This is a genomic window from Vibrio sp. 2433-A1 (genome assembly GCF_056726085.1).
The window spans coordinates 115,344-172,522 of sequence record NZ_JBRESC010000004.1; the positions used below are offsets into that span (position 1 = coordinate 115,344).

Sequence of the window (57,179 nt, forward strand, 5' to 3'; positions counted from 1 at the left end):
CGATTCAAGTGATCAAACAACGCAGAAAAGCACAGGTGAAATATGCCGATGGTGGTGTCGATGCCTTAACCATCGCACGAAGTGCCCACAGCAATGCCGTCGATTATGTGCCGATAACCCTGATATTAATGGCGCTGCTTGAACATAATGGAGCACAGCTATGGATGATTCACCTATCTGGTATTGCGTTTGTAGTAGGGCGAGTTTTACATGCGAAAGGGATCTTAGCAGACAGACTGAAAGGGCGCGTATCAGGCATGAAATTAACCTTTGCAGTGATGGCGGCACTGGTTGTGCTCAACATTGCGTATCTGCCCTTTGATAGGCTCTGGTGATGAAGTTCACTGCTCCGCCAGCATGGTCACTGACATTAGTCGATTTAATATTGAATAGGTTGGAAAAAAGCGATGGTTTGTAGCCATCGCTTTTTTTGTAGACGTTACCGAAACAGCCAACGATAGAGCGGCGTTTTCTCAAGGAGTTTAATCAGTAGGAATGTGCCGATGATAGCGCCAGCAAGCACAGTCATATCCTTGGCAAATCCAGTGATTTGATAGATGCCAGTGACATTCATCATCACAATGATGATAGGCAAATGGGCGACGTACAAAGGTAAGACATACTTAGACTGACGAGTTAGCCAGCTGCCTTGCCCTAGCGTTGGTTTTGCTAGTAACCACATAAAACAGCCCGTGCCCCATAGTACTGTACCAAACAAGAAGTCATTGGCATTAAATGGTTGTTCATGCTGGTTGAGGAGCAAAGCTTCGGTGAAATGCATTGCGAAGCCGAGCAGGGCTAACGTCAATGCTTGTTTCGCGGTTGCTTGAATGTTTTGTTGGCGAATCATAAAGCCAATCGCAAACAATAGCGTGCTAAAGAATGGACCGTTACGAGTAAATATTGGAGCCCAGAACTCTGTTAAACCTTGGTAACTGCCGGCTAAAACGCCGTAGACGTAAAGCGTAAAGGCAAGCGGGATCAGCAGATCAAGTTTGTTTAGCTTGGCGAGAAGCGCAGTAATCGCAGCAGCGCACATCAAAGCTGGGATAAACCATAGATGAACCAGGCCACCTTCAAACAGAGTATTGAGTGGCGTTTGCGCTAAATAACCCCAATAACCTTGACGTTCAGCTAGGTAGCCTGACTCGGCCACGGTACCTAAATTAAACGGCATAGCTAGGCAGATAATGCTCCAGACAATGAAGACACGTAACAGAGGAGAAAGGTAACGTTTGAGTGTCTCGGTAGGCGCATCAACAAGCTTAGGTTGAATCAAATAGCCTGAAATGAGGAAAAACAGTGGCACCGCAAAGCGGGTGGATTGATTAAAGATATACCCAACCCAAGGTACCTCGTTGAATTGCCAATAGCTGAGAAACATCTGGCAATGCATTGCAACGATCGCCAGTATTGCGACGACTCGGCCGAGCTCAATGCTCTCCATTTTCTTACTTTCCATAACGACAAATTAAATAGATAAAAGTAGGGGAGGTATAACAGCTTTTTCCTTCTGCTTTGCCACTAAAAATCAACTTCTTAGTCAGTAAATTAGGTATTTTTCTCAATTTGAGAGACTTGTCATACAGCAACAATATTTACATTTATACCCTCGACAAATCGCTTTTGAGTAAAAGCAAAGATTGCAAAAAAGTACGAGTGTGCTAAAAATAGTTATGTTACCAATGAGAGAGCTGTATGAGTAAAGGCAAAGTCACCCGAGAAAATATCTTGAACAAGGCATTCGAGTTAGCGAGTGTTAATGGTTTAGAAAGCCTAACGATTGGTGAGTTAGCCAAGCAGTGTGAGATGTCTAAAAGTGGTTTGTTTGCGCACTTTAACTCTAAGGACAACTTACAAATCTCGGTGTTGGAACATGCAAACCAGATTTTTACTGAACGAGTGATAGCGCCTGCGAGGCTGAATGCATCAATCTCGATTGAGCAGAAGCTAACGACGTTGCTCGATAACTGGCTAGGTTGGAATCACTCTTTTCAAGGCAGCTGTATGTTCCTTGATGCTTGGAAAGAAACTGGCACAGAAACACCGCCAACTCAAGTAGTATTGAAAAAAACCATTGAGACTTGGATTGGCTACCTGACCATTCAAGTGGCAAAAGGGGTAGAGAACGGCGAATTTCGTGCTGACCTCGATCCGAAACAGGCTATCTTCGAGTTATACGGCCTGTATTTAAGTGCTCACCTGTTTTACTCCATTCATGGTGAGCAAGCGAGTTATGAGCATTTCTGGCAAGGTGTGAAGCGTCTAATAGCCAGTTGGAAATAATAGAATTTTACTAAGCCAAGCTTGAGTTTGGCTTATTATTTAAATAAAAATAGCACGGTCGTTCGATTTTGTGGTAAGAGCAGATCGAGTCCAAAAGGAAAGAACCATGAGTGAGAAGATTTACTTTAATACTTCGCAAAAATTCAGTGTAAAGAAGAGCTTGATTAACTTAACGACTCGACTGCACCACACGATTGCACCAAAACATGCGGAAAAGACAGCACGCAAACTACTACTGACACCTGCTCGGACTAAGCCAAAGAATACTGAGCCGGCGGGGTTGGTCAAAGGAGAAGTTCAATCCAAAGAAGGCACGCTTAAAACCTATACACTCGGTTCTGGTCCTGTTTGGGTATTGGCACACGGTTGGTCGGGCAGTGCGAGTCAGTTTTATCCATTGATGCAGCATATCGCCAGCAAAGGGTTTACAGCACTGGCGTATGATCACCCTGGGCATGGGCAAAGTGGTGGCGTCTATGGCCATATCCCAGCGTTTGTGCATGGCTTAGAAGCGATTTTAGACAGCGTTGATGAAGTGGCAGGTCTGGTCGCTCACAGCATGGGCTCGGCGTCATCAATTGAGTGTCATCACCAAAAACTCGTTGGTAAGCCTTTCCTATTGATCGCGCCGGTATTGGATTATCTTGAAAACTTGTTTGGTAGTGTTGCTCGTTCTGGGTACTCAATGAAGCTGTTCAACGCGGTTGTTTCTGAGATTGAAGAGCAGTATCGCTACCCAATCCAATCGGTTGATCCATACAATAAACTCAAACTTCGCACTGCAGCGACTATTATTGTTCATGATGAAGGGGATAAGTTTGCCAAGTTCTCAGTGTCTGAACGTGCAGCGAGCGAGATGGATAAAGTGAAGCTCGTGGTGACTCAAGGACAAGGGCATGGGCGAGTAATGAAGTGCTCGGAAGTCATGCAAAGTTTCGATGAATTGATGGCTAATTAATCGAAATGACAAAGGGAACTTATCTAAATTATTCATTAGCTTAACAATTATAACCGCGTTTATGATGTGGTTAACAAATTCGCAATAAAAAATATTTCTTTAGCGTGCTTGTGTGGGATCATTTGCTATGCCACTAGGCCCTCAATAGGAAATATAATAATGAATAGAAATGATAGTGTCCCTTTACCCAACAATACCCGAGAATGGTTTTTTAACCGCAACAGTATGATCATCCTTGCTGATATCGCTCTGTTTGCGGTTATGTACTTCACCCTACCTTTTGATCCTCAAGTTGTCTTGGGGATCTGTATGCTGACCTTTGTCGCTATCTTGTGGCTTACTGAAGCTCTGCACGTCACCGTGACGGCTATCCTAGTGCCAATTATGGCGGTGCTATTTGGTGTCTTTGATACTCAAACCGCGCTCAATAACTTTGCTAACTCCATCATCTTCCTTTTCTTAGGTGGCTTTGCTCTGGCTGCTGCAATGCACAGACAGGGACTGGATAAAGTCATCGCTGATAAAGTACTGATCATTGCTAAGGGCAAGATGAGCGTAGCGGTGTTTATGCTGTTTGGTGTGACAGCCGCTTTGTCAATGTGGATCAGTAACACGGCAACCACAGCAATGATGCTACCACTGGTTTTGGGCGTTCTAAGTAAAGTGAACTCTGAAAGCGGCCACAAAACTTACGTGTTTGTTCTACTGGGTATTGCTTACAGTGCCAGTATCGGTGGTATTGCGACGATTGTCGGCAGCCCACCGAACGCGATTGCGGCTGCTGAAGTAGGCTTAACCTTTACTGAGTGGATGAGCTTTGGCTTACCGACTGCGCTTATCTTGCTGCCAATCGCTATCGCCACTCTGTTTGTGATTTTAAAGCCTGATCTACAAGGAAAGTTCGAACTCAACCATGATGCAGTGAACTGGGATAAAGGTAAGGTGGTGACTTTAGCCATCTTTGCCGCCACAGTCTGCCTTTGGATATTCAGCAAGCCAATCAATGCGATGCTAGGTGGGTACGCGAAATTTGATACTGTGGTTGCGTTAGGGGCGATAGTGGCCGTGAACTTTGCACGAGTCGTGCATTGGAAAGATATTGAAAAGACCGCAGACTGGGGCGTATTGCTGCTATTCGGCGGTGGTATCTGTTTAAGTAACGTGCTTAAAGCAACAGGTACAAGTGTCTTCTTAGCCAATGGCTTGAGTGAGATGATTGCTCACCTTGGCATCTTCTTCATTATCGCCGTTATTGCTATCTTCGTGGTGTTCTTAACCGAGTTTGCCAGTAACACCGCAAGTGCCGCCTTACTAATCCCGGTATTCGCGACCGTTGCTGAAGCCTTTGGCATGTCACCAGTTATCTTATCGGTGTTAATTGCTGTGGCTGCGTCATGTGCGTTTATGTTGCCTGTTGCAACACCACCAAACGCAATCGTGTTTGGTTCTGGGCATATCAAGCAAAGTGAAATGATGCGTGTCGGCATTATTTTGAATGTGGCGTGTATTGTTGCACTGACGTTTATAGCGCTTACCTTCTGGGCGTAACGCGAATCTGATCATCAAGCCCTGTCAGTGATGGCAGGGTTTTTTATTGCCTTAAAAACTCAGTATTACGAAACCTCTAACCCTAATGAGGTGTTTTTGTCAGTTTGAGTGAGGATTGAAACCATCAAATTGGTTTATGTCTGATATTAGAAATTAAATGACAAAATAACTTCCTTTCGTCATCACATGAGATCTTTGTCACGGGATGTTGGGCGTATGAAGGGTGAAGTTATGAAATTGGGTCGGAATTAATGTCACAATATATTATTAGTCAACTAAGCTATGTTGATTTTTGTCACATTTATAATCTAATTTTTTATTTAAATTGTTGTAATTTAAGCCTTATTTTCGCTATTGAAATGTAGGAAAAACAAAATTTGAAATATTATTTCATTTTGATTATGAGTGATGAATCAATTAATAACACTTGACGGTGTGTTTTTAGAGATCGCTATCACAATATGCTGTGACTTCTCAGTTCTGACGTTTCCATCAATAATAAACCCAACAACAACGAACACGAACCACTGGGGTTTATTATGCTTTATGACCTTATTGACCACGACCTAATTGATGTCATCAACCACTCTGATTATCAATGGGAAGATGCCGTGAAAGAGACAACGCACTACCTTCAAAATAAAGGTTATGTTACCGCAGATTATGCCGAAGCGATTATCCAATCAACCTACGATAATGGCCCTTATTACGTGCTTTGTCCAGGAATTGCAATGCCTCACGCAAGACCGGAAGCAGGCGTGCTAAAAACTGGTCTTGGTATTCACGTGTTCAAATCTCCAGTCGACTTCGGCTCTGATATGGGCCCTGCTAATGTTTTGCTAACACTTGCAGCAAAAGACTCCGATACACATATCGAAGTGATTCAAGCACTTAGCGAAATGTTGGTTGATGAAGAAAATATAGCGAAGCTGTCAGCTTCGGCTTCAAAACAAGAAGTCTTAGAAATCATTAAGCATTACTAAGACCAACTTCCATCGTTTATGAGCTACAAAATAGTAGCCCTTTGTTAGAAGGAACATAACGTGAGCAAAAATGTAAGAGCAAAAGTGCAAGCCTTTGGTGGTCATTTGACTGCCATGGTATTGCCAAATATCGGAGCCTTCATCGCTTGGGGCTTTATTACTGCTTTATTTATCCCAACAGGTTGGATGCCAAATGCCTATTTTGGTGAACTTGTTGGTCCAATGATTACTTATTTATTACCACTGCTAATTGGTTATACCGGTGGTCAGATTGTTGGTGATAAACGTGGTGCGGTTGCTGGTGCAATCGGTACGATGGGTGTAATCGCCGGCGCAGACATCCCAATGTTTGTCGGTGCCATGATCATGGGGCCTCTAAGTGGCTGGGTGATTGTGCAAATCGATAAACGCCTGCAAGACAAGATCCCTTCTGGTTTCGAGATGGTGGTGAACAACTTCTCGCTAGGTATCTTCGGTATGATCATGTGTCTGTTTGCTTACGCGATTGTTGGCCCTGCTGTAACTGCGGCAAACCTTTTTGTTAAGTCAGGTATCGAAGCACTTGTTGCGACAGGTTTCCTTCCTCTACTTGCCATTATTAATGAGCCAGCAAAAGTTCTGTTCCTGAATAATGCCATTGACCAAGGTATCTACTACCCACTTGGCCTACAAGCGGCAGCGGAAACAGGTAAATCTATCTTCTTTATGGTGGCGTCTAACCCAGGTCCTGGTTTAGGTATGCTGCTGGCTTACGCAAAATTTGGCCAAGGTCTAAGTAAGAAATCAGCACCAAGTGCCATCATCATCCACTTCTTCGGAGGTATCCATGAGCTGTACTTCCCATATGTGCTAATGAAGCCAATCATGATTGTAGCGATGATCGCAGGTGCAGCGACTGGTATCGCAACATTCAACCTACTAGACGGCGGTTTGGTTGCAGGTCCAAGTCCAGGTTCGATCTTCTCTTACCTAGCTCTAACACCTAAAGGCAGCTTCATCGCGACTATCGCAGGTGTGACAACGGCAACCATCGTTTCATTCCTAGTGGCAAGCGCCATCCTGAAAGTGAGCAAGAAAGAAGAGGCAGAAGAAGAATTCGAACAATCCATCACTGACATGAAAGATATGAAAGCGGAAGGTGCGGTAGCAAAAGCCCCAGCGCAGGAAACGGCTCAAGCGGCATCAAAAGAGATTAAGTTTGTGGCATTCGCTTGTGATGCAGGCATGGGCTCAAGTGCGATGGGGGCATCAACCTTCAAACGTAAACTCGAAAAAGCGGGCTACGACGTCGAAGTGAAGAACTTTGCTATCGAGAAAGTCCCAAGTGATGCAGATGTAGTGGTCACACACGAAAGCCTAGAAAGCCGAGCGGTTAAAGCAACCGGACTGCCAGTCATCACGATTAAGAACTTCCTGCATGACCCAGCGCTAGACAACCTAATGGAAACGATTGGTCAGCAAGCTTAAATTCAAATTTCAGGGGCCATTCACTGGCCCCACTTTCGGAGAGAAAACTATGGTTCAAACAACAGCTGCTGTAATTTGTGGTGAGAAAGATGTTCAACTAAGAACGTTCGATTTACCGAAAATTTCTGATGATGAGCTTCTAGTTAAAAACATTTCAAATAGCATCTGCTTATCGACATACAAAGCGGCGCTATTAGGTTCAAAGCATAAACGTGTACCAGAAAAAATTGCTGTAGTTCCTGTGATGACAGGTCACGAATATGCGGGTGTGATTATAGAAGTGGGTGCTAACTTACAAGACAAGTTTAAGCCAGGTGAACCTTTCGTTCTGCAACCTGCAATGGGTCTTCCGACGGGCTACTCTGCGGGCTACAGCTACGAGACTTTTGGTGGCAACGCAACTTACTCAATCATCCCTAAAGTAGCGATCGACCTAGACTGCGTTCTACCATACAAGAGCTCTTACTATGCAAACGCTTCGCTTGCTGAGCCAATGTCTTGCATCATCGGCGCTTTCCATGCCAGCTACCATACCAAGCCATACGTTTATGAGCATGAAATGGGCATCAAAGAAGGGGGTTCTCTCGCTCTATTAGCGTGTGCAGGCCCAATGGGTATCGGTGCAATCGACTATGCGATTAATGGCCCAGTCAAACCAAGCCGAATTGTAGTGACTGATATTGATGAGTCACGTCTAGCGCGCGCAGAAAGCCTTATTCCAGTATCGAAGGCGGCAGAAAACGGCATTGAACTTCACTATGTGAATACAGCGAAAGTGGCAGACCCTGTGGCTTACTTAAAAGAGCTTAATGGCGGTAATGGCTACGATGATGTGATGGTTTACGCTGCAGTGGCGCAGGTCCTAGAGCAAGCAGACGAGCTACTAGGTAACGATGGCTGTCTGAACTTCTTTGCTGGCCCAACAGACAAAAACTTCAAAGTGCCATTTAATTTCTACAACGTGCACTATGAAGCGACGCACATTGTCGGCACATCAGGCGGCTCGACTGGCGATATGGTTGAATCGATTGAGTTATCGGAAGCGGGCAAAATCAATCCATCGTTTATGCTGACGCACGTTGGTGGCCTAGAAGCCGCGCAACACACGATTTTGAATCAGCTAGATATCCCAGGCGGTAAGAAGCTCATCTATCCACACATCGATTTACCATTAACGGCGATTGATGAGTTTCACAAATTGGCAGAGAAAGAGCCGTTTTTTGGCGAGCTAGATAGAATTCTCAAAGAAAATAACTACGTATGGAATGAGTTGGCAGAGCAAGCACTGTTAGAATTTTATGGTGTAAGTTTAACGGCTTAGTCGTCATCTGGTATTGTGGTGGCCGATTGGCTACCACAATATTTGAGGGATTAACTATTTCAGTGCAAGAAGAATTAGTAGACGAGTTAGACCGTTGCGAATCAGCAACCTGTTTTATCAAAACGTCTCATAAACTAATCAAAATAGAACTACAGAAGTTACTTCCGAGAGTTTTTGTACAAGATCCTCTCGTTATTGAATATGCGGTAACGCCCCTTTTGAAAGAGGATGGCCCGCTCGTCGAGATTGATGTTGTCTCTAAGCTGATGTTTGCAATGGGCAAGATTTCGATGGAAACCTATGCCGATATTGGTTTGTTTGACCAAATGTATGAGTACGTACGCCAGCACCCCCAAGAGATTTCGTTTGGCGATGATATGGTGTATGACTTTATCAGTAATCAGTCCAATCTTGCGAAGGCCGAAGGTAGTATCTATTTAGATTCAATCAATCAATTAAAGTTTTCGTCCTTTGATTCCTTTTCTCAGACTCGTTATGAAGCGCTCATTAAAACGGTACTTAAGCTTTGTTGCGAAGGTCTATTGGAAACAGTAGAGAACGAAATACTCAACTAGGGCATTTCGTATGAAAGTAACCTTGAACGTCAGTGGTTTTGAAACAGAAGCTATCTTCCCTGATAAAGATGTCGAGCAAATCCACGAGCCACTGGTACAAAAATTCTCACGCCTATTTCATGAAAAACAGCAGCGCACGGTGATTTTTCTGGCTGCGCCTCCGGGCAGTGGGAAATCGACCCTTGCGGCATTTTGGGAACACCTATCTAAAACTTTGCCTAATGTTGAACCTCTGCAGGTATTGCCTTTTGATGGCTTCCACTACCCAAATGAAATTCTTGATAACAACTCAATTGAACAGGATGGGGAGATCATCACCTTACGTTCCATCAAAGGGGCGTACCAAACCTTTAATTTGACCGCTCTTATCGACAAGTTAAAGCAACTGAAAGTGAAGAACCCGACTTGGCCATATTACGACCGCAACTTACACGATCCGGTCGATGATGCGATTTCAGTCGAGCAAGGTATTGTCGTTATTGAGGGCAACTGGTTACTACTCGACGAGCCAGTGTGGAATGGGCTGAAAGAGCTAGCGGATTTTACGATTTTTATCGACACCGATCCGAAATATCTTGAAGAGAGGCTGGTAAACCGTAAGATCCGTGGAGGCACTTCACCAGAAGAGGCCCAGCGTTTTTATGAGCAGTCCGATTCAAAGAATGTCGAGAAGGTGTTAAACCACTCGGTAGAGGCCGATTTGACGCTTTACATGAATCAAGATGGTTCATTTGAAATTAACTAACTGAATTTAGGAGGCACGATGGAAATCGTTGTCGACAGCCATACTCATACGATTGCCAGCGGGCACGCTTACAGCACTATTATTGAAAATGCGCAGGCCTCCAAAGCTAAGGGGCTAAAACTTCTTTGTACAACGGATCATGCTCCAGAAATGCCAGGTGCCCCCCACTACTGGTTTTTCAACAATCAAAGGATCTTGCCCCGCTTTCTTCATGATGTTGGCATTTTACGCGGCTGTGAAGCCAACACGCTTAATACTGACGGTGATTTAGATTTACCGCTATCATCTTATCAGCACCTTGATTGGGTCATTGCCAGCTTCCATGAGCCGGTATTTGCCCCATCGACTGAAGAAATGCACACCGAAGCGCTGATCAATGTGATTAAACAGGGTAAGGCAGATGTGTTAGGCCACTTAGGTAACCCTAACTTCCCGTTTGATATAAAAGCGGTTCTAGAGTGCGCTAAAGAGCACAACGTAGCGATTGAAATCAACAACACCTCGTTGACGGGGAAAAGCCGTAAAGGCAGCGACAGCCGCTGTGCGCAAATTGTCGAGATTGGTAAAGAGGTTGGCGTGTATTTTACGACGGGTTCTGATGCTCACTTTTGTGAGGAAATTGCTCACCTAGATTTGGCCAAAGCGTTGTTAGAGAAGTATGGTGTTGAGGAAGAAAAAATCATTTCGACTTCTACATCAAGGTTTTTGAATTTCTTGTTGTTGCGTGGCAAAGAACGCATTGAGGAATTTGCTGAGCTTTACTAAGTACCGTTCCTGATTCATGAAAAAGCCCTAGCAGCATAGCGTTACTAGGGCTTTTGTTTAGTCTAAGGCCATTTGGCTGATAGCTAATCAATACAATGATAAAGTCTATTTACGAAATGGTTAGGTAGTATCAAGTTGTATTATCTAGTGTTTATTGACGTTATTTTAGAAAGTTAGCAGCGCGCATTTTTTCAATGACACTATTTGTTTGCTCTTTTGTTAATGGCATTAATGGTAGGCGAACTCTACCAGCGTCGATACCGTGAAGAGACATTGCAGCCTTACCAGCAGCCACACCGCCAAATTCTACCAATACACGAATTAACTCAATCACGCTATCCATACCACGGTTAACTTTTTCAATATCGCCATTGTTAAAATCTGAAATAATTTGATGAAAGTGAGGCGCTGCATAATTATAGGTACTGCCTACAGCACTCTTTGCACCTAGTGCTAGTGCTGCTGGTAAGAATTCATCGACACCAAATGGGATATCATATTTACTATTGCAGGCACGTAGACAGCGTTGGTATTCATAGAGGTCAGGGCTGTTAAATTTAAGACCAGATAGGTTCGGAATTTTCTTGTCCGCTTTGATCAGAAACTGCTCCATATCCAAATTTACTCCTGACATACCAGAGTGGTAATAGTAGAAGCCTTTTGATGGAGCAGCAGCCGCTACCGTCGCACAATATTCTACCAGTGCATCAACCGATCCCGGTCTGAAAAAGCACGGGCCAATTGCAGAGGTTGCTAATATATCAAGCGTTTCTGCATGACGTGTCAGTTCAAGGGTATCTTCGATACTTAATGCACCGGTATGAACAATAAGATCAAGCTTACCATTCGCCGCCTTGACCCAGCGTTCAGCAATTGCCTTTCTTTCAGCTACACTACAGTGTATCCCCTCACCAGTGGTTCCACAGACATAGGCTCCAGTGACTCCATCCTTAATCAGATGTGCTGCGATTTTGTCAATCTCATTAAAGTTAACTTGGCTATTCTTATCAAATGGCGTATGTGGTGCGGCAATTAATCCTGTTAGTTTTTTCATAATAGAACGATCCTAAAGTTTAGAGAATGCAGCGTTTTGGTGTTACGCTTTGTATTGTATTTATATTATGGAGTTTTGCTCCTTTGTATAGCGATTTTATTGATATCCCTGTCGATTTTTATGGAGTTGTGCACCAGATCAAAGTTTATGTTCGGAGGCAAATGACATATACTGATGTGATATATCGGCAGAGTACAAAAGTCACCAACGTTAAGGATATCAATGAAATGACTGGAACAACCGACACAATTCAGGCAGGAAAAATCCTTGATACAATAGGTAGCCTCTATGATAGCTTTACTCCTGCGTCAAAGCGTATTGCTGACTTTGTATTAGCCCAGCCCAGTAAAGCCTATACGTTATCTATTGCAGAATTGTCGCAAGCTGTTTCAGCTGGTGATGCATCCATTATCCGCTTTTGTCGTTCGCTTGGGGTAAAAGGTTTCCATGAATTCAAAATGGCCCTCGCGATAGAGCTTTCTCAAAAAAATAAAGATGATGACAGTATTTTCGATACCGATGTGACTAGCTCAGATCGACCAGAGGTGATTGGAAAGAAGTTACAAAAAACCATTGATAATGTCCTTTCTGAGACACTTAACTTGTTAGATTTAGAAAAACTTAATCAAGTTAGCGAGTTAATAAAGCAAGCGTCATCGATTTACTTTCTGGGGGTGGGGTCATCTGGGATATCGGCTGAAAATGCAAAGTACCGATTTATGCGCATCGGCTTAAATGTAGATGCACTGACAACCAACCACTATATGTACATGAAGGCCGCATTGTTAACAGAAGGGGATATTGCGGTTGGGATCAGTCATTCAGGGCAATCACCTGAAACCACAAAAGCACTGAAAATTGCTAAACAGTCAGGCGCAACAACCGTTGCAATTACTCATAATCCTCGTTCATCCATCTGTGAATACGCAGATTATGTTTTGATAAATGGCAACCGACAAGGGCAACTGCAAGGTGACTCTATCGGGACTAAGATATCGCAGCTTTTTGTTTTAGATATGATTTACTGCCTTTTAGTGCAAGGGGATGAAAGTAATGCTTATTCAAGTAAGCTTCGAACAACCCAAGCACTATCATTAGATTAACTCTTATGGAGCAAAAGTACCGAATTTCTTTTGCTCCAACTTACTGATAGTTAATCACTAGACATTATTTTTTATCTTACCCATCTGAATTGTTTTCTGTACATTAAGGTCGTGATCTAGCAACGCAACATTGGCATAATATCCTGCTTCAATTTTGCCATATTGAGTATCAATACCAATGGCTTTTGCTGGATACAATGAAGCCATTCTCAGCGCCTCTTCTAAAGGTAATTGAACACGATTAACCAAGTTTTTTACGCCTTCAATCATGGTAATCGCTGCACCTGCTAAAGTTCCATCTTTATAGTGACAACGGCCATTGGTGACAAACGCCGGTGTTCCTGCCATATCATATTGCTGCATGCTCGTTCCAGCAGGAGTAACAGCATCGGTGACCATGAATAGTCGATGACCGAGTATTTGATGTGCAATACGTACATTTGCGTAGTCAGAGTGGATGCCATCGACAATTATGCCGGCGTATAACTTGTGGTCAAAAATATAGCCAACTGCACCGGGTGCTCTGGAGTTGAATGGACTCATTGCATTATATAAGTGTGTGGCCATACGTAGCCCTTTAGTTTCACATAGCTGCTCGTATGTAGCGTTGGTATGCCCTAATGAGACATGAATTCCAGCATCAGAGAGTGCTTGGATATAATCGCTAGAATTACATTCAGGAGCCAATGTTATCATTGTAACTTCATCTTGATGCTCAATAAGAAAAGCTAATGTTTGTGCGTCCAATTCACGGATAAATGTTTCGTTGTGCGCCCCTTTTTTGGCATGACTAATAAAAGGCCCCTCTAAATGTAAACCCAAAATACCTGCCTGTTGTCTTTGCTTGTACTGCTTTACAACCTGAATGGCTTGCTTTAACTGCTTAAGTTCACTGGTGATTAATGTAGGCAAAAACTGGGTAGTGCCTGATTGCAAATTGGTTTCGTTCATTATTTTGAGCGTTTGGGAGGAGACATCAATATTGAACAATACACCACCACACCCATTTATCTGTAGGTCAATAAATCCGGTAGTTGCTAAGCAACCTTGCCCATCTAAAACATCAATATTCTTAGGTACTAAGTCACTTGGCATGACATCAATAATATGTTGTCCATCAATCAGAATGGAATGATTCTTCAGTGTTCTATCTCCGGTAAATACATCGACATTGACCAGTGCATATCGGTTAAGTGTAGAGCTATTTTCCATGTTGTTTTTCCCAGTTTTTGTTATCAAATGTAGGGAGTATAACTCCAAAGGTTGAATGATAACATTGTAATTGCAGCTCAGCTTCAGTATGAAATAGTCAAATAGTAGGCTTATTGTGCGAATTGAATGATAAATATACTAATAATGTGAGAGAGATCAGCTTCATAATATTTTTATCTTGAAGTTTAGCTCCATGGTGACATTATGAAGTCAAGTTCCATTATTAATGAAGTTTTTGGAGTATTCATTCTTATGCAATCTAATACGACGGCTATTCTTAACACTCTACGCAAAGGATTCGTAGCATCTTGCCAGCCTGTTGATGGTGGTCCAATGGATAGGCCAGAAATCGTCGCTGCAATGGCAACCGCTTCAGTGGCCGGAGGGGCCATTGCGCTGAGAGTGGAAGGTATTGAAAATCTTAAAGCTGTCCGCCCGCATGTTGATGTACCTATCATCGGTATTGTCAAACGCGATCTTGATGACTCTCCCGTTCGCATCACCCCTTTCATTGAAGATATCAAAGATCTCCATAATGCTGGTGCCGATATTATTGCCATCGATGCAACGGATCGCTCTCGCCCAGTATCTGTTGAGTCTTTGGTGGCTGAAATACACCAGTTAGGTCGATTGGCCATGGCTGACAGTTCCAATTATGTCGAGGGCCTAAATGCTAAGAGGCTTGGCGTTGAAATTATAGGCTCAACTATGTCTGGCTATACAACGGAGGTCACTCCGGATAAACCGGACTTTGAACTTGTGAAAAAGCTAAAAAAATCAGGTTGTTTCGTCATGGCTGAAGGCCGCTATAACAGTCCTGAGTTAGCAAAGTTGGCGATAGAAAGTGGTGCAGACTCAGTCACTGTTGGTTCTGCGATTACACGAATTGAACATATATGCTCATGGTTTGCAGCTTCAGTGCGAGAAGGTCATGAGCAAGTCATGGAGAAAAGCGCATGAGTGTATGCCTTGCGATAGATATAGGCGGTACCAAAATTGCTGCGGCCCTAGTTCAAGATGAGGCTATATCGCAGCGTGTTCAGGTTGCCACACCTGAATCACCAGATCCATCGGTATTAAGCCGAGTATTGTCTGATTTACTCTCTCCACTTATAGAAGCGGCAGACTATGTTGCAGTTGCCTCAACAGGAATAATTAGTGAGGGGGTATTAATGGCACTAAACCCTAACAATTTGGGTGGTCTCAATAACTTTCCTTTAAAAACTGAACTAGAAGGCATCACCGCTCTACCATGTTACCTCATCAATGACGCTCAAGCGGCGTGTTGGGCAGAATATCAAATGTTACCAAGTGAAATCCAAGATATGGCATTTATAACGGTATCTACTGGGGTTGGTGCTGGGGTTGTTCTTGGTGGTGAATTGCAAATAGGTCGTCGTGGGATCGCAGGACATGCAGGGCATATGCAAGCGGATCCTAATGGGCCGCTATGTGGCTGTGGTCGCATCGGTTGCGTTGAAGCCATTGCATCAGGAACGGCCATAACAAAAGCAGGTCAATTGCTTTGGAACTCAGTGTCCAATGGGAGATGTATTTACGACAAGTGGCAATCAGGAGATGGAGACGCACAAGTTATCTTCAAGCGGTCAGCGCACGCTGTCGCTCAACTTATTTCAAACCTACGAATCACATTAGATATTGATGTTGTAACACTTGGGGGCAGTGTTGGCTTAGCTGAAGGTTACCTAGAGTTAGTCAACATTGAGCTTGCGAAAAACCCTCAACTGTTTCGGCCCGAATTGATTGTTGCAAAGGCTGGAGCTGATGCGGGGTTATTAGGGGCCGCACACTGGGCTCATCAATATTATAAAAAACATAATTAGAAACAAATAAAGGTCTATAAAAGATGGAAGCGAATTATTTCGGAACTCTGAACTACATAGTACTTTTCTTATACCTTGCAGGTGTAATGGGAGTGGGTGTTTATTTTGCACGAAGACAAAAGTCTAGTGACGATTATTTTAAAGCGGGGGGGCGTATTCCTGGGTGGGCAGCAGGTATTAGTGTATTTGCAACAACACTCAGCTCCATTACGTTTATGTCAATTCCGGCCAAGGCATACACTGATGACTGGACATTTCTCATTGGTCAATACATTGCAATAGCAATTCTGCCTTTTGTTTTTATGTTCTATATCCCATTTTTCCGCCGTTTAAATTTAACATCGGTATATGAATATTTGGAAAAGCGATTTGATCTAAAAATGCGCCTTTTTGGTAGTGTGTCATTCATGCTGTTCCACATTGGCCGCATTGCGATCGTAACCTATCTGACAGCGCTAGCGTTAATGCCTTTTATTGATATGAATCCACTTACTATTGTGTTCCTGATTGGTGTGTTATGCATTATATACACCTTCCTTGGCGGAATTGAGGGGGTTATCTGGACAGACGTAATGCAAGGTATCATGCTCTCAGTTGCTGCTGTGGGGATATTTATTGCTCTTTGCTTTAGTGTGAACGGGGGAATAAGTGAAATATTCGCCATGTCAGCCAATGCAGATAAATACTTCCCAGCAGAACAGTTCCGCTGGAGTTGGAGTGAGCCTACTATTCCTGTATTGATGATGGGATTCTTTTTCGCATCGCTGCAGCAATTCACGGCTAGCCAAGATGTTGTGCAGCGTTATATTGTGACGGATTCAATCGAGGAGACTAAGAAAGCCTTGGTAACTAACGCTAAGTTTGTTGCATTTATTCCAATTTTCTTCTTTGCTGTTGGTGCAGGTTTGTATGCCTTTTATTCTCAAAATGCGGGCTTACTTCCTGAAAACTTTAATACTGGTGGCGTGCTACCATTCTACATTATCACCCAATTACCCGCAGGTGTGGCTGGCCTAATCATTGCTGCCATCTTTGCGGCATCTCAGTCAAGTATTTCTAGTAGCTTGAATAGTATTTCAGCGTGTTATACCAGTGATATTTTTAATCGACTAGGGAAAAATACAACTAAAGACAATGCATTAAGAGTTGGTCGTATTGTCACTGTTGTTTCTGGTCTACTCGGTGTTGCGGCTTCTACCTACTTAATTTTGTCTGATGAGAGTCAAATCTGGGATGCATTTAACAGCTTACTTGGCCTAATGGGGGGACCAATGACAGGGTTATTTATGTTGGGTGTATTTATAAGAAATGCGACAGCAAGAAGTGCCTTAATTGGTGTCGTCTCAAGTGTCATTGCTACGCTGTGGGCTCGCTACTTTACTGACTTGAACTTCTTCTTTTACGGTGCAATCGGCACGATGACAGTGGTCATTGTCGGCTATATTTCTGCACTTTTACTGAAGGAACAACCAAAAGATGAAAGTCTAGACTTTGTACTGACGTCATCTGAAAAATAATCCTTATCAATGGCTTCTGATATGCGGGAAGCCTTTATAAATCTCAGAGGAAACTATGATTTTTGGACATATATCCCAAGCGGATAGGCAGCCTCTTCCTACGGCTATAATTGAAGCGCTGAATTTTATTAAAGATAGTGATTTGGTTAACTTAGAACTGGGGCGTCATGATATTAATGGCGACCTCATGTTTGCTAATGTTATGAGCTTTGAGACTGCTCCTGTGGAAACTAAACTTGCTGAAGTGCATAAGCAATACATTGATGTTCAGTGTTTGATTAGTGGTGAAGAGAAAATTCAATTTGCCTTAGAAAGTGAGCGCCATATTGCGAAAACTGAATATGATGCTGATGATGATTTCTATCTTTTAAGTGCAATGGATGCGCCTTCTGCTTTAGTTCTCAACCCTGGCGACTTTGCTGTCTTTTTTCCGCAGCAACCGCACAAACCAGGCTGTTGTGTAGGGAGTTCAAAACCAATTAAAAAAGTGGTAGTTAAAATCCACAAAGACTTATTGGCTTAGCTGAGTTACCTTTATGCACAGCAGATAAATTGAGACTATCCACACAAAACAGGAGGTAAATGGTATCATTTACCTCCTTTTACTATGGATAGTTAAAGAGTTAAAACGTTCATCACTCTAGTTGTCTTTATATATAAGTCATTGTTGAGTTTATTTAGGCAACGGTAAATTGCATCATCATTCCTGTATCTTCGTGTTCTAAAATATGACAGTGGGCCATATAAGGAAACTCTTTTGGAGCGGAATGATCAAATTTAACAAGTACTTCTGTTTCACCTTTCGGAAATACTGTCACAGTATCTTTCCATCCCATAAGGTGTGGCTCTGGTTGTTTGCCATTTATTAATAGAACTTGAAATCTACAACCATGAATATGGAAAGGATGTATCATCATATCTTTGCCTTGGCTGATCACCCAATGCTCCAGTTCACCTTTATTAACCTCTGCATCGATAACCTTCATGTCGAATGATTTACCGTTAATACCATTGATAGTTTTCAAATCCTCTTGTGTTAGCTTATGGGCCGATTTATTTATCATCATAGGCATCGACTTTTTACTTTCTGATGCCATTTCCATTCTTTTAGACAAAGATGATTTTCGCTCTCTCATTACAATCATTGCCTGAGAGTCTAAGCCGTCGCCCATTTCTAAAACGATATTTCGTTTCTTTTTAGCATCACTCAATTGGTAGCGTTTGATTGTCGTGAGGGTGTTCGGCAATTCCCCTTGACTGATACTTTTATTTGGTTTGAGTGTCATTAAGGTTACGATTTCATTGAAAGGAGGAAACATCATTCCCATTTGATGAAGAGGATGTGTAACTAGGTCAAATTGGTGTTCACCATCGACCTTAATTAATATTTCAAATCGTTCACCTGCTGACATTTGTAAAGACTTCATAGCGACCGGAGCGTTAAGAAAACCAGAATCAGAAGCAACAACGTAGAACTCTTGTTGATCAGAAAATGAGAGTAGATAACTGCGGGCATTAGAACCATTAAGTAAACGAAGACGCGACCAACCCTGAGGAACATCCAAAATAGGGTTGATTGCCCCATTTATTAACATAGTGTCTCCAGCAAAGCCGGTTGAAACGTTAACGATATCAAGTAACTTGTAGTCAAATTGACCATTAGAGTCGAATTTACGATCTTGGATTATGATCGGTATATCATTAATTCCCCAGTCAGACGGCAAGTTGAGCGCATCGCTCTCTTCATCTTCAATGACGAGCAGTCCGGCGATACCTCTCATTACTAACTCTGCTGTTTGCGGATACTGGTGTGGGTGAAACCAACAAGTCGCAGCAGGTTGGGTGATCGGTAAATCAACTTTCCATTGATCTCCTGCTTTTATCATTTGATGTGGTCCACCATCTTTATGTCCCGGAATTTCAAGACCATGCCAATGGAGTGTGACTGTTTCATCTAGATTGTTATTAACTTGAATGTTAGCGGTTTCCCCTTTACGCATTTTTAAGGCTGGACCAAGAAAATCTGTATTAATACCTGATGTTCGTGTAACAACATCCTCAAAAAAGCTAGACTTTCCATCATTAATATTTAAATAAACGGTTTCTTTTTTCGTTGTATCAACCAGAGGAGGAATAGGTAGAGGTTGACGAGTTAATAAATTCTTATTTGCACTTTTCAATACGGAAGAAAATGAATAGCTACTAGGGAAAGCAGTAAGCGCAATACCAGTTAATGTTGATTTCTTAATAAAACTTCTACGATCCATAAAATACCCTTAGCAAGAATTAATAGCAGTCAATGCATAGATACTGAAAATAAGATTCGATGAGATTTATATCTTTACTATATCGAATATTACTCCAATTAAATTCAGGCTAAACCTTTCCTTAGGGGTAAGGTCAATATTTATATTCAGTGATCGCTTTGGTGCGTAATTCCATTGAACTTAATCAGGACCTTACGATCTGAACGGCAATACCTATAACGTTTGACGGTGATTACAGTCCACTGGTCATTTGTTGCGTAAACTCGTCAGCAGGAACGGCTTTGCCATACAAAAAGCCTTGAGCATAGTTGCATTCTTCGGTTCGGATGAAGTCTTCTTGATACCGCTCTTCTACCCCTTCAGCTATCACCATCATATTGAGTTTGTGCGCCATTGCGATAATGGCTCTGGTAAGCTCTCGGTTGTGTTGATTGTGTTCTAACTGATTGATAAAGCTGCGATCAATTTTTAGCGTATCGAAAGCGTACTTTTGCAGATAACTGAGTGAAGAGTACCCGGTACCAAAATCATCAAGAGAAATGCTGAAGCCGAATTGACGCAACTGAGCGAGGACATTTTGCGCATACTCTTCATCTTGCAGCAGGATGCCTTCTGTTAGCTCCAATTCAACGCACTTCGCTGGCAGTTGGTAAAGATCAATAATGTCTTGTAAGTGTTGTACAAAGTGTCGTTCTTGGAATTGGATTGGTGAGATGTTGATGGCCACTTTAAACGAGTGCGGGGATATGTGATGCCATTGTGCGGCTTGTTTCAGCGCTTGATGCAAAACGAAGTAGCCGATTTCTATTATTTGTCCGTTACTTTCCGCTAGAGGAATAAAACGGTCTGGCGAGACTTGCCCCAGCGTTGGATTGCTCCATCGTAACAGCGCTTCAGCACCAATGATTTTCCCCCCTTGTTTGAGACAGATGATCGGCTGGAAATGGACTTCGAGTTCGTTGTTCTTCAACGCCTTAGAAAGATGTGATTCAAGTCGTAAGCGCTCTTCGGCGGCTTTTTGTGCAGCAAAATTAAAGTAGGCGACCTGCAAACCCTCGTTTTTACCTTCACTCATTGCGGAGCAGGCTCGCTGAATGAGGCTGAACGAGTCTGTTGCATCTAATGGGGCCACTGCGATACCTAAATTACATTGCAAATTGATACTCATACCATTGACGCTAAAAGGTTGGGTGCACGCATTGGTAATTCGTTCTATGGCTTGTTCTTGAAGTTTGGGTGTACGCAGATGCTGGGCGGCCAGAACGAAATCAGAGCCAACAATTCTGGCCAGTTTCCACTTTTTGGGCAGCTTGTGGCAGATCCGTTGGCTCAGTGACGACAAAATCTGATCACCGAACATGTAACCATAGCTTGCGTTAACAAACTTAAAGTTTCTCAAACTGAAATAAATCAGGGTAATTTGTTCATCGTCTTCTAGATAAGCCATCTGTTTAGCGAGGTCGTCCGCCAGTGTGATTCGATTGGGGAGTTTAGTGAGCGGGTCGTAGTGAAGGTGAAAATCCAAGTGGTTTTCCGCAGCGGTACGTTGCTCAATTTCTGTGAGTAAACGGCTGCTGAGATCGGCAAGTGTCTTGGTTCTTTCTGCGACTTTGTTTTCTAACTCCTGATTGAATTGGGTAAGCTCTTCTTTGCGATATAGGGTTTCAAGTTGACCTTCGATAGCTGTTTGAAAGCGAGCAAGTAGCGACATTGCATCTTCATCAAAGTAGCGTTCTTGGCTGTCAAGCATGCAGATAGTCCCAAAGGGGGTATCATCTGGCCAAAACACAGGCATTCCGCAGTAACAAATCATACCTAGCTTAATGTCTGGATTATGATCCCAATCAGGATCGTTGAGGGCATTGGGGACGTTCAGCATACGCCGCTCGCGAATCACGGTTTCACAATACAGACCATGCCCAAGCGAGTCCTTTGCATTTGGTGCGTAGGGGTTGTTTTCGCTTCGACTGCTAGAAAACACCTCAATGTCATTTTCGTGAATACGCATGATTAGCGAAGCCGGGCACTGTGTCATTTTGGCAACCAAATCAACAATTTCTTGCCAGCTCTTGAGTACAGAATCCGGAACGACTAATTGAGCGGTATCTATGTCTGCCATGACGCATATCCCTTGTTTGATTGTGAAGGTATTTATTCTGCAATGAGGTGATTTGCTTTGCCCTATTGAGTATAGGTGATATGAACCTATACTTACTGTGAATGTCTTCACTGTTCTTTATCAGGTATCTACTTCTCACCCACCTAGAGGTATAGCGGTTGCTGGCAACATGCTTGAAAGTGGTGCTGTACTGCACGCTTTTATCCAGCGCTTTATTGAAGTAGTAACACTTAACCCTCAGCAAGTGTATCAAGGTCATTGCCCGGAATATAAAGAGAGATATGAAGAAACATTGCCAGAAATGTTGATTGATGCTCTGAGCCGGTCACTTATGACAGGAGGGGATAAACGAGGTACTTATTCGGCGTCATTGCGCATTGAGAGTCTTACACGTGCTCCTATCGATATTCGTGTTGACTGGTCCGATGGTAGCTTGATTGATGATCTCACCAAGGTGCTTTCTAAAGTCAGAGAAATCAGTTTTCAACAATTTCTCGATCAGTTGCCAAATTGCTGATTGCTATTCTAGCTTCATTGTAAAAGGACTGGTGATGACCAGTCCTTTTTCTTATTCAGCCTCTAGATGAGAGAGATGGTTCGAAAATTAGCGATTTAGAAAATTGCTAATTTTCTGATAGGTCAGTTGACACTCTTCTTTTACAAGATCTTCCATGTTAATGAAAGTATGAATCATATCTGGAAAGTGATAATGCTCGACTTTCACCCCAGCTTTTTTTGCCGTTTCACAGTAAGCCAAGCCTTCATCTCTAAGTGGGCAGAACTCTGTGGTAAACAGTAACGTATCGGGCAGATCTGCTGTCATTGGCTGATACAGTGGTGAGGCTTGCTTGCGATCTTCATCATGTTGGAAGTAGTTGTCGAAGTACCAAGCAACTTTGCCTTTTTGCAATAAATAGCCGGTGCCGTTCTCATCCATCGAGTGACTGTCCATAGTGTAGTCGAGACTTGGATAGATCAGTATCTGCTTATCAATCGTAACGTGTTGATCAAATTGAGCTTTGGCACTAACAGTTGCGACTATTGCACCACCACCAGAATCGCCTGCAATAGAAAGGTTTGGTAGGTATTTCAGCTGGCGTTGATTCAACGTTGGCCACAGGTTTTGAACTACAGAGTAGGCATCATTGATGCCTGCTGGGTAAGGGCACTCTGGTGCGAGGCGATATTCCACTGCAACAACAATATGATTAGTGGCTAACGCTAGTTTACGACAAATAGGATCATAAACACTCACACTTCCGGACATATGACCACCGCCGTGGTAATACACCAGTACAGGTAGTGCGTTACTTGGTTGAGGGTGGTAGATGCGTACAGGAACAGGATATTCACCTCCTGCAACAATGTCATCTTGAATCCATTCTACCGCCGGAATATCAGTGACCAACCCTTTGGTTAAGTTTGCTAAACCTTCGCGAGCATTGATTGCATTTGGTTTGAAACCATTCTCGACCAGTTGACTTACTGAAACATTGAAGTGATCTAACCAAGCTTTTAATTTAGGACTAACTTGACGCATAGTAGCTCCTTAACAGCGTTTAGGTTCAGCATTGACGGCTTGAGGCTTCTTGCCTGTTTCTGGTAAGAAGAGGCTAGCGAGAAAGAAAGAGGACGAGCAAATTACAGCGAAGGTAGCAGCATATGCAATGTTACCTGTCTTATCGGCTAAAACGCCTGCGAAATACATCAATATGGTTTCAAGTAAGTAAGAAATTGACCAGAACATGCCAAAGATTACGGTTATACGTCCCATTGTCATATTTGGAAGCTCTTGTGGTAATGTCACTAATGATGTCATAGGGATAAACATAAAGAACCCTGCCATAAATGCAGCAATATAAGCAATAGGGGCGCTAGCTGTCGTGATCATCAGTGCCGCGAATGCAGTCATGGCTATGCCACAGTAACGAATTACAGGGACGCGTAGTGGGTAGCGTTTAGCGACAATAATACCGACGATAGTACCGACCATGCCAGCACCTACCATTATAGATGATAAATATTTTGCTTCAGCTGCAAACGTTGGAACTAGTGGGAATAGGGCAAAAATAGAGATGTAACAAAACAGCAGGCCTGAGTAAGCAATAGGTAACCACCAGTTCACAGGTTCCTTAATGCCATCTTTTAGCGTATACACGGCTTGTTCTTTATCATCAGCAGTGTTGCTTGATAGAGAGAAGTCGTCACTGATAAACCACCAAACGACAAGGATAGCGAAGCTAATGCCTGAAATAGCTAAAATAACATTTTGCCAATCACCTAGGTTAGCGAGTAGTGAGCCAGTAAACAGGATAGCGAGCAGGTTTCCCATGTTAAAAGCTGCCGCATTGATGCCATTGATAAGTGGGCGTTCTTCAGCAGAGAAGTATTTGATGACAATTGGGTTAAAGTAAACAATGGCAAATGCACCACCAAATCCCATCACTAAACGTGAGAATACGTATAAAGGGTAGTTTGAGGCGAAAGCACCAATTGCCCCTGCAACGATAAGTAATGAAGCGACGGTAAAGGCTTTTTTGGGCCCCATTTTAACGAGTAGCCAAGCCGCAGTTAAGTTACCTATAATCTTAGCAATAGTGATGGCATTATTCATCCATGTTGCTGCTGCCATTCCTTCAATGTTGTAGTAGGCCATGATGTCCTTGGTCATCATTGAGCCGGCTACCCAAGACATTGCAAATAATGCGTAGGTGAGAAATATCGTCAATTCAATAAGATGTTTCTTGCTCATAATGTGTACCTTGTAGGGTAATGTTAAATTTATTATTAAGGTTAATAATACCCCTTTTAAAAGTGGGGATTATCCTTTGTTTGCAATAATGAATTGTGTGAAGTAGCTCTCTTTTTAATTTTTGCTATTCAACGAGAAGCAATATCCCCGCATGAGAGCGGGGATGAGCGGAGAGTCTATTTATTACGGTTGCAAGGTTTCTAGCATGTTGATGTCAACAGGAGCGTCATAATCAACTTCACTAAAACCAAAACCATTCAGTTGTAAAAAGTCGAGTTTATAGCCCGCATAGTCACCAATTTGAGTAAAGTTGTCAGCGGTCATCTGTGCCATGAGGACTTCCACTTGTTGCTGTGTCTCTGGATCCAGTTCCCAGTCATCAATACGAATTAAACGTGCTTCATCGACAGGCACTGTTTCTTGGTATAAGCGGTTAGAGAATAAACGTTGCATTTGCTCGATACAGCCTTCATGGGTACCTTTCTCTTTCATTACTTTAAACAGTGAGAGAATGTATGGTGAGAAAGCAGGAATAAAGACACTTGCTTTTGTTACTAGAGCCTTACAGACTGAGACGTAAGCCTCTCCGCCAAGTTGATTAAGTTTTTGATTCAATTCATCAGCGGTGCGGTGTAGGTGAGCTTTAGCTTTCCCTAATGTACCTTTGTGATAGATAGGGTAGGTGACTTCAGCACCAATATATGAGTACGCCACTGTCTTACAGCCTTGTGCTAGCACTCCGGCGTCTGCTAGGATTTCGATCCAACTTTGCCAATCTTCACCACCCATCACTTTGATGGTTGATTCCATCTCTTCTGGCGAAGCTGAACCCACCTCCATTGACTCTAAACAGTCTTTTTCAATATTAATTGTTGGGCCGACAACTGGTTCACCAGAAGTTTTAATTGCTGAGCGCCATAGCTCACCGGTTTCTGGATTGGGTCTCACGCCTGTCGCTAAGCTGTAAACCACTAGATCTACTTGTCCACCAAATTCAGTTTGAATGTAGTCAATCACTTGCTGACGCATTTCGGTAGAGAACGCATCCCCAACAAAGTTTTTAGCAATCAGCCCTTCTTTTTCAGCTTCTTGGCGGAAGTAGATATTGTTGTACCAGCCTGCAGTACCCACGCCTTTTTCACTTGGACCACGTTCGAAAGAGACACCGATAGTATCAGCATGTGCACCACCAAAAGCGAGGCTGATGCGCGAAGCTAATCCGAAACCAGATGATGCACCTAAGATCAATACCTTTTTTGGTCCTTGTGAAATCTGTTCAGCATTTTTCACGTAATTAATTTGGTTCAGTACTGACTGATGACAGCCTACAGGGTGAGAAGAGCGTGCAACCACGCCTTTAATTTGAGGTTTAATAATCATGATGAATCCTTAAGTATTACTGTTTAGGAGGCATAACAGTCGCTATGCCTTCAATAACGATTTTGTTATTTTGATTAATGCTGCGCGTCGCGAGTTTAGCGATGTTCTTCTCACGGTTAATTTCGATAATTTCTACTTCGGCGCGAATAGTGTCGCCGATATAAACCGGCGCAGTGAATTTCAGCTCTTGCCCTAAATAGATAGTGCCAGGACCTGGTAGCTGCATGCCGAGAACGGCAGAGGTTAATCCTGATACCATTATCCCGTGAGCTACACGGCTACCGAAGATGCTATTCTGCCCAGCAATTTGGCTGACATGGACAGGGTTTATATCGCCACTGATGCCACAGAACATCTGAATGTCAGACTCACTAATAGTTTTTTCAAAGTATGCACTTTGACCCAGCTCAAGCTGGTTAATGGAATAACTCATAATGGTGTTTCTCATAGAAGTAGTTTTGCAATAAGAACGGTGATTCTCATGGCAAAACCCTCTCCCCTAGCAAAAGGGGAGAGCTAGTGTTTATGCTGTTACAGTTTGTGCAGTGAGTTTGCAGTTTTCATAGGCTTGTTGAGCAGAGTCGAATGTAAGCCCCATAGGTTGGTCATGGAAAATGCGAGAGTCCATTAGCTTAAGATCTGGGCTAACAATAGGTTTGAAGGCCATTTGAGCTAAGACATCTTTTTCAAGATCGATACCTGGCGCGATTTCGATCAACTCAAGACTTTGTTTGCCTAGTTTAAATACCGCACGTTCGGTGATGTAGAGCACGGGTTTGTTGTTACGTCTTGCCACCTCAGCAGAAAAAGTGATTTGCTGCACTTGGTCAATGAGCTTTTGAATATGGCCATCGGTGATGATTTTTAGTTCACCATTTCCGGTTTTAATTTCAAGCTTGCCCGCAGTAAAAGTGCCGCAGAAGAACACTTGTTTAGCATTCTGCGTGATATTGATAAAGCCGCCACATCCGGCGATTTTAGTGCCAAATTTAGATACGTTGAGGTTACCAAATTGGTCACATTCAGCTAATCCAAGGAAGGCCTGATCAATGCCACCACCATCATAAAAATCAAACATTTGATCTTGCGTAATGACTGACTCTGGGAAGGCTGAAGCACCAAAACTTAATCCCCCAGCAGGTGTTCCACCGATCGCACCTGGCTCGACGGTTGCGATCATTTGATCAGTAATACCTTCTTCATCGGTGACTTCAGCAATAACTTCAGGTACCCCAATACCATAATTGAGGATCGCGCCTTGTTTAAGTTCCATTGCGGCTCGTCGAGCGATGATTTTCTTTGCATCCAAACGGCGAACTGAAGAGGCCTTTTCAGTGGCTTGGCCGCGACCGCAGTAGGCAGGGTTCATTTCTTCTGCAAAAGTTTGCATGTGCGTTTCTGGTTCCGCGACAACCACTGCGTCAACAAAGATACCGGGAATACGCACTTGTTGAGGGTCAAGTGTACCAGCTTTAACTACCTGCTTGACTTGGACAATAACAGTACCACCTAAGTTACTCACTAGTTGAGCTGCGGCAAGGTTTTCCAAAAATAGACATTCGTCTTCCATGGTAATGTTGCCGTTCTCATCGGCGGTAGTACCCCGAAGTAATGCTACATTTGGGTTAATACGTTTGTAGAATAAGAATTCCTCGCCATCAATAGTCATGACAGAAACGCGATCTTGCTTAGTGACTTGGTTGATTTTTCCGCCACCGAGACGAGGGTCAACAAAAGTACCTAACCCGACGTGAGATAAAGTGCCAGGCTTACCTGCAGCGGAATCACGTAGGAGTTGAGCAATCACGCCCTGTGGGAAGTTATAGCCTTGGATTTGGTCGTCATTGGCTAATTGCTGTAGCCTTGGGATTAGGCCCCAGTGACCACCGTATGCCATGCTGACCATGCCCGGATGAGAGAGATGATTGGTGGCTTTATCGACACCATTGCCTTGGCCTGCAGTAAAATAGAGTTCTAGATTGCTCGGGTGGCCTGTAGTTAAGTAACGCTCACCTATAGCTTTTTCGATAGCCTCAGGGACTACGGCACCAATAAAGCCGCCTAGCACTACTCTATCACCATCATTGATTAAATCTGAAGCTTGTAGGGCTGTTAACACTTTTATTTTCATTATTCGTTTTCCTTCTGGAAAATAGTATTGCTTGGAGCAGATAGGAAAAGTGTATTGACTTATGATTAATGAAAAAATAGACAATAAAAGGAAAGATAATTGCGTTTAAGGGATAATATGAGTTAGGACAAGATGAACATAAAGAGCAGCTTGGTGGGCTGCTCTAGATATGGCTATCATTCTGCTTCGGCGATTTCTCTCACACGTTTGATTAGGTAATCCTTAAAGTTAAGGCAGCGTATAGGCATCTGTTTTCTTGGTCGATAGTAGAGGCTAAACTCGAATTCACTGTTGGTATATTCACGTAATACGGGCATCAATGAACCCTCATCGAGTTCACTTTCTATCAGGCGTACTGGCAGATAGCCTATACCGCCACCATTGAGTGCAACTGTTTTTATGAATTGGCTGTCTTCCACTTCGACTGTCTGTGCAATATTGACAGTGGTCATCTCTCCATCCCGTTCAAATACCCACTTGCTGCCTCCCACTAGTGTTGATGCATATAGGCAATTATGACGGCGCAAATCTTCAGGCAGGTCAGGTTCACCGTACTTTTCAACGTATTGGGGAGAGCAGCAGGCCATCAGCGGGTATTTTAATAGCGAACGCTTGACCAATAAGCTGTCTTTTTCTTGGAAGCCTTGATAGATAGCACTAGCTCGAATAGCGAAATCAATTTCGTCGATATGATCCATATCAAAGGCTGTTTCCATAATACGGAAAGTGACATGTGGATGTTGCTGCAAATACTCACCGACGATAGTGCTAAGAAAGTCACGAGCAAATAGTGGGGTAGAGGCAATGCGTATGATACCGCGATCGTCGTTACCGAGATTTTGAATTTCAGTAAATATGTCATCGATTTCGCTATTGACTCGATTAAACCGCTCGAATAAACGCAATCCCGCTTGTGTCGGAACCACTTTACGGGTCGAACGCTTAAGCAAGCTTATTCCCATACTCTCTTCGAGTTCAATGATCCATCGGCTTCCAGCTGATGCCGAAATACCATATTGCTTGGCGGCTAGACTAAATGAGCCAGTGCGAACAACGTGCAGGAAATAGACGATTTTATCGAGCATTATGTTGACCTTAATAATGTATTTGGAGCGTTGGTACTTTGTCGTTTATTCATAAACTAAAGCGCTGTACTTCTATTCGTAAGTTATTGCGACATTCTTGGTTTAAGAATGTTAATAATTGCATCAAGAGCAGGGCGTAATTGCCTATACACAATATAAGATTGTCCCGTTTTTGCAATAGTGTTTTGAGTTGGAATCAGTCAACAAAGCATCATTCACCCCATAGAATAGGTTTACCTACTGCGGGTCAAACTATGCCAAGACGTAGCCTCGCAACCTATCCAAATAAGGTGAAATTATGCTTACCAACAAAATCTGTATTGTAACTGGAGGTGCCCAAGGAATTGGTCGCTGTATCGTTGAAACATTCGCAAAACAGCAGGCTACTATGGTTTATGCCTGCGATATGAACACCGAAGTGGCTCAAGAACTTGAAGCACAGTATAGCAATGTAAAAGTGAAGCAGTTGAACGTTTGTGATCGGAGCGCAATACAAGGCTTGGTTGAAGAGATTCAACTTACTCACGGTAAAGTGGACGTGCTAGTAAATAACGCAGGGATCACTCGTGATAACTTGCTTGATCGCATGACGGAAGATGAGTGGGACGCAGTCATCAACGTAAATCTGAAGGGCGTATTTAATATGACTCAGGCTGTTGCACCGCTTATGATCGAAAATGGTATCGGTTCTATCATTACAATGTCTTCCGTCGTCGGCACTGATGGCAATATTGGCCAAAGCAATTACGGCGCGACTAAAGGTGGTGTCATCGCAATGACTAAGGGTTGGGCAAAAGAGTTTTCTCGTAAAGGCGCACAAGTGCGTGCGAACTGTGTTGCCCCTGGCTTTATTGAAACGCCAATGACCGTCGATCTACCAGAGAAAGTATTAGATTACATGAAAACGAAAACTCCGCTTGGTCGTATGGGTAAACCGGAAGATATTGCCAATGGTGTCGCATTTTTAGCCAGTGACAATGCGAGCTTTATCACTGGTCAGACATTGAAAATCGATGGCGGTCTGGTTATTTAAGAGGGCAGTAGTATGCGAAAAGTTTATATCGTTGCAGCCAAACGTACTGCGCTAGGTAGTTTTGGTGGTAGTCTTGCTGCTACGCCGGCTTGTGAGCTAGGCGGACATGCGATTCGAGCCGCCTTACAACAGGCAAAACTAAAACCAGAATTATTAGATGAAGTCATTGTTGGTAATGTACTTTCAGCTGGACAAGGAATGGGACCTGGTCGCCAAGCCGCTATGTTTGCTGGAGTGCCAGATTCAGTACCAGCATACACACTCAATATGATCTGCGGTAGTGGAATGAAAACCGTGATGGAAGCAGCGAGTAAGATCAAAGCCGGCGATGCTGAGCTTGTCGTTGCTGCAGGTATGGAGAACATGTCCAGTGCGCCTTACGTTCTTGATGGTAAAAACCGTTTTGGTAGTAAGATGGGCCACCAGCAAGTGCTTGATACGATGATCAACGATGGTCTGACTGATGCGTTTAACCAATACCATATGGGTATGACGGCAGAAAATATAGCTGAAAAGTATCAGATAAGTCGTGAGACTCAAGATGAGTTCGCTTTACGCAGCCAACAGCGTGCCGTTGCTGCAATAGAAGCAGGTCGATTTAACGAAGAGATTGTACCTGTTGAGGTTAAACAGAGACGTCAAGTGGTTAGCTTTGATCAAGATGAATATCCACGTCATGATGCGTCAATCGAGAGTTTAGCGAAACTAAAACCAGCATTTCGAAAAGAAGGTAGTGTTACAGCGGGCAACGCATCAGGTATTAACGATGGTGGTGTTGCATTTATCCTTGCTTCGGCAGACGCAGTAGCTGCTCACCATCTTGAACCAATGGCAGAGATTGTAAGCTATGGTCAAGGTGGCCTTGATCCGGCGTACATGGGCTTGGGGCCAGTACCTGCGGTAGAGCAGGCACTAGAACGCGCTAAAATGACCTTGGCTGATATGCAATTGCTCGAGTTAAATGAAGCATTTGCTGCACAAGCTCTGGGTGTTATGCACGGTTTAAGTGAAAAGTATCAATTGCCAATGACGTGGTTCGATGACAAAACTAACGTAAATGGTGGAGCAATCGCTCTTGGTCATCCACTAGGTGCATCAGGCGGCCGTATACTGACTACCTTGCTTTACGAGATGGACAAGCGCCAACTTGAATATGGTTTAGCCTCATTGTGCATTGGCGGTGGTATGGGAACTGCGATTGTGATTAAAAAGGTCACTGTATAAAGTATTAATCGGTTGCAATACTGTCCACTAGGGCAGCTGATGAATAAAAAACGGACTGGCAATGACCAGTCCGTTTTTTCATTTATGGTTGCTAGAGAGATTAGATCTTCTTAAAGATGATCGACGTGTTTATGCCACCAAACGCGAAGTTGTTACTCATTAAGTAATCAACCTCTAGTTCGCGGCCAGTGCCAGTAATGTAGTCTAAGTTGCCACATTGCTCGTCTAGCGATTCTAGGTTTAGTGTTGGGCTAAACCAGCCTGTGTGCATCATCTCTAAGCTTAACCAAGCTTCAATCGCACCACATGCACCAAGTGTATGGCCAAAGTAGCTCTTCAATGAACTGATTGGCACTTTACCTAGAGCGTTGGCTGTTGCGTTACTCTCTGCAATGTCACCGCGGTCCGTTGCTGTGCCGTGCGCTGAAACATAATCGATCTTCTCAGGTTCAATGCCTGCGTCTTGCAGTGCCATTTCCATACAGATTTGCATGGTTTCCATTTGCGGCTGAGTCACGTGAGCGGCATCGCAGTTGCTGGCAAAACCAATGATTTCAGCGTAGATCTTCGCACCGCGCGCCTTCGCATGTTCATACTCTTCTAGTACTAGCGTGCCCGCACCTTCACCAATCACTAGGCCGTCACGGTGGCTGTCATAGGGGCGTGGTGTCGATTTTGGTGCTTCGTTCTTTAAGCTGGTCGCAAACAGAGTATCAAATACTGCTGACTCGGTAGGGCAAAGTTCTTCGGCGCCACCTGCCACCATAACGGTTTGGTAACCATGCTTGATCGCTTCATAAGCGTAACCAATCGCTTGGCTGCCTGATGTACACGCGCTGCTGGTTGGAATCACACGACCTCTTAGGCCGAAGAATAGGCCAACGTTCACCGCAGTCGTATGCGGCATCATTTGCACGTAAGTCGTGGCGGTAATCGCTTTGGTGGTTTTGTCATTGAGCATTACGCCGAATGCACCAATCGCATCGGTACTGCCCGTTGATGAGCCGTAGGCAATACCCGTTTGGCCGTTAGTTAGAATATCGTTACCAATCAGTCCTGATTGAATAAGGGCGTTTTCAGTGGCCACAGTCGCGAGCTTAGAGACTCGACCCATACCGCGAACTTGTTTACGCTTGTAATGCTTTGGCAGTTCAAAGTCATCAACAGGCGCTGCCAGTTTAGTGTTTAGGCCGTCATATTGCTCGTAAGATTCCATGTATTCGGTGGCATTTTCACAAGCACGGAGCTTCGGTTCTACCGCTTGCCAGTCGTTACCAAATGCGGTCACACCTGACATGCCAGTCACTACAACGCGGCGGCTCATACTAGGCCTCCATTTACGGAGATAACTTGGCGGGTCACATAACTGGCGATGTCTGACATTAGGTAGCTAACGAGGCCTGCAACTTCTTCAGGTTCGCCCATGCGACGAAGTGGGATCTGTGGCATTGCGTGTTCTTTGACGTGCTCATCAACCATGCCAGTATCAATCAGACCCGGCGCGACACAGTTAACCGTAATCTTACGCTTAGCAAGTTCTAGCGCCAGTGACTTAGTGGCACCAATCACGCCGGCTTTTGCTGCACTGTAGTTAGTCTGACCACGGTTACCCATTAAGCCAGATACAGATGCTAGGGTCACAATTCGACCACCTTTGCGTTTTTGTACCATTGGCATCACGCAAGGATGCAGTACGTTGTAGAAGCTATCTAGGTTGGTATGAATAACACCATCCCACTCTTCTTCTGTCATCGCAGGGAAGGCAGTATCACGGGTAATCCCCGCGTTGTTTACCACGCCATAGTAGGCACCATGCTGCTCAATATCGGCTTCTAGCTTTTCGCGACACTCTTCGCGATTGCTGATATAAAATTGAATCAGACGGCCATTACCACCATTTTTCTCGATGGTATCTAGGGTATTTTGGGCACCCTTCATATCGCCCATATAGTGGACAACAATGGTAAATCCATCTGTAGCAAGTTGGGTTGCAATTGCTTTACCAATACCCTTGCTGGCACCTGTGACTAGTACTTGTCGGGTCATTGTTGACTCCTGATTTTCATTTCTTGTAATTTTTCTTCTGTTGGCACGTATACGTTAAGTTGGCAGCTTGCCATTATTTGTTGTTCGAATTCAATACGTGCCGTGAATACTGCCATTCCGTTATCTTCCATTACTTTTTCAGCAAAAACATCAAGTCGCTGTCCATTTTGGAATCTATCGCAATGAGAAGAGTAACGACGGCTGCCAAGTAGGAAGCCAATCGGTGGCTGCTCGCCTTTTTGTAACGAGTGGTAGCCAGACCAAGCGGCGACCGACTGAGCCATAAACTCGATTCCGACGTAAGCGGGTAGAGTTTGCGACTCTTGGTCGAAGAATGGGTTTTTAGCACCGATCTCTACTTGGCAATGAATGCTGTCTGTTTGAATATCTAGCGCTTCGTCGATCAGAATCATCGGATCTTCATGCGGCAAGAGTTGATCAATTGAAGGGAAGTTAGTCATGGGTGTAACCAAAAATTAGACTAATGTTATTACCACCAAAAGCAAAAGAGTTACTTAAAATTGCTTTGCCCGCCAGTTTAGTCGGAGCTTCAACCAGTGAAACTTCAATATCGTCAGCTTTATCCTGGCAATGCTGAATTGGTAGTTCTAAATCATGTTTTAAAATATGCCATGCAATGGCGGCTTCAGTAGCGCTCGCTGTGCCAAGAGTGTGGCCAGTAAGAGGTTTGGTTGAACTGACAGGAACGTTTGAGCCAAACAGTCGATAGATGGCTTTGCTTTCCATACTGTCGTTCAGTGGGGTTGCGGTTCCATGGGCGTTGATATATCCGATGTCATCGACCGTCAAACCAGCATCAGAGAGTGCTTTTTTCATCGCCACTTCCGCACCGTTACCCTCAGGATGAGGCGCTGAAATATGGTGAGCGTCAGAGCTGTCTCCAGCGCCAAGTAGAGCGACTAGTGAAGGTTCGTTGCTAACTAACATCAACGCCGCCGATTCTCCGATATTGATGCCGTCACGGTTGGCATTAAATGGCTGACATAAGCTTGGTGACAAGGCTTCTAGGCCGTGAAAACCGTTTAACGTCAGTCGACATAGAGTATCAACACCTCCGACAATCACTGCATCAACAATACCGCTGCGAAGTAATCGCTGAGCCGTGATAAAGACACGACCGCTGGATGAACAAGCGGTCGATATCGCATAACAAGGTCCTGTTAGGCCAAAGTATTGGGCGATGAACTCGCTAGTATTGCCTAACTCTTGCTTGCGGTAGTGATAGCCATTTGGAAACTCGCCAGACTCAATTTGCTGGCTGTAAGCCATTTCGCCATCAGAGATCCCGGAGGTACTGGTGCCGATAACAACCGCAATGCGTGACTGACCAAATTGCTTAATCGCGTGGTGTACAGACTCTTCAATTTGCATTAACGCAGAGAGAGCTAATTGGTTATTGCGAGAGTTAAACTCGATAAGGTGCTGCGGAATAGCGGGTAAAGATTCGCTGACTTGGCCAGTCACGGTACAAGCCCCAGTGTTAAGGGTGTTGGTATCCTTCACCATGTTAGATTGGCGCTGACCACTTAGGCATTGATGGATCTCGGCTGCGTCTGAGCCCATCGCACTGTGAAAGCCACAACTTTGTATAAAAATGGGTCTAGAAATGTTTGTTGTCATGGATATTACTGCGGTGTCAGTTGTACTTTTTGATACTGGAGCGTATTCACTTTTATAGTGTAGCCGTCAATGAGATTGTGAAAGAGTATTTCTCCATCTAGCTTCTCATTGCTACCGTATTTTATGTTGATAATTTGAGTGCCATTGCTATCGAAAATCGCTCGAGAGTCTGCTTTATCAATCATTTGCCACCTTACCTCATTTAATGGGCCTTCCCAAGCAGAAGAGGGCCAGAGAGTGATCATTAGATTAAATAGTACCTGTTCTGGTGCGGGAAGCGCGCTGCCCAATCCGGTTAGAACATCACTGGTTATCGCATCATCTTGATAAGTCAGCGATAAGATACGCGTTCCCCAAGAAGAAAACCCGGCGAGCACCAACTTATCTGCGCTGACTTGAAGTTGAACAGGTAATTGCTCTGAGCGCACGTTGTCATCAACTGTCCAAGTTGCGGAGATAAGTTGACTGGCATTCAGGCCATAACCAAGAGAGTTAGGCGAGGGTAGATTAACCATTTGACCCTGCGCGATTTCAACTTGTGGTGTGGTGTCTTTAGGCTTGGTTGCGCAAGCAGCAAGTACACCGCACACTGCGATCACAGTTAGTGTTTTTGTTATATGAGCCAGTTTCAAGAGAGCCTCTCTTTAATTGCTAACGGGGATAGCAGCCAAGCGACAAAGATGCCACTGAGTACAGTGATACCAAAACTATGAATGGCATGAGTCTCACTGAGTGACAGTAAGCCAAACGACAATAGCGTTGTCATAGCCGATAAGGTGATCGCGAGTAATGTACTAGGGCTACGTGCTTTTTCAGCAAAAAACAGTGTGTAGTCGATGCCAATCCCAATAATGAGAATAAGTGCGAGTAAATTGAACAGATTCAGTGTTGAACCAATTGCTGAAGCGGCGGCCAATCCGGCAATACACGCGATCAGTGACGGAATCAGAATCTTAATCGCATGAGAAAAGCCATAGCGCTTGGTCAGTACTCCACCAATGACCAATAAGGCCACGGCGATAAGCTCCATCACTTTGATTCGGTAATCAGCAAACAGAGCGGAGATTTCAGCCGCTTTATTTAGGTAACTCATATCTGGCTGGTCGGCGACATACTCTTTGACTGTTTCGATATTGTTTAGCTTTTTGAGCAGCACGACACTGGCGACTTTGCCTTCAACGTTACCGACATAGAGAAAACGAACCGGCTCGGAAACGGAGTGAGTCAAATAATCTTGCAGAGATACTGGCTCAAAGGTTTGAGTTAACTGTGGAACGGCGCTGAGCTTTAACGTGCTGGCTAATGCAGGACCTTGGTTGTGGTACAAGTCTTTAATCAGCTCATAGTCAGATTTTTGAGTTGCTGCTGAGCTAATGTATTGCGAGAGGCTCTGAAAACCTTCAATCACACCTTGGCTTTGCCACTGGTTAAGTTGGCTATTAAAGGTTTCGAGTTTTTGTAAAAGCTGCTCATCATCATCAGCGGTAACGACCACCATTTGCTGTGATGAGTTTAAGCCACTCAGTTGCGAGATAAAGGTTTCTTGTTGCTTCAACGATTCAGGCATTGCTTGAAGTTGTCGAATATCATCATCGTATTGAAGGTTAGCCAGCGGAACTAATGCCACAATCAGGCAAGTTAATGGTAGTGCGCGGCGCACCATAGGCTTGGACCACATATTGAGCCAGTGTTGCCAAATAGTCTGGCCGGGAAGTGGTCTGGTTTGACTTGGTTTAATGGCAAGGATTGGGTACCAAGCTACGACGGTGGCATAGGCTGCTGCTAAGCCAATCGATGAAAATAGCGCTAACTGTTGTAGACCGGGGAATGGAGCAATCAGCATCCCCATATAGCCAATTAGACTGGTCAGTAGGCCCATCGTGATGGCAGCAAAGATATGCTTTAATCCTTTTTTGCTGTCCCATTGATTACCTGCCGCTAACCGTTCGGTGAGGTAATGAAACGCATAGTCGATGGACACGCCAATTAGGCTTGCGCCAAACACTAAGCTAAATAGATGAACGGTACCAAACAGCCATGTTGTCACCGAGAGTGCGGCAATCAAGCCTATCGTGATCGATAGCAATGCCAGTGAAAGAGGGGCAGCACTGCGAAATACGCCGATGATTAAGACGACGACGCCGAGCAGCGAAAACAGTCCGATGGTGCTGATTTCTGACTTGGCGCTTTGTGTGCCGAACTCAGCGTAGAATAGAACCCCAGTGTGATAAAACTCAACGTGATATTGCTCAGTCAGGCTTTGCTCAATTTGTTGGATGTGACTGACGCCGTTTTGCGCGCTAAGGCTATAGGGAGAGTCTTTGAGTGTTGCGGTGACCAGTACGTATTCTTGCCCTTGATAGCTGGTGGAGAGAAAGCCATTGTTGAGGGTAAAGGCACTGCTAAGCTGGGTCAGTTGTGATAGGTAGTCACGAAAGATCAAAAATGGGTCGCTGCTAAGCTCATTGCCTGTCACGCCAGCAAATGGATTATAAATGGCCTGCAATACATGCTGGGTTTGAGCTTGCGGCTGCTCGGTCAAGCGTTGGCGCTGCGCTTCGGTGAGCTGCTGAAAGCGGTGCTGAAAATAATAGGCGGCCCAAAGGCTTTGTTGCTTCTCATCCACTTGGCCGACCACGTCGGTGAATAAGCCAGTGTCACTAAGGTCTTGAGCTAGTTTACTTGCAGCGGCGTAACTGTTTTGACTATCTGAGGCAGTAACCACAAACACGACCTTATCACTAAGGTTATTTGAAACGGCCTCGAAAGCTTGTTCTGCCACTGGGTTTTGCTGGTTTTTAGGTAGCAGCTTGAGGATGTCAGTTTCAATCGGTGATTGCGCTGACCATAGCCATTGATAGGACAACATGGCTAAGAACAACCCCACCATTCCTAGCCATGCAACTGCTATGCGTTTACCCATAAACCAAGGATCAGAAGTTGAACTGTTGCTTTTCAACATCGGTTAATCCTTCAGGCTGATGAGTTTGGTTGGTGAAGCTAATTTCGGTTTTATCGCCACGAATCTCTAACAGTTCGAGTTGGTCGATATTGTCACTGCCTGACAGAGTAATTGATGCGAATACCGTATTGAGTGGCGCATTGAGTGGCGTCAGTTCGATTGTCCACTGATCAGATTCAGTGTTGAAGGTAATATCAAACTGCTCTTTTAACGCTTCCGTATCGCCGTGGAAAACAGCAAGGAAAATATGGCTAAAGTAAAACGCCATTGGGTTTTCTTTCGCGGTAATGACTTGTGGTCGTTGACCTGCAAAGGTTTGACGCAGTTTGTCTTGGGTGAGCACTAAACCGACTGGGAAAGGTGTCTCTTGTTGCCACAGTAAGCCTTGCTCTTTGTTGAGGGTAAAGTGGCCTTCAGAGCTTAGTGGCTGTTCAAACATCTCAATATGTCGCTGCTGAGTAAAATCCCCTCGTACTGTCTCATGTTGAGAAAGTTGAGTTTGTAGCGAAGCCAAATCGGTAACCGATGACCAGGCTAGGGGAGAGACCAAAATTAGCAGTGAAGCCAGACAGCGTTTGATCATGCGATTTTTCCTTCTCGGTGCCATTGCTCGACTTTATCGATAAATACATGCGGAGAGGCGAAACACATCTCTTGTTCTTTAATCGAAACGGCCACTTGAGTGGTGTGCGCTTTACACATGCGCTTGCCTGTTTGAGCATCATAAATGACATAGTCGACACGCAAGCGGTTTTCCCACTCGGTCAGCTTGGCTGTCACTCGGATCTCGTGATTAAACGGGATCGCTTTCACGTACTTTACGCGCGTATCAATGATCGGCCACATATAACCAGAGTCATTCATCGCTAAGTAACCGTAGTCAATCTTGTCCATCATGATACGACGAGCTTCTTCAAAAAAGCGGAAGTAGTTACCGTGGTATATTACGCCCATAGGGTCGGCATCTTGGAAAGAGGTGACCATAGTCACCTCCGATTCAAGAGGGAAAAGGATCTCTTGCTCCATTACGCCTCCGAATAGAGCGACCAGTGACGCTGCTGGATACGGTCGATAAAGTGACGTAAATCGTGCTCCAATGGGCGGTCTTCGATAACGAATTCAAATTCGCTCAATACCGCGTCACGAATCATATTCAAATTATCACTCATGTGGTGCTCGTCGAGTTCATTATGACGACGGCGAATTTCAACCGCTTGAATACTCGCTAGTAATGAAGCAGCGGCTACTTGCTCTGTAAGTTCGAGTACTCGTAGGCAGTCACGTGCAGCAATGGTACCCATGCTCACTTTATCTTGGTTGTGGCACTCCGTAGAACGTGAGAATACGCTCGCTGGCATGGTGTGTTTCAGCGCTTCGGCTGTCCATGCTGAAATACCAATTTGAACGGCTTTAAAGCCATGGTTGATTGGCTTACGCTCGCCTTCAGCACCGGTTAGGTTAAATGGCAGGCCGTTATTGAACTTGTAATCCATCAACTGCGCCATTTGACGATCAAGCAGATCTGCAAGGTTAGCAATACCGGTTTTTAGCGTATCCATTGCCATTGCGATGTGACCGCCGTAGAAGTGACCACCATGCAGGACGCGTTCGTTATCACCATCAATAATTGGGTTATCGTTGGCACTATTTAACTCATTTTCGATCATCGAACGCAGCCATGGTAGAGAGTCTTGAACCACACCTATTACATGTGGTGCGCAGCGCAGAGAATAACGATCTTGTAAGCGGTCACTGTTGCGTGGTGGGCGTTCAGCTTTTAGATCATCACGCAGCCAAGCCGCGACTTGTTGCTGACCTGGGTGAGGTTTCACCGCAAATAACGCTTCATCAAAATGGAAGTCGTTACCGTGCATACCTACAGAAACCATCGCTGTAATCTTGGTACATAACTGTGCGAGATATTCAGCACGTTTGTAAGCAAGACAAGCCAGTGCGGTCATTACCGATGTACCGTTCATCAGTGCTAAGCCTTCTTTCGGCTTAAGCTGAATTGGGTCAATGCCAAGCTCAGCGAACACTTCTGCCGTTGGACGAGTTTCACCTTTGTACAGCACGTCACGTTCACCGATAAGTGCAGCAGCTAGGTATGAAAGCGGTGTTAAGTCGCCACTTGCACCAACAGAGCCTTCTTGCGGGATGCGTGGCGCGATATCTTGGTTAATCAGCGTAACAATTTGGTTCAGTAAGTCGTGAGTGACGCCTGATACGCCTTGAGCCAGTGAACAAAGACGAGTGGCTAATACCGCACGCGCTTGCTCATGAGACAGCACTTCACCAAGACCACAGCCGTGGAAGCGAGTTAGGTGCAGTGGCAGCTCATCGACCAAGTTAGGGGGAATGGCAACCGTACATGAGTCACCGTAACCAGTTGTCACGCCATAGATGACGCCTTCTTCCTTGAGCAGTCGCTCAAGAAAAGCGACACCGCGGTCGATCTTAGCGGTAAACTCTGGTGAGTTGTTGAGATCGGCATTGGCACCTTGAGCAATGGCTACCACATCTTCGATGGTTAAAGCCTGTGCGCCAAACGTGATGGTTTTATTGTTTTGCGTCGTCATCGTACTGATTACTTAATGTCCAAAAATTGAAAAAATTATACCATTGTAAAGGGGCTTGTAGAGTGTAGTACTCTAGGCGATTCGCGTAGTTTTGCACCACATCTTGTAGCGCTTTCTGGCGCTCTTTTCTTGGTAATACGAGTTTGTCGCTAAAATGCTCAAAATAGACGTTGAAGTGAGGTGTCTCACTAGAGTCATCTCTTAAGCCAAATAGCAAATATACTGGGGTTTTTAATACTGAAGCCAACATAAATGGCCCTTGCGGGAAAGGTGCAGGCTTACCTAAAAAGTCAGCCCATACCGAGCGGCTCTCTTTGCTGGTGGAAGTTCTATCACCGACGATGACCACCCACTCACCTTGTTCGATTTTCTGCTGCAGTAAAATAGCGGTGTCAGGTCCCATTGAACTCACCTGAATCAGGTTCAAGTCTGACTTGGGGTTGACTGCTTTCATAACTGTATTGAAACGTTCTGCATGTTCGGTAAATACCAGAGCGTTGATCTTAATATGCTTATGTCGACGACCAAGGGCACGGCAAAGTTCGATATTGCCAAGGTGAGAACCTAGCAATAGCACACCCTGTTTGTTATCAACCATCTCCTGAAACTGCTCTTGACCATGGATAGTGAGGTTATCCACACTGAAGTCGCCTTTCCATGCGGCAAGCTTATCGATCATGGTATGACCGAAAGAGAGCAGATGGTGGTAGCTATCTAATGACTGAGGTAATTCAATCTGCTGCTGTGATGCGTAGTTAGAGAGCTGAGCCAAGTAGGTTTCAGAGGCTTGCTTGGCATTTTTACCTGTCAGATGGTAATAGCGTATGACTAGCTTAAGGATCAGGTTAAATACTTTGCGGCCCAGCAAGCTGTAGATCGCCAGCATCAGTTTAATACCTATGATGGTGCCTTGTTCTTGACGTTTTGACCAGTGAGCATTGGTGGCCGATCGACGTTTGCGCGTTAGTAGCTTAGGGATTCTCGGTAACATGCCAAAGAACAGCCGTGTATGCATCCAACTGATCTTTAAATTGTCCCAAAGTGCATCAAAGTGAGAGATTCCACCTTCAGGATAGATCACGCGCGTTTCAACGAAGTCGATCTCGACATCTTCCCAATACATACGAACCAAAATTTCGATATCGAAGTCCATTCGCTTGCCGATATCGTATTTATCGAGCACGGCGATGGTGCTTTTTACGGGGTAGGCGCGAAAACCGCACATGCTGTCTTTAATCGCAAAAGAGAGGGTTTCTATCCATACCCAGATATGGGTGGCGTAACGACCGTATAGGCGCGCTTTAGGTACGCTATCGTCATAGATAGGTTGGCCAGAAATCAAATGCTCTGGGTATTGAACAGAACGCTCCATCAGCTTTGGCAGTGCTTGAATGTCATGTTGGCCATCGGCATCAATTTGAATTACATGGCTGTAACCCAGTTGGTTTGCTTGGCGGATGCCCGCCATCACGGCACCACCTTTACCTTGGTTCTGCTCCAAGGTGACTAATGTGACATTATCTTGCTGAGAAACTTGGTTTAATGCCTGTTTTGTTTCTTGATTGCTACCGTCGTCCACGACGATAAAAGGGAGTTGAAAAGAGTCTAGCGAAGACACCACAGCGGCGATAGTACTGCCGTGGTTGTAACAAGGGATTAGAAAACAGGCTTGGTAATGGCTCACACTATCCACCTAACTTCATCTTGCCAGAAGAGTGAATGACTAGGCGGTCTGATGTTTCAGAGCTGTATTTGAACGCGAGCTTTTGTTTATCATCGTCCCAAGTGAGTTCAAGAGTCACCACGCTATCGGGTAGGATTGGTTCTTGAAACTTGATCACTTCCATTCCTTTGAAAAGAGGTGGTGTGCCTAAAAACTCAATGGCGTAAAACAGCGCCCAATCGATTTGACTGACACCAGGCAATAGTGGGAAGTGGGTAAAGTGACCACGGAAATCCAAGATATTAGCGTCGACCTTCATGATGATAGTCGCGCTATTGTCTTCGACGTGCACTTCGGTAATGGTTGGTTTTCTTTGTTCCATTGTTATTTGTCTTTATTGGAATAAATTTTCTATTTCAGTGACTTGTCGTTTCCCTTGGCTATTTAAGGGAATCTCATCCACTAAGCGGTACTTCCTTGGTATCGCGATAGGCTCTAACCAATTTCGTAACGCTTTCCTAAGGGCAATCCAAAATTTTCCCTTGCCTAGGGCATTGATCTCTTGATGGCCTTTTTCCGTCAGGACAATAACGGCACATAGAGAGAGTCTGCTCTCCTCGGTTTTTGGAATTACCGCGCTCTCCTCAATCCATTCTAGTTGCTCTAGACGTTTTTCGACTTCAACTAGCGAGATGCGTTTTTCTTCAACTTTTACAATTCGGTCAGTACGGCCTTTCAGTTCGAATGAAACCTTATCATGAAAATAACACTCATCGGCAGTTTGATACCACTCTTGGCCGTTGATATGTGGCGAACGTAATCGTAAACACCGCTCTTCGTTCAACTGAGCTTCAATACCGGGGAATAATTGCCAAGGAGTCATTGCAGAGAACTGCTGCCTGTGTGCGATACCACCGGTCTCTGTACTGCCAAACACTTCGATAGGCAGTTGACTAAACAGCTCTTCACTGTGAATAGCTGCAGAGTTCGCCAGTGGGCCGCCAGAAGAGAACACAGCCCTTAGTGGGGTACGCTGGTGTTCTTGAGTTAGGCGTTTTAATAGTGCTGGGCTACTGACCAAAACAGTATCGGGGTTGGCATGGTGAACAATTTGTTCTGGGAATTCGAGGTTTTGTGTCGCAAACGGCCTAGCTGCGCACAATGGCCATAATAGGCGGAACAGCAAGCCGTAAATATGTTGATGAGAAACGGTACTTTCAATTCGAGTCCCATCAATTTGTTCACCCCACAGTGACTGCAAAATCGACAGTTCTGTATCGAGCTGGTCAAGGCTTTTGCTTATCGCTTTTGCTGAGCCGCTAGAGCCAGAAGTAAACAAAGTCACAATCAGCTTTTCTGCAGCTAATGGTTGCCAGTCTATTGAGCATGCTTGAGTGCTTGGTTCTGATTGCTTTTTCACCGTTAAAGCAGTGAGTCCGGTTGCGATTGGCACTGCCTCATCATGGAGCAAGAGATCAAAATGTTGTTGCAACTCTTTGACTGCTTCAATTTGGTAATTTCCTGGAAGGACGAGCGCTTTTTGTGCGTAGCAGGCAGCGAAAAAGCCGACCGCAAACAGGTAGCTATCACAAAAGCATAGCGCGACGCGTTGAACGTCTTGCTTGGATAGTGTGTCAGCGTAGTAGGCGACATCATGTTGAAACTCTGCCCAAGTCATCACTTGTTGCTGATCAAAGGCAACTGGTGTTGATGATGCTCGGGGGGCACAGAGTAGGTTTTCAATTGACACAAAGTCGGTAGAAGCGAGAGGCATGATGTCTAGTGATCCTTACGAATAATCTGGCGAACTACCCATTCAGTAGCCATAAGAGCCCCTGCGAGTAGATAGCTAATTAGCCCGTTATAAAGCGTCCAAACTTCTAAAGGTTGAAAGCAGGTATACAGTGCTATCAGCCCATTGATAATAAAGAATGCACACCAAATTACAGTAACTTTACGGGTGTAAGCTACACCACTTTCTGGCAAGTTAGGCTCCTGAAGGCGAGCTAAGCGTTCAATGATGGTTTGTGGTTGTTTCAAACTGGAAGCGAATACAATCAGCATGCATAGATTGACCACGACGGGGTAAAACGTCATCCATCCATGTTGTCTAAACAGGATACTTAGGCCAATCAATGAGATCCCAGTTATCGCACTGATTTGAACGACAGATTTGAGTTCTTTTAGTTGGGTTCGCTGAACGGAAAACAACCGAACTCCTAAGGCGACGATAAGTACTATCCCCACCAAAGAAATACCAAAGCGCTCTATGCCGAAATAGATAGCAAATGGGTAAGCAAGCAGAACAACTGCGGACAATACTGTCAGCAATTGGCGCATTAGGCGTCCTTCAGAAGCTCTGTTACGGCGTTTACTACGTCATCAACTGTACGAACAGTGCTGAATTCCGCAGGTTTGATTTTTTTGCCAGTTACATTTTGTAGGTGAACCACAAGATCGACTGCATCAATACTATCTAGATCGAGATCTTGGTATAGATGCGCTTCTGGCACAATATCCGCAGCATCAATTTCAAACAATTCTTCAAGTGCGTCTTTTACTTGGTCAAATACTTGTTCTTTGTTTACATCTGTCATGAAAGTACCTACGAATTATTCACTAGTTTGGGCAGAGATATAGTTAGCAAGATTGCTCACTGACGCAAAGTGCTCACGAGTGTTTGAGTCATCAGCATCAATAACAATGTTGTATTTCTTTTTGATCGCCAAACCAAGTTCGAGAGCATCGATAGAATCTAAACCTAAGCCGTCACCGAATAATGGTGCGTCGGTTTCGATATCTTCAATGGTTAAATCTTCTAGATTAAGCGCATCAATGATGAGCTGTTTGATTTCGTTATGTAGTTTTTCCACTTGGACCTGCTTGTAACTATGGATTTTCAGGAAAGAGTGTTTCCGCTAAATGCTGCTGTAAACGGCGAGCCGATAGCGTTGGAGATGTAGTTTGCTTGATAAAAGGCTCAACCTCAACTTTATCCTTAACTTCAACAAGGAAAAAAGGCTTACTTGGGGGCACTTGATACCACTTTTTCTCTTTTGTGAGAAAACTCGGAGAGACAGTAATATGTACTAGACGTAAATCTCTCTTTGTACGTACTGCTATTTGTGCAGACCCACGTTGTAATTTTGATTTAACGCCAGGGGTTGTTCGTGTGCCTTCAGGGAACACCAATAATACGTTTCCTTCGTCAAAGCGCTGCTCGCAAATAGATAACAGATCATCGGGTGTTTCATTCGGAATATATCCCGCTGCTTTGACGATATGCTTCATAAATGGGTTAACCCATATTGCTGATTTGACCAAGCAATCACAACGTTCGAGTTGAGACGCGATGAGCACGTAATCAATCAAGCTCGGGTGGTTGGCGACAATCAGGCAATTTCGATCTTGCTTCAAAATGTCAGCTCCGATGATCTTATAATCAATTGCACCGGTGAATTTCATTGTTTGACAGAAGAAATTAAACGAACGCTGTATTGCTTTTTGGACCTTATATTCTGTTTCTTTTTGTCCTTTGGTCAATAGACGGATGACAGGAATGACAATAAAGCTCAAGACTAAACCGCCAAGGCCAAAAATAGTAAAGCATAAACCAGTTGCGAATACTCGCCAATATTGGTTCACCTTTCTCATGAACGTTTCCAGCTCCCTAATTGGCGAGGTGAATTAATTGTCCATTCATGACTATTCGATAGGTATTGGCGAATAAACTCCAAACCTTGTGGCAGAGTCGAAGGCGTGTATTGCGTATTCTCAGAAAATGAAACAGAGAATTGTTCACCGCTTGAAAGCACTAGTCCGAGTCCGTAACTGCGGTAGTTCTGGGTTTCAAAGTGTGTATATGGCTCGGGTAGCGGCTCATCAAAGTCGATAACCAACACTTTGTGACTTGGGTGTTCGCTAAGGTACAACCAAGCTTCAAGGATTGCACTTTGGAAGGTGTTTTCGGCCGCGGATATCGACGTTAACGGAATTGGCATTTTAGTCGCGATAGTTGCAAGGCCAGCGGCGGTATTATGCACCGATTGAGCAAAAGCCATTGGTGATGCTTCTTCACCTTGAAGTATATCTTTGATCAGTACCGCACTGCGCTGCAATTCGCCATGTCGACTGGCAAAAACTAAGTAGTCCACTTGATGTTCGTTGAGCAACTCAATCGCCGTTTGTACTGCTAGTTTGGACAAATTACTCATTCGGCGGCGCATCATCGGCGGAATTGCGGAGGTGATCAATTTACCTTCTTCGGGCCACTGTAAACTAATTGCCCAACTTTCCCAATCTTGAGACAGCGAGAATCCGTTAGAATGCGCGAGCCATGAATCGATATTAAATGAAATGTTTTGAACTGATATTGGCATAAGAGATTGAATTGTTGTGTTTACAGCGAAATACTATTACTGGCCTACAAACCTAATAAGGAACTATTAATATGTCACCATTTAAGTTATTCAGCTCACTATTGCTTGCTTTATTACTTGTTGGTTGTGGCCGTGTTTAGCCAGTAATGAATGTCGAGGATACTCCAGTTGGATATAATCTTCAAAGTAAACAAGTCAAGATGGCGATTATGCAAGCAGCTACAAATCGTGGTTGGGTTGTTGAAGAAGCGAGTCCGGGTGAATTTAATGCAAAACTTCATGTTCGCTCGCATTATGCCGAAGTAAAAATCCCATTTAATTCTAAGTTTTACTCCATTCTTTATCTCAACTCAGATAATTTAAGAGCAGAAGATGGCAAAATCCATCGTAACTACAACCGCTGGGTTAACAACCTGAATGTAGATATTAAACGTCAGCTGTCGTTGATTGCGGCAGCTCAGTAATTACATAGAAGATAAATAGTTAGGTTTTTCGTGCTAGATAAAAATAAAGATCGATTTAACGCATTACAGGCAAAAACAGAAGCTCAAAAGCTTTCATTTGCACCCATTGTATTTCATACCGCGAGAACATTACGTGATATAGGTGTGTTGAAAGCGTTAGATAACGCACGTAGCCAAGGCTTATCTGCTGGCGCAATCGCGCAGCAAACTGGTATCTCGGAATATGGAGTGAAAGTGCTTTTGGATATGGCGATTAGTGCAGATATCGTTTTATGGGAAAAGCCTAACTATTCTTTAGCCAATCTCGGCTATTTTATTCTTCATGACGGCATGACCAATGCCAACATGGATTTCACCGCTGATGTTTGTTATGCGGCGATGATGCATTTAACAGAATCTATCATTGAAGGTAAGCCTGCGGGCCTTAAGGAGCTTGGCGAGTGGGAGACTATCTACCAAGGATTGTCTAAACTGCCTGAACAAGCAAAACAGAGCTGGTTTAAATTTGACCACTTCTATTCAGACCGCTCATTCCCAATTCTACTGGAAGAAGTATTCAAATCTAAGCCAAAAACTTTGGTAGATATCGGTGGTAATACCGGCAAATGGGCAATGCAATGCTGTAACCATGATGCCAATGTTGCAATCACTATTGTTGATTTACCTCAGCAACTTGAAATGGCGATGGCCAATGCTGAGAAAAATGGTTTTGCTGATCGTGTGACACCGTTTCCTGCCAATATGCTTGATAAGCAACAAACTTTGCCAGAGCATGCTGATGTATGGTGGATGAGTCAGTTCCTCGACTGTTTTTCGCCAATGGAAATTTTAAGTATCTTGAAGCGTGTTAAAAATCAGCTGCGTAGCGGTGACGCCGTTTACATTCTGGAGCTGTTTTGGGATGCGCAAAAGTATGATGCTGCGTCATACAGCCTTAACGCAACGTCACTGTACTTCACCTGTCTTGCGAATGGCAACAGCCGTTTCTATCGTAGCGATGATTTTCTTGAGATCATTGAAGCAGCAGGTTTAGCTGTTGAAGAGAGAACCGATAACATCGGTCTAGGCCACACATTATTAAAATTAAAAGCTCAGTAATCGGACAGATGTCCGTGAGCAATGTGATTAGTTGTTATGCATAAAGAAAATACCCAAGTTTTAGTTGTCGGAGCAGGGCCGTCGGGCTCTACTGTTTCTGCGTTACTTCATGCGCAAAATATTCATGTAACTGTGATTGAAAAAGCGCAGTTTCCCCGTTTTTCGATCGGCGAAAGTCTATTACCTGCATGTATGGAAGTGGTAGAGCAAGCAGGAATGCTGGATGCGGTCAACGAAGCTGGCTTTCAGTATAAAGATGGCGCAGCATTTAGACGCGAAGGGGTGTATACCCAGTTTAACTTTAACGACAAGTTTACTTCGGGGCCGGGAACCACTTTCCAAGTCCAGCGCGGGTCGTTTGATAAAGTGCTGGCAGATAGTGCGGCCGAGCAAGGTGTTGAAATCCGCTATCAACATGAATTGCTAGAGATGGAGTTTATCGGTGAACGTTCGTTACTGACGGTGAACGATGAAAACGGCAATCCATATCAAATTGAAGCAGACTATGTTCTAGATGCCAGTGGCTTTGGTCGAGTGTTGCCGCGTATGCTTAACTTGGAAGAGCCTTCATGCTTACCACCACGTAAAGCGATTTTTACCCACATTGTCGATAACATTGACTCGACAGATGTCCAATATGACCGTAATAAGATTCTTATCTCGGTTCACCCAGATAACCATGATGTCTGGTATTGGTTGATCCCTTTTTCTAATGGCATCTGTTCATTTGGTGTTGTTGGCGAACCGGAGTTCTTCGACAACTACCCAGACGATAAGATTGAAGCAATCAAGCGGTTAGCCAGTGAAGAAGAAGGTCTACAGCAACTACTTGCTAATGCTGAGTACCCAAACCCTGCCGGTGAGCTTGGTGGCTACTCTGCCAACGTTAAACACCTTGCAACGCCGCACTATGCATTGTTGGGGAACGCGGGTGAGTTTCTTGACCCTGTATTCTCTTCGGGCGTGACCATTGCGATGAAGTCTGCGCAATATGCGGCGGAGTGTTTGGTTCGTCAGCTAAGCGGTGAAAAAATCGACTGGCAGCAAGATTACGCTGAGCCACTAATGGTGGGCGTAAACACGTTTAGAACCTACGTTGAAGGCTGGTACAACGGTACATTGCAAGATGTAATTTTTTACCAAAAGCCTAATCCGAGAATTAAGCAGATGATCAGTTCGATTCTTGCAGGGTACGCTTGGGATACTGAGAACCCTTACGTGAAGAACAGCTTACAGCGGTTGCAGACCTTAGCCGAAGTCATTCGCGCGGAATAACTGGCTGAGGTTTGAATTATCTCAAGGGGTGAGATAGCGAAACTCCCATTCATTGCTCATACTTTAAAGATTAGAGTAAGGAGGGAGTGATATGAAAAACGAACTCGACCCAGGAAAAATCTTGCAGGCGTATGAAACTGTCATGGCGAATGGTTCGCCCACCGAGCATGGCAAGATGTATGAAGGTGTTGAAGCGTACTCAGATTATGATGGCTATAACGTCTACATGCGAGGTAATGGTGTCGAACTCAAGGTAGGTTTCCACAACACTTACCACTTAGAGTACGACCAAGAACATCTGCGCGACAGTTTTCTTAAGAAAGTCGCCTCACTGGCAAAATAATCTAAGCCTGCTAATTTTAGCGGGCTTTTAATTTGTAGGGTAATCAGCTTATTAACGCCAAACGCCCCACTCACCGGTCTTGCCGGGCTCTTCAGGAGTGGAATGATTATAAGATTCTTTCGAGTGACTTCAAAAGTTACCACGTAAGAAAAAGCCCCTGATATTAGCATTGCCAATATCAGGAGCTCAGATATTAATCTTCTTCTACCAAGCTCACGTCATCTGAATAGTCTTCGATGCTGCTAGCATCAGGCTTAGTACGACCATTTAGTGTGTGGAAACGCTTGCGACCACGAGCCAGTTGAACATACTTTAGCCATACGCGTTCTAGTTTTGACTTCGCTTTGCCTGGGTGAATCAGTACTTTAACGAAGTGTTTTTCTTCCGAGTTTTCTGGTTGCAATTCACCAGATTCCAAACCAAGCATGGTGTCACCATAAAGGGTTAGGATTTCTTCCTCTACAAGCGTAAAATCACCCGACTTGGCGAAGCCTCGTGGGAATTTAGTGTTGTCGTAAAAACGTTTTTTGCCATGACGAAATTGAGTGTCTGACATTTTGGTAGCCTCTATAAATATCTACATGGGGAACTAGAGCGAAAAGTAGGCGGAAAATTCATAAAAGAAAAACAAAACCTTTTTATCTTAACTATTGAATAGTTTTATTAAATTTAGATAACACTTTAGTGATTGAAAGATTATAAAGTTTCACCGTACTTGCTAACCTTACAAGATTGTCGGTAGAGGTAACCCAATGGACGTAAAAGTCTTCAGAACGTTTTTAGAGCTGGCTCAAGTCAGACATTTTGGCAAAGCTGCAGAAAACCTATACATCACTCAGGCGGCGGTGAGTGCCCGTATTAAACAACTCGAGAGCTACTTTGATACTCAGCTGTTTATTCGTGACCGCAACAACATTAAATTGACCTCATCCGGTGAACGACTCATTGGCTATGCTGAGGTCATGGTCAGCACTTTGCAGCAAGCGAAGCTAGAGCTCTCCCTAGAAAGTGGTAAAGCATTACAACTGACCTTGGGTGGAACCCCGAGTGTATGGGATGCCTACCTACAAAACTGTCTAAGTTTAGTGACTGACCAGTTTGAAGGTTATGGCTTTATGGCGGAGGTCATGGGCCGTGAAGTTCTGAATCGTCAATTGCAAGAACGCACGCTCGACATGGCGTTCGCGTTTGATCAGATTAAAGCAGACGAACTCAACTGCAAAAAAGTGGCTGACGTGGTGCTGATTTTGGTTTCGACCAAACAAGATGCGCTAGAGACTGTGTTTGACGACAAGTACGTGTATGTAGATTGGGGCACCAAGTTTGGCTCTGAACATGCTGAGCGTCACCCTAAGATTCCAGCACCTTACCTGCGTACATCAACTGCACGTATCGCGCTAGACTTCATTCTTGAGAAGGGAGGGAGTGCTTACTTACCTGTATCTTTAGTTGAACCATTCTTAGCCAGTGGGCAACTGTATAAGGTGCAAGGGGTTGAAGATTGGTATCGCCCAATCTACCTCAGCTACCGTAAGGCGAGTACCTCAGTTGAAGCGATCAAACAGGTCGAAGAGCTCGTTAAGACTATTGACCCAGTTACTGCCTACAGTCTACAGCAGATGGCCGATCGAGCTGTTGATGACGAATAACGTATAGAAAAGCCTCGGAATTCCGAGGCTTTTTGTAATATCTTTTGGTCTATAGACTCATTAAACTTTCGATCGATTCCTCAATACTCATTTCGTGGTAGGAACGTATAGAGTGACCATCAGAAGCGTCAATCAATATACGATCAATGTTGGTGGGACCGTGCTGGTCAATTATACCCAGCGTTTGTTCAACATCATCACATGTCATGGTGAGATTATCTTTAAGCACAACAGTGCAAGAGTGCAGGTTCATAGCCAACTTCCTTATTATTTATTGTCTGCACTGTTAATCCTAGAAGAAGAATATCCATTGGCAAATACGCTTTAGTTCCGAAAGTGGCTAGTATTTGGCTAGCGAAGCTTTAAACTTTAGGTAACAGTTTGAAGAATATTAGGAATATGATGGAAAACGGATTTACCTCTTTGACGAAAAAAGATTGTCATATTGCTCGAATGGCGAGAGACAGACGCTTTGATGGCTGCTTTTATGTGGCAGTAAAAACAAAGGGTATCTTCTGTAGACCTATCTGCCCGGGCAACTTACCCAAGGAAGAGAATGTCGAATATTTCCTCGATAAAGCACAGGCCTTGCAGGCAGGGAATAGACCTTGTAGTGAAAAGGTCTACCAGAATTTTACTCATTTAACCACCGAAACGGTTTCTCCTTGGGGAAGTTATGCAACATTTCATTGTTGGAGCCACGCATGAATAAATTTTATACTACTTATACGTCACCATTAGGTGTAATGACTCTACAAGCTAATGATGATGGCATGCTTGGTGCTTGGTTTGAAACACAGACAACGCAACCAGAGGACCTAGGTGAGCATGTCGCAGATCACCAGATATTGAATAGTGTGATTACTCAACTGGACGAATATTTTTCTGGTCAGCGCAAAGTATTTAATATCCCTTTGGTTACAAACGGAACGGAGTTCCAAAAAAAGGTTTGGCAGGCATTAACCACTATTCCTTGTGGACAGACCTGGAGCTATCAAGATTTAGCTAATGCGATTGGTAATCCTAAAGCCGTAAGGGCTGTGGGGTTAGCAAATGGCAAAAATCCGATATCAGTCATAGTTCCTTGTCATCGCGTGATTGGTAAAAATGGTAAGCTTACAGGCTATGCGGGTGGGATTGAGCGGAAAGCTCAGCTGTTAGAGTTGGAGAAACGAGGCAATAAATGACAATGAGACGATGGAATACAAGACTTGGCGTTATTGGTCTCTTGTTCACGGCTTTGCTTGGTTGCTCAGAAGAAGCCGCTGAGAGAATGATCAATAAAGAAACCTACTCATTTATTGGTGTTTATGAAAATCAGCACAACGGTGACTTGCTCAAGTTTAGTGATGCAGAAATTACAGTTACCAAAGAAATGGGTGAAACCTATACCAAGCCTTTTGAAGTCGATGGTGATAATTTGATTATCCAGATGCGCAACAGCTCTAAAGAGAAGCGTGATGATATCGTAATGCGTATCCACGGCGATAATGAGCTTTTAACCTGTAGTGTTTGCGCTAAATATCAATTGTCTAGCACTTGGGTTAAGCGCCTCGACTAACTCGATAGGTCATATACAAAAAGAGCTGCCAGTTACGCAGCTCTTTTTGTTTTTAGGGCATTCAATATTCTAGCTAAAGAGAGCGGAGTTCATCATTAGGTGGACTGCAATACTCGCTACATAACCAACAGCGATCACAGGCATCCACTTCAGGTGACCGAAGAAGGTGTATTTGCCATGTGCAGCCCCCATCAGCGCCACGCCGGCGGCTGAACCAATCGAGAGTAAGCTACCACCCACACCTGCGGTCAGTGTTACTAGCAACCAGTTACCCATGTCCATTGCCGGTTCCATGGTTAATACTGCGAACATCACAGGGATGTTATCGACAATCGCGGAGAGGATTCCGACCATCACGTTAGCCCAAATCGGATCCCACTGGGTATACATCACCTCTGAGATAAGGCCTAGATAGCCAAGTAAACTTAGGCCACCGACACACATTACCACGCCATAGAAGAATAACAGCGTATCCCACTCCGCATGAGAGACTCGTCTAAATACATCAAACGGCACAACCGAGCCTAGGCGTTTTAAGGCATGATCGTCTCGATTCTCGATCGCAATCGCCGCTTTTTTATGTAGTGAGGCTTTGAGGGTTCTGCGCAGGAAAAAACCAAAGAACTGCAAATACGCCAGACCCATCATCATACCAATCACTGGCGGGAAATGGAGCACAGCATGGAAAGCAACCGCCGTTGCGATGGTAAGGATAAACAGAGCGACGATACGTCTTGCGCCGCGCTTAAGCTCGACATGCTGGTGGACAACATTTGGACTGGTGTTTGGAACAAAAAACGACATGATTAACGCGGGGAGTACGTAATTGACCACAGAAGGAACAAACAGTGGCATAAACTCAGCAAATGAGACGTGTCCAGCTTGCCAAACCATCAAGGTCGTGATGTCACCAAATGGACTAAAGGCGCCACCTGCGTTCGCGGCCACCACAATATTGATACAGGCAAGGTTGATAAAGCGGGGGTTATCTCCCCCGACCTTCATGACCACAGCGCACATCAATAGTGCAGTGGTGAGGTTATCGGCGATTGGTGAAATAAAGAAGGCCAAAATGCCGGTTAACCAGAATAGGGTTTTGAAGTTAAATCCTTTGCCGACCATCCACGCTTGCAGAGCATCAAAAAGGCGTCTTTCCTCCATTGCGCTGATATAGGTCATCGCAACTAAGAGGAATAACAGCAACTCGGCGTATTCGAGTAAGTTGTGCTCAAGTGCGGCTTTCGCGACTTCAATTTGGTCATACTGAGAGTAAACATAACCAATCATCGCCCAAATCACACCGGCTGCAAGCAACACGGGCTTTGACTTACGTAGCTGCAAATACTCTTCAAGCATGACAAGAGCATAGGCAATGGCGAAGATGATCAGTGCGGCATAGCCAATGGTTGATTCTGTTAATGGGAGGGTTGGGTTTGAGTCAGTAGCGGCAAAGCTAGATATGGGCAGTAGAAAAAGGGCAACAACAAAAATGAACCACGGCATTTTCATACTTTCACTCCTTGAAAGTTCTTGGAAAGTCATTGTTTTTATGATGAATCCATTTTAAAGAGGAATTGATGAGCGGTATGTGAAGTAGGTTCAATCTGTTCGAATTGTCACCGATTGATTAACTGATTATGACTAAAGTATGAATCTTTTTGATATGCAATGTTGATTATTGTGGTTGGTCTTATGTTCCACTTACGGTCCTTATCACAAAATATGATAGTAGATTAAAAGTAATTAATAGTTTGTATCGCTATTTGATTCCGATCATTACTGTAGTAATGACTTTGAATCAAGATCCTATGTGTTCTGTTCCACATAAGAAAACATAGGTGAATTATGTCCGATCCAACTCAAAAAGAGCGCAAAGTTACGTGGGGGTGCTACGTTGCCCTAGCGTTTGCGGTGGTATTCTTCTCAGGCTTAATGAAGTCAAATGACTGGTATGGTGTGCTCGACTTTACAACACTAAATGGCTCATTTGGTAAAGTCGCACACGATGTAAAACTTACAGCTGAAGGTGTAGAAGCAGCCACAACCTCGCTGCGTGGTCAAGGTGGTAACGGTGCTCGTGATGGTTTTATCTTTGCGTTTACTCTAATCCCAACGGTCATGTTTGCATTGGGTGTGATCAACGTACTTGAGCATTACGGTGCGTTAGATGCTGCGCGTAAGCTATTAACTCCTCTACTTCGTCCACTAATGGGCATTCCTGGCAGTTCAGGTCTTGCACTTATCGCTTCATTGCAAAGTACCGATGCTGGTGCGGCAATGACTCGTCAGTTAAAAGACGAAGGGCGATTAACAAAACGTGAAACCGATGTGTTCACAATGTTCCAGTTCACGGCCGGTGCTACCATCGTTAACTTCTTCTCATCGGGTGCAGTGCTATTTACTCTGACTTTAGCCGACGGTTCTCTAGCGGTAACGTCGTCAATAGGCTTAGCGGTAGCGATTATGTTTGTGTTTAAGTTTGTTGGTGCAAACCTATTTCGTATCTACCTAAACCTAACTGAAGGTAACGCGGATAAAGAAGACAAAGAGACTAAGAACCTAAAAGAGGAGACGGCATAATGAGCGAAGTTAAAGCAAGAAAACCTATGGTAACGGACATTTTCGTTGAAGGTGCTAAAAAAGGCTGGGTGATTGCAACGACCTCTACCGTTCCTAACGTACTGATGGCATTTGTGATCATCAAAGCGCTGCAAATTACTGGCGCATTGGATGCGATGGGGACAATTTTCTCACCTATCATGGCGCTATTTGGCTTGCCGGGTGAAGCGGCAGCGGTATTGATTGGCGCATGGATGTCGATGGGCGGCGCGGTTGGTGTTGTTATTACCCTGTTTGACCAAGGCATTCTTAATGGTGCTCACATTGCTATTTTGGCTCCTGCTATCTACCTAATGGGCTCTCAAGTTCAGTACATGGGGCGTATCATGGGTCCAATCGGTACCGAAGGTCGCTATATCCCAGTGATGATTGCAATTTCAGTACTTAACGCATTCGGCGCAATGCTTGTCATGAACCTATTCGTTTAAGGTGACGCTATGAACTTTTCATTGAATGACTATTTAACAGAGCTGCGTCCATTGATTGATGTTGATTGCGGTACTTATACGATCAATGGCATTAACTTTATCGCTGATCAGTTTGAAGCCAAATTTGCTGAGTTAGCAGGCTGGCAGGTAAAGCGTATTGATTGTGGCAAAGCAGGCGTAGGCTTAGAGATTCGTAACAAGCCTGAAGTAGAGCAAATTGATGTGATGCTGATTGGTCATATGGATACCGTTTTCCCTGTTGGTACAGCGAAATTGCGCCCTATGACTACTGACGCTGAAAAAGCGTACGGTCCGGGCGTGTCTGACATGAAATCAGGCCTGCTTAATGTGGTCTACGCGATGCGTAACCTTGATCAAGCGGTACTGGATAAATTGTCTATCTGTATTTGTATGAATCCAGATGAAGAAACAGGTTCGCTTGATTCGGTAGATTGGATTCAAGCAACGGCGAAACAAGCGAAAAACGTTTTGGTTGCAGAAGCTGCGCGTGCAGATGGCGGCTTGGTCAAAGCGCGTAAAGGTATGGCGCGCTACAAGCTTACCTTCAGCGGTGTGGCGGCTCACGCAGGCAATGAACCAGAGAATGGCCGCAGTGCGATCACTGAAATGGCCAACTGGATTATTGCGATTAACGCGATGACTAACTTCGAATCTGGCACGACTTTAAACGTGGGTATTGTGTCTGGAGGGGCAGGGGCGAACATTGTCCCTGAACATGCTGAAGCGATCGTCGATGTGCGTTTCTGGAGTAACGCTGAGTATGATGATGTTGATACTCAGCTGAATAGCCTCACTCAATGCCCATTTGTTGATGGCGTCTCAATCCAACTAGAGCGTGAAGCGTACAAGCCTTCTATGGTGCCAACCGAGCAGACTGAAGCGTTAATGGCGTCAGTCGAGCGAGCAGCAGATGAGCTATCGATCGACATTAACTGGAAAGAAGTGGGTGGTGGTTCTGATGCGAACAATACCGCTATCTTAGGGGTACCAACGCTTGATGGTCTAGGGCCAATAGGTGCTGGTTTCCACAGTGATCAAGAGTACTTATTACTTGAGTCGATTGAACCTCGCATCAAGATGCT

Annotated in this window: 58 protein-coding genes and 2 pseudogenes (2 of these 60 cut by a window edge); 29 read left to right on the forward strand and 31 right to left on the reverse strand. The window is 44.3% G+C overall.

The window, feature by feature from the left end; genetic code table 11:
- On the forward strand, positions 1-335 hold the 3' portion of the coding sequence (locus tag ACU01J_RS05740; RefSeq protein ID WP_481084792.1) for an MAPEG family protein. Its footprint begins 52 nt before the window's first position; 335 of the gene's 387 nt are visible here — the last part of the coding sequence; the start codon falls outside the window, past its left edge; its stop codon occupies positions 333-335.
- 104 nt (positions 336-439) lie between these two features.
- On the opposite strand, the gene ACU01J_RS05745 is transcribed toward ACU01J_RS05740, so the two are convergent.
- Entirely contained in the window at positions 440-1,462 is a 1,023-nt protein-coding gene (locus tag ACU01J_RS05745) for an acyltransferase (protein WP_481084793.1), read from the reverse strand.
- A 236-nt stretch (positions 1,463-1,698) separates the two neighbouring features.
- Between ACU01J_RS05745 and ACU01J_RS05750 the strand changes: the two genes are divergently transcribed.
- The 9 genes from ACU01J_RS05750 to ACU01J_RS05790 all read left to right on the forward strand — a co-directional run bounded on the left by ACU01J_RS05750 (position 1,699) and on the right by ACU01J_RS05790 (position 10,648).
- Positions 1,699-2,286 (forward strand): TetR/AcrR family transcriptional regulator, encoded by a 588-nt coding sequence (locus ACU01J_RS05750; protein ID WP_481084794.1) that lies wholly within the window; start codon positions 1,699-1,701, stop codon positions 2,284-2,286.
- A gap of 106 nt (positions 2,287-2,392) precedes the next feature.
- On the forward strand, positions 2,393-3,244 hold the full coding sequence (locus tag ACU01J_RS05755) for an alpha/beta fold hydrolase (RefSeq protein ID WP_481084795.1): 852 nt from the start codon (positions 2,393-2,395) through the stop codon (positions 3,242-3,244).
- 159 nt (positions 3,245-3,403) lie between these two features.
- Positions 3,404-4,792, forward strand: a complete 1,389-nt coding sequence (locus tag ACU01J_RS05760) for an SLC13 family permease (protein ID WP_481084796.1) — start codon at positions 3,404-3,406, stop codon at positions 4,790-4,792.
- A 539-nt stretch (positions 4,793-5,331) separates the two neighbouring features.
- Positions 5,332-5,775, forward strand: a complete 444-nt coding sequence (locus ACU01J_RS05765) for a PTS sugar transporter subunit IIA (RefSeq protein WP_481084797.1) — start codon at positions 5,332-5,334, stop codon at positions 5,773-5,775.
- Positions 5,776-5,835: 60 nt separating this feature from the next.
- Complete coding sequence (locus ACU01J_RS05770; protein WP_481084798.1) at positions 5,836-7,242, forward strand: PTS mannitol transporter subunit IIBC; 1,407 nt, start codon at positions 5,836-5,838, stop codon at positions 7,240-7,242.
- A gap of 49 nt (positions 7,243-7,291) precedes the next feature.
- The gene (locus tag ACU01J_RS05775; RefSeq protein ID WP_481084799.1) at positions 7,292-8,563 is read left to right on the forward strand and encodes a zinc-binding dehydrogenase; all 1,272 of its coding nucleotides are present in this window, start codon (positions 7,292-7,294) and stop codon (positions 8,561-8,563) included.
- 56 nt (positions 8,564-8,619) lie between these two features.
- Positions 8,620-9,138, forward strand: a complete 519-nt coding sequence (locus ACU01J_RS05780) for an MltR family transcriptional regulator (protein ID WP_481084923.1) — start codon at positions 8,620-8,622, stop codon at positions 9,136-9,138.
- A 10-nt stretch (positions 9,139-9,148) separates the two neighbouring features.
- Positions 9,149-9,883, forward strand: coding sequence for a nucleoside/nucleotide kinase family protein (locus ACU01J_RS05785; RefSeq protein WP_481084800.1), 735 nt, complete (start codon positions 9,149-9,151; stop codon positions 9,881-9,883).
- Positions 9,884-9,901: 18 nt separating this feature from the next.
- Positions 9,902-10,648 (forward strand): PHP domain-containing protein, encoded by a 747-nt coding sequence (locus ACU01J_RS05790; protein WP_481084801.1) that lies wholly within the window; start codon positions 9,902-9,904, stop codon positions 10,646-10,648.
- A 160-nt stretch (positions 10,649-10,808) separates the two neighbouring features.
- On the opposite strand, the gene ACU01J_RS05795 is transcribed toward ACU01J_RS05790, so the two are convergent.
- The gene (locus ACU01J_RS05795; protein ID WP_481084802.1) at positions 10,809-11,702 is read right to left on the reverse strand and encodes a dihydrodipicolinate synthase family protein; all 894 of its coding nucleotides are present in this window, start codon (positions 11,700-11,702) and stop codon (positions 10,809-10,811) included.
- A 26-nt stretch (positions 11,703-11,728) separates the two neighbouring features.
- Between ACU01J_RS05795 and ACU01J_RS05800 the strand changes: the two genes are divergently transcribed.
- The gene (locus ACU01J_RS05800; protein ID WP_481084803.1) at positions 11,729-12,805 is read left to right on the forward strand and encodes a MurR/RpiR family transcriptional regulator; all 1,077 of its coding nucleotides are present in this window, start codon (positions 11,729-11,731) and stop codon (positions 12,803-12,805) included.
- A gap of 57 nt (positions 12,806-12,862) precedes the next feature.
- Here the strand turns inward: ACU01J_RS05800 and nagA are convergent, their stop codons facing one another.
- Positions 12,863-14,017: an N-acetylglucosamine-6-phosphate deacetylase gene (gene nagA, locus ACU01J_RS05805; protein WP_481084804.1), complete on the reverse strand. Its 1,155-nt coding sequence runs from the start codon at positions 14,015-14,017 to the stop codon at positions 12,863-12,865.
- 252 nt (positions 14,018-14,269) lie between these two features.
- On the opposite strand from nagA, the gene ACU01J_RS05810 reads away from it, so the two are divergent.
- From ACU01J_RS05810 to nanQ, 4 genes are read left to right on the forward strand one after another with little or no spacing between them, the layout of a single operon-like run.
- A complete protein-coding gene (locus ACU01J_RS05810) occupies positions 14,270-14,977 on the forward strand; it encodes an N-acetylmannosamine-6-phosphate 2-epimerase (protein ID WP_481084805.1) in 708 nt (235 codons plus the stop codon).
- Positions 14,974-15,861 carry an N-acetylmannosamine kinase gene (locus ACU01J_RS05815; RefSeq protein ID WP_481084806.1) on the forward strand — a complete coding sequence of 296 codons (888 nt, stop codon included), beginning with the start codon at positions 14,974-14,976 and terminating at the stop codon, positions 15,859-15,861. The genes ACU01J_RS05810 and ACU01J_RS05815 overlap by 4 nt, the downstream gene beginning before the upstream one ends.
- A gap of 23 nt (positions 15,862-15,884) precedes the next feature.
- Positions 15,885-17,378, forward strand: coding sequence for a sodium:solute symporter family protein (locus tag ACU01J_RS05820; RefSeq protein ID WP_481084807.1), 1,494 nt, complete (start codon positions 15,885-15,887; stop codon positions 17,376-17,378).
- 55 nt (positions 17,379-17,433) lie between these two features.
- Positions 17,434-17,901 (forward strand): N-acetylneuraminate anomerase, encoded by a 468-nt coding sequence (gene nanQ, locus ACU01J_RS05825; protein WP_481084808.1) that lies wholly within the window; start codon positions 17,434-17,436, stop codon positions 17,899-17,901.
- A gap of 154 nt (positions 17,902-18,055) precedes the next feature.
- On the opposite strand, the gene cueO is transcribed toward nanQ, so the two are convergent.
- Positions 18,056-19,645: a multicopper oxidase CueO gene (gene cueO / locus ACU01J_RS05830; RefSeq protein ID WP_481084809.1), complete on the reverse strand. Its 1,590-nt coding sequence runs from the start codon at positions 19,643-19,645 to the stop codon at positions 18,056-18,058.
- Positions 19,646-19,877: 232 nt separating this feature from the next.
- Positions 19,878-21,764 carry a sensor domain-containing phosphodiesterase gene (locus ACU01J_RS05835; protein ID WP_481084810.1) on the reverse strand — a complete coding sequence of 629 codons (1,887 nt, stop codon included), beginning with the start codon at positions 21,762-21,764 and terminating at the stop codon, positions 19,878-19,880.
- Positions 21,765-21,861: 97 nt separating this feature from the next.
- Between ACU01J_RS05835 and ACU01J_RS05840 the strand changes: the two genes are divergently transcribed.
- On the forward strand, positions 21,862-22,281 hold the full coding sequence (locus ACU01J_RS05840; RefSeq protein ID WP_481084811.1) for a DUF1028 domain-containing protein: 420 nt from the start codon (positions 21,862-21,864) through the stop codon (positions 22,279-22,281).
- A gap of 87 nt (positions 22,282-22,368) precedes the next feature.
- Here the strand turns inward: ACU01J_RS05840 and ACU01J_RS05845 are convergent, their stop codons facing one another.
- The 6 genes from ACU01J_RS05845 to ACU01J_RS05870 all read right to left on the reverse strand — a co-directional run bounded on the left by ACU01J_RS05845 (position 22,369) and on the right by ACU01J_RS05870 (position 29,112).
- A complete protein-coding gene (locus ACU01J_RS05845; protein WP_481084812.1) occupies positions 22,369-23,304 on the reverse strand; it encodes an alpha/beta hydrolase in 936 nt (311 codons plus the stop codon).
- A 9-nt stretch (positions 23,305-23,313) separates the two neighbouring features.
- On the reverse strand, positions 23,314-24,516 hold the full coding sequence (locus tag ACU01J_RS05850; RefSeq protein WP_481084813.1) for an MFS transporter: 1,203 nt from the start codon (positions 24,514-24,516) through the stop codon (positions 23,314-23,316).
- Between the two features lie 183 nt (positions 24,517-24,699).
- Positions 24,700-25,896 (reverse strand): enoyl-ACP reductase FabV, encoded by a 1,197-nt coding sequence (fabV, locus tag ACU01J_RS05855; RefSeq protein WP_481084814.1) that lies wholly within the window; start codon positions 25,894-25,896, stop codon positions 24,700-24,702.
- A gap of 16 nt (positions 25,897-25,912) precedes the next feature.
- Positions 25,913-26,329, reverse strand: coding sequence for a MaoC family dehydratase (locus ACU01J_RS05860; protein ID WP_481084815.1), 417 nt, complete (start codon positions 26,327-26,329; stop codon positions 25,913-25,915).
- Positions 26,330-26,419: 90 nt separating this feature from the next.
- Positions 26,420-28,027 (reverse strand): acyl CoA:acetate/3-ketoacid CoA transferase, encoded by a 1,608-nt coding sequence (locus tag ACU01J_RS05865; RefSeq protein WP_481084816.1) that lies wholly within the window; start codon positions 28,025-28,027, stop codon positions 26,420-26,422.
- 176 nt (positions 28,028-28,203) lie between these two features.
- Complete coding sequence (locus ACU01J_RS05870) at positions 28,204-29,112, reverse strand: LysR family transcriptional regulator (protein ID WP_481084817.1); 909 nt, start codon at positions 29,110-29,112, stop codon at positions 28,204-28,206.
- 298 nt (positions 29,113-29,410) lie between these two features.
- On the opposite strand from ACU01J_RS05870, the gene ACU01J_RS05875 reads away from it, so the two are divergent.
- Both ACU01J_RS05875 and ACU01J_RS05880 read left to right on the forward strand, forming a co-directional pair.
- Complete coding sequence (locus ACU01J_RS05875) at positions 29,411-30,145, forward strand: beta-ketoacyl-ACP reductase (protein WP_481084818.1); 735 nt, start codon at positions 29,411-29,413, stop codon at positions 30,143-30,145.
- 12 nt (positions 30,146-30,157) lie between these two features.
- Positions 30,158-31,369 carry an acetyl-CoA C-acetyltransferase gene (locus tag ACU01J_RS05880; protein ID WP_481084819.1) on the forward strand — a complete coding sequence of 404 codons (1,212 nt, stop codon included), beginning with the start codon at positions 30,158-30,160 and terminating at the stop codon, positions 31,367-31,369.
- A gap of 100 nt (positions 31,370-31,469) precedes the next feature.
- Here ACU01J_RS05880 and ACU01J_RS05885 read toward each other — a convergent pair whose 3' ends face one another.
- From ACU01J_RS05885 to ACU01J_RS05965, 17 genes are read right to left on the reverse strand one after another with little or no spacing between them, the layout of a single operon-like run.
- Positions 31,470-32,693, reverse strand: a complete 1,224-nt coding sequence (locus tag ACU01J_RS05885; protein ID WP_481084820.1) for a beta-ketoacyl-ACP synthase — start codon at positions 32,691-32,693, stop codon at positions 31,470-31,472.
- Positions 32,690-33,415: a 3-ketoacyl-ACP reductase FabG2 gene (locus tag ACU01J_RS05890; RefSeq protein WP_481084821.1), complete on the reverse strand. Its 726-nt coding sequence runs from the start codon at positions 33,413-33,415 to the stop codon at positions 32,690-32,692. The genes ACU01J_RS05885 and ACU01J_RS05890 overlap by 4 nt, the downstream gene beginning before the upstream one ends.
- The gene (locus ACU01J_RS05895; protein WP_481084822.1) at positions 33,412-33,876 is read right to left on the reverse strand and encodes a hotdog family protein; all 465 of its coding nucleotides are present in this window, start codon (positions 33,874-33,876) and stop codon (positions 33,412-33,414) included. The genes ACU01J_RS05890 and ACU01J_RS05895 overlap by 4 nt, the downstream gene beginning before the upstream one ends.
- Positions 33,869-35,056, reverse strand: coding sequence for a beta-ketoacyl-[acyl-carrier-protein] synthase family protein (locus ACU01J_RS05900; RefSeq protein WP_481084823.1), 1,188 nt, complete (start codon positions 35,054-35,056; stop codon positions 33,869-33,871). The genes ACU01J_RS05895 and ACU01J_RS05900 overlap by 8 nt, the downstream gene beginning before the upstream one ends.
- Positions 35,057-35,061: 5 nt before the next feature.
- Entirely contained in the window at positions 35,062-35,688 is a 627-nt protein-coding gene (locus ACU01J_RS05905) for a DUF3261 domain-containing protein (protein WP_481084824.1), read from the reverse strand.
- A complete protein-coding gene (locus ACU01J_RS05910; RefSeq protein WP_481084825.1) occupies positions 35,685-38,018 on the reverse strand; it encodes an MMPL family transporter in 2,334 nt (777 codons plus the stop codon). The genes ACU01J_RS05905 and ACU01J_RS05910 overlap by 4 nt, the downstream gene beginning before the upstream one ends.
- A complete protein-coding gene (locus ACU01J_RS05915; protein WP_481084826.1) occupies positions 37,990-38,601 on the reverse strand; it encodes a LolA family protein in 612 nt (203 codons plus the stop codon). Before ACU01J_RS05915 ends, ACU01J_RS05910 begins: the two co-directional genes overlap by 29 nt.
- The gene (locus tag ACU01J_RS05920) at positions 38,598-39,044 is read right to left on the reverse strand and encodes an acyl-CoA thioesterase (protein WP_481084827.1); all 447 of its coding nucleotides are present in this window, start codon (positions 39,042-39,044) and stop codon (positions 38,598-38,600) included. Before ACU01J_RS05920 ends, ACU01J_RS05915 begins: the two co-directional genes overlap by 4 nt.
- Positions 39,044-40,597, reverse strand: a complete 1,554-nt coding sequence (locus ACU01J_RS05925) for an HAL/PAL/TAL family ammonia-lyase (RefSeq protein ID WP_481084828.1) — start codon at positions 40,595-40,597, stop codon at positions 39,044-39,046. Before ACU01J_RS05925 ends, ACU01J_RS05920 begins: the two co-directional genes overlap by 1 nt.
- Entirely contained in the window at positions 40,578-42,281 is a 1,704-nt protein-coding gene (locus ACU01J_RS05930) for a glycosyltransferase family 2 protein (RefSeq protein WP_481084829.1), read from the reverse strand. Before ACU01J_RS05930 ends, ACU01J_RS05925 begins: the two co-directional genes overlap by 20 nt.
- A 1-nt stretch (position 42,282) precedes the next feature.
- Complete coding sequence (locus tag ACU01J_RS05935; RefSeq protein WP_481084830.1) at positions 42,283-42,642, reverse strand: ApeI family dehydratase; 360 nt, start codon at positions 42,640-42,642, stop codon at positions 42,283-42,285.
- A gap of 12 nt (positions 42,643-42,654) precedes the next feature.
- A complete protein-coding gene (locus ACU01J_RS05940) occupies positions 42,655-44,034 on the reverse strand; it encodes an AMP-binding protein (RefSeq protein ID WP_481084831.1) in 1,380 nt (459 codons plus the stop codon).
- Positions 44,035-44,039: 5 nt separating this feature from the next.
- A complete protein-coding gene (locus tag ACU01J_RS05945) occupies positions 44,040-44,600 on the reverse strand; it encodes a COG4648 family protein (protein WP_481084832.1) in 561 nt (186 codons plus the stop codon).
- Positions 44,600-44,857 carry an acyl carrier protein gene (locus ACU01J_RS05950; protein ID WP_134833958.1) on the reverse strand — a complete coding sequence of 86 codons (258 nt, stop codon included), beginning with the start codon at positions 44,855-44,857 and terminating at the stop codon, positions 44,600-44,602. The genes ACU01J_RS05945 and ACU01J_RS05950 overlap by 1 nt, the downstream gene beginning before the upstream one ends.
- Positions 44,858-44,872: 15 nt before the next feature.
- Entirely contained in the window at positions 44,873-45,133 is a 261-nt protein-coding gene (locus tag ACU01J_RS05955) for a phosphopantetheine-binding protein (protein WP_053439572.1), read from the reverse strand.
- Between the two features lie 16 nt (positions 45,134-45,149).
- Positions 45,150-45,914 carry a lysophospholipid acyltransferase family protein gene (locus ACU01J_RS05960; protein WP_481084833.1) on the reverse strand — a complete coding sequence of 255 codons (765 nt, stop codon included), beginning with the start codon at positions 45,912-45,914 and terminating at the stop codon, positions 45,150-45,152.
- Positions 45,911-46,639, reverse strand: coding sequence for a beta-ketoacyl synthase chain length factor (locus tag ACU01J_RS05965; protein ID WP_481084834.1), 729 nt, complete (start codon positions 46,637-46,639; stop codon positions 45,911-45,913). The genes ACU01J_RS05960 and ACU01J_RS05965 overlap by 4 nt, the downstream gene beginning before the upstream one ends.
- Before the next feature lie 71 nt (positions 46,640-46,710).
- On the opposite strand from ACU01J_RS05965, the pseudogene ACU01J_RS05970 reads away from it, so the two are divergent.
- The 4 genes and pseudogenes from ACU01J_RS05970 (at position 46,711) to ACU01J_RS05985 (ending at position 49,819) form a co-directional block, all read left to right on the forward strand.
- Positions 46,711-47,103, forward strand: a pseudogene (locus ACU01J_RS05970) (hypothetical protein).
- A gap of 30 nt (positions 47,104-47,133) precedes the next feature.
- The gene (locus tag ACU01J_RS05975) at positions 47,134-48,201 is read left to right on the forward strand and encodes a methyltransferase (RefSeq protein ID WP_481084835.1); all 1,068 of its coding nucleotides are present in this window, start codon (positions 47,134-47,136) and stop codon (positions 48,199-48,201) included.
- A gap of 36 nt (positions 48,202-48,237) precedes the next feature.
- Positions 48,238-49,476 (forward strand): NAD(P)/FAD-dependent oxidoreductase, encoded by a 1,239-nt coding sequence (locus ACU01J_RS05980; RefSeq protein WP_481084836.1) that lies wholly within the window; start codon positions 48,238-48,240, stop codon positions 49,474-49,476.
- A gap of 91 nt (positions 49,477-49,567) precedes the next feature.
- Positions 49,568-49,819, forward strand: coding sequence for a DUF3081 domain-containing protein (locus tag ACU01J_RS05985; protein ID WP_481084837.1), 252 nt, complete (start codon positions 49,568-49,570; stop codon positions 49,817-49,819).
- Between the two features lie 193 nt (positions 49,820-50,012).
- Here ACU01J_RS05985 and ACU01J_RS05990 read toward each other — a convergent pair whose 3' ends face one another.
- Entirely contained in the window at positions 50,013-50,375 is a 363-nt protein-coding gene (locus ACU01J_RS05990) for a MaoP family protein (protein ID WP_481084838.1), read from the reverse strand.
- Between the two features lie 196 nt (positions 50,376-50,571).
- Here ACU01J_RS05990 and ACU01J_RS05995 point away from each other — a divergent pair, with 196 nt between their 5' ends.
- Complete coding sequence (locus ACU01J_RS05995; RefSeq protein ID WP_481084839.1) at positions 50,572-51,468, forward strand: LysR family transcriptional regulator; 897 nt, start codon at positions 50,572-50,574, stop codon at positions 51,466-51,468.
- A gap of 49 nt (positions 51,469-51,517) precedes the next feature.
- Here the strand turns inward: ACU01J_RS05995 and ACU01J_RS06000 are convergent, their stop codons facing one another.
- Positions 51,518-51,721 (reverse strand): hypothetical protein, encoded by a 204-nt coding sequence (locus tag ACU01J_RS06000; RefSeq protein WP_053439581.1) that lies wholly within the window; start codon positions 51,719-51,721, stop codon positions 51,518-51,520.
- A 149-nt stretch (positions 51,722-51,870) separates the two neighbouring features.
- Between ACU01J_RS06000 and ACU01J_RS06005 the strand changes: the two are divergent.
- The 3 genes and pseudogenes from ACU01J_RS06005 to ACU01J_RS06015 form a co-directional block, all read left to right on the forward strand.
- Positions 51,871-52,080, forward strand: a pseudogene (locus ACU01J_RS06005) (Ada metal-binding domain-containing protein); the annotation flags it as partial.
- Positions 52,081-52,172: 92 nt separating this feature from the next.
- Entirely contained in the window at positions 52,173-52,655 is a 483-nt protein-coding gene (locus ACU01J_RS06010) for a methylated-DNA--[protein]-cysteine S-methyltransferase (protein WP_481084840.1), read from the forward strand.
- Positions 52,652-53,029: a hypothetical protein gene (locus tag ACU01J_RS06015; protein WP_481084841.1), complete on the forward strand. Its 378-nt coding sequence runs from the start codon at positions 52,652-52,654 to the stop codon at positions 53,027-53,029. Before ACU01J_RS06010 ends, ACU01J_RS06015 begins: the two co-directional genes overlap by 4 nt.
- Positions 53,030-53,098: 69 nt before the next feature.
- Here the strand turns inward: ACU01J_RS06015 and nhaD are convergent, their stop codons facing one another.
- Positions 53,099-54,538, reverse strand: coding sequence for a sodium:proton antiporter NhaD (nhaD, locus tag ACU01J_RS06020; RefSeq protein WP_481084842.1), 1,440 nt, complete (start codon positions 54,536-54,538; stop codon positions 53,099-53,101).
- A gap of 336 nt (positions 54,539-54,874) precedes the next feature.
- Here nhaD and ACU01J_RS06025 point away from each other — a divergent pair, with 336 nt between their 5' ends.
- The 3 genes in view from ACU01J_RS06025 to ACU01J_RS06035 are tightly spaced (at most 9 nt apart) and all read left to right on the forward strand, a layout consistent with a single transcriptional unit that may run on beyond the window.
- Positions 54,875-55,609: a nucleoside recognition domain-containing protein gene (locus ACU01J_RS06025; RefSeq protein WP_481084843.1), complete on the forward strand. Its 735-nt coding sequence runs from the start codon at positions 54,875-54,877 to the stop codon at positions 55,607-55,609.
- Positions 55,609-56,076 (forward strand): YjiG family protein, encoded by a 468-nt coding sequence (locus ACU01J_RS06030; protein WP_481084844.1) that lies wholly within the window; start codon positions 55,609-55,611, stop codon positions 56,074-56,076. Before ACU01J_RS06025 ends, ACU01J_RS06030 begins: the two co-directional genes overlap by 1 nt.
- Before the next feature lie 9 nt (positions 56,077-56,085).
- Positions 56,086-57,179, forward strand: the 5' portion of a protein-coding gene (locus tag ACU01J_RS06035) for a M20 family metallopeptidase (protein ID WP_481084845.1). The gene runs 31 nt beyond the window's last position; only the first 1,094 of its 1,125 coding nucleotides appear in the window; its start codon is at positions 56,086-56,088; its stop codon lies beyond the right edge, outside the window.

Bases quoted from the DNA above. Each gene is read 5' to 3' on its own strand.
- ACU01J_RS05745 (WP_481084793.1), bottom strand. From the start codon at position 1,462: ATGGAAAGTAAGAAAATGGAGAGCATTGAGCTCGGCCGAGTCGTCGCA.
- ACU01J_RS05750 (WP_481084794.1), top strand. From the start codon at position 1,699: ATGAGTAAAGGCAAAGTCACCCGAGAAAATATCTTGAACAAGGCATTC.
- ACU01J_RS05755 (WP_481084795.1), top strand. From the start codon at position 2,393: ATGAGTGAGAAGATTTACTTTAATACTTCGCAAAAATTCAGTGTAAAG.
- ACU01J_RS05760 (WP_481084796.1), top strand. From the start codon at position 3,404: ATGAATAGAAATGATAGTGTCCCTTTACCCAACAATACCCGAGAATGG.
- ACU01J_RS05765 (WP_481084797.1), top strand. From the start codon at position 5,332: ATGCTTTATGACCTTATTGACCACGACCTAATTGATGTCATCAACCAC.
- ACU01J_RS05775 (WP_481084799.1), top strand. From the start codon at position 7,292: ATGGTTCAAACAACAGCTGCTGTAATTTGTGGTGAGAAAGATGTTCAA.
- ACU01J_RS05785 (WP_481084800.1), top strand. From the start codon at position 9,149: ATGAAAGTAACCTTGAACGTCAGTGGTTTTGAAACAGAAGCTATCTTC.
- ACU01J_RS05790 (WP_481084801.1), top strand. From the start codon at position 9,902: ATGGAAATCGTTGTCGACAGCCATACTCATACGATTGCCAGCGGGCAC.
- ACU01J_RS05795 (WP_481084802.1), bottom strand. From the start codon at position 11,702: ATGAAAAAACTAACAGGATTAATTGCCGCACCACATACGCCATTTGAT.
- ACU01J_RS05800 (WP_481084803.1), top strand. From the start codon at position 11,729: ATGCAGCGTTTTGGTGTTACGCTTTGTATTGTATTTATATTATGGAGT.
- nagA (WP_481084804.1), bottom strand. From the start codon at position 14,017: ATGGAAAATAGCTCTACACTTAACCGATATGCACTGGTCAATGTCGAT.
- ACU01J_RS05810 (WP_481084805.1), top strand. From the start codon at position 14,270: ATGCAATCTAATACGACGGCTATTCTTAACACTCTACGCAAAGGATTC.
- ACU01J_RS05815 (WP_481084806.1), top strand. From the start codon at position 14,974: ATGAGTGTATGCCTTGCGATAGATATAGGCGGTACCAAAATTGCTGCG.
- ACU01J_RS05820 (WP_481084807.1), top strand. From the start codon at position 15,885: ATGGAAGCGAATTATTTCGGAACTCTGAACTACATAGTACTTTTCTTA.
- nanQ (WP_481084808.1), top strand. From the start codon at position 17,434: ATGATTTTTGGACATATATCCCAAGCGGATAGGCAGCCTCTTCCTACG.
- cueO (WP_481084809.1), bottom strand. From the start codon at position 19,645: ATGGATCGTAGAAGTTTTATTAAGAAATCAACATTAACTGGTATTGCG.
- ACU01J_RS05835 (WP_481084810.1), bottom strand. From the start codon at position 21,764: ATGGCAGACATAGATACCGCTCAATTAGTCGTTCCGGATTCTGTACTC.
- ACU01J_RS05845 (WP_481084812.1), bottom strand. From the start codon at position 23,304: ATGCGTCAAGTTAGTCCTAAATTAAAAGCTTGGTTAGATCACTTCAAT.
- ACU01J_RS05850 (WP_481084813.1), bottom strand. From the start codon at position 24,516: ATGAGCAAGAAACATCTTATTGAATTGACGATATTTCTCACCTACGCA.
- fabV (WP_481084814.1), bottom strand. From the start codon at position 25,896: ATGATTATTAAACCTCAAATTAAAGGCGTGGTTGCACGCTCTTCTCAC.
- ACU01J_RS05860 (WP_481084815.1), bottom strand. From the start codon at position 26,329: ATGAGTTATTCCATTAACCAGCTTGAGCTGGGTCAAAGTGCATACTTT.
- ACU01J_RS05865 (WP_481084816.1), bottom strand. From the start codon at position 28,027: ATGAAAATAAAAGTGTTAACAGCCCTACAAGCTTCAGATTTAATCAAT.
- ACU01J_RS05870 (WP_481084817.1), bottom strand. From the start codon at position 29,112: ATGCTCGATAAAATCGTCTATTTCCTGCACGTTGTTCGCACTGGCTCA.
- ACU01J_RS05875 (WP_481084818.1), top strand. From the start codon at position 29,411: ATGCTTACCAACAAAATCTGTATTGTAACTGGAGGTGCCCAAGGAATT.
- ACU01J_RS05880 (WP_481084819.1), top strand. From the start codon at position 30,158: ATGCGAAAAGTTTATATCGTTGCAGCCAAACGTACTGCGCTAGGTAGT.
- ACU01J_RS05885 (WP_481084820.1), bottom strand. From the start codon at position 32,693: ATGAGCCGCCGCGTTGTAGTGACTGGCATGTCAGGTGTGACCGCATTT.
- ACU01J_RS05890 (WP_481084821.1), bottom strand. From the start codon at position 33,415: ATGACCCGACAAGTACTAGTCACAGGTGCCAGCAAGGGTATTGGTAAA.
- ACU01J_RS05895 (WP_481084822.1), bottom strand. From the start codon at position 33,876: ATGACTAACTTCCCTTCAATTGATCAACTCTTGCCGCATGAAGATCCG.
- ACU01J_RS05900 (WP_481084823.1), bottom strand. From the start codon at position 35,056: ATGACAACAAACATTTCTAGACCCATTTTTATACAAAGTTGTGGCTTT.
- ACU01J_RS05910 (WP_481084825.1), bottom strand. From the start codon at position 38,018: ATGTTGAAAAGCAACAGTTCAACTTCTGATCCTTGGTTTATGGGTAAA.
- ACU01J_RS05915 (WP_481084826.1), bottom strand. From the start codon at position 38,601: ATGATCAAACGCTGTCTGGCTTCACTGCTAATTTTGGTCTCTCCCCTA.
- ACU01J_RS05920 (WP_481084827.1), bottom strand. From the start codon at position 39,044: ATGGAGCAAGAGATCCTTTTCCCTCTTGAATCGGAGGTGACTATGGTC.
- ACU01J_RS05925 (WP_481084828.1), bottom strand. From the start codon at position 40,597: ATGACGACGCAAAACAATAAAACCATCACGTTTGGCGCACAGGCTTTA.
- ACU01J_RS05935 (WP_481084830.1), bottom strand. From the start codon at position 42,642: ATGGAACAAAGAAAACCAACCATTACCGAAGTGCACGTCGAAGACAAT.
- ACU01J_RS05940 (WP_481084831.1), bottom strand. From the start codon at position 44,034: ATGCCTCTCGCTTCTACCGACTTTGTGTCAATTGAAAACCTACTCTGT.
- ACU01J_RS05945 (WP_481084832.1), bottom strand. From the start codon at position 44,600: ATGCGCCAATTGCTGACAGTATTGTCCGCAGTTGTTCTGCTTGCTTAC.
- ACU01J_RS05950 (WP_134833958.1), bottom strand. From the start codon at position 44,857: ATGACAGATGTAAACAAAGAACAAGTATTTGACCAAGTAAAAGACGCA.
- ACU01J_RS05960 (WP_481084833.1), bottom strand. From the start codon at position 45,914: ATGAGAAAGGTGAACCAATATTGGCGAGTATTCGCAACTGGTTTATGC.
- ACU01J_RS05965 (WP_481084834.1), bottom strand. From the start codon at position 46,639: ATGCCAATATCAGTTCAAAACATTTCATTTAATATCGATTCATGGCTC.
- ACU01J_RS05980 (WP_481084836.1), top strand. From the start codon at position 48,238: ATGCATAAAGAAAATACCCAAGTTTTAGTTGTCGGAGCAGGGCCGTCG.
- ACU01J_RS05985 (WP_481084837.1), top strand. From the start codon at position 49,568: ATGAAAAACGAACTCGACCCAGGAAAAATCTTGCAGGCGTATGAAACT.
- ACU01J_RS05990 (WP_481084838.1), bottom strand. From the start codon at position 50,375: ATGTCAGACACTCAATTTCGTCATGGCAAAAAACGTTTTTACGACAAC.
- ACU01J_RS05995 (WP_481084839.1), top strand. From the start codon at position 50,572: ATGGACGTAAAAGTCTTCAGAACGTTTTTAGAGCTGGCTCAAGTCAGA.
- ACU01J_RS06000 (WP_053439581.1), bottom strand. From the start codon at position 51,721: ATGAACCTGCACTCTTGCACTGTTGTGCTTAAAGATAATCTCACCATG.
- ACU01J_RS06010 (WP_481084840.1), top strand. From the start codon at position 52,173: ATGAATAAATTTTATACTACTTATACGTCACCATTAGGTGTAATGACT.
- ACU01J_RS06015 (WP_481084841.1), top strand. From the start codon at position 52,652: ATGACAATGAGACGATGGAATACAAGACTTGGCGTTATTGGTCTCTTG.
- nhaD (WP_481084842.1), bottom strand. From the start codon at position 54,538: ATGAAAATGCCGTGGTTCATTTTTGTTGTTGCCCTTTTTCTACTGCCC.
- ACU01J_RS06025 (WP_481084843.1), top strand. From the start codon at position 54,875: ATGTCCGATCCAACTCAAAAAGAGCGCAAAGTTACGTGGGGGTGCTAC.
- ACU01J_RS06030 (WP_481084844.1), top strand. From the start codon at position 55,609: ATGAGCGAAGTTAAAGCAAGAAAACCTATGGTAACGGACATTTTCGTT.